This window comes from Streptomyces sp. NPDC101132, assembly GCF_044759225.1.
Taxonomy (GTDB): Bacteria; Actinomycetota; Actinomycetes; order Streptomycetales; family Streptomycetaceae; genus Streptomyces.
In genome coordinates this window covers 54,821-110,231 of record NZ_JBIVYX010000002.1, presented here as the reverse complement: position 1 = coordinate 110,231, position 55,411 = coordinate 54,821, and the positions used below count along the sequence as shown (strand labels likewise).

General features: G+C 73.6%; 52 protein-coding genes, 1 tRNA gene and 1 pseudogene (1 of these 54 only partly in view). 27 read left to right on the top strand and 27 right to left on the bottom strand.

All coding sequences use genetic code 11. The features are described 5' to 3' along the window. Nucleotides 1–43 precede the first annotated feature (43 nt). From ACIQUR_RS04810 to ACIQUR_RS04800, 3 genes are all read left to right on the top strand, one after another. Nucleotides 44–976, top strand: a complete 933-nt coding sequence (locus tag ACIQUR_RS04810) for an ROK family protein (protein ID WP_403658326.1) — start codon at nt 44–46, stop codon at nt 974–976. Continuing rightward, on the top strand, nt 976–2,127 hold the full coding sequence (nagA, locus tag ACIQUR_RS04805) for an N-acetylglucosamine-6-phosphate deacetylase (protein WP_403658323.1): 1,152 nt from the start codon (nt 976–978) through the stop codon (nt 2,125–2,127). Before ACIQUR_RS04810 ends, nagA begins: the two co-directional genes overlap by 1 nt. A 152-nt stretch (nt 2,128–2,279) precedes the next feature. Beyond that, a complete protein-coding gene (locus ACIQUR_RS04800) occupies nt 2,280–3,194 on the top strand; it encodes a 1-phosphofructokinase family hexose kinase (protein ID WP_403658320.1) in 915 nt (304 codons plus the stop codon). Between the two features lie 75 nt (nt 3,195–3,269). Here the strand turns inward: ACIQUR_RS04800 and ACIQUR_RS04795 are convergent, their stop codons facing one another. Then, nucleotides 3,270–4,250 carry a CBM35 domain-containing protein gene (locus ACIQUR_RS04795; RefSeq protein WP_403658317.1) on the bottom strand — a complete coding sequence of 327 codons (981 nt, stop codon included), beginning with the start codon at nt 4,248–4,250 and terminating at the stop codon, nt 3,270–3,272. Nucleotides 4,251–4,318: 68 nt separating this feature from the next. Then, a complete protein-coding gene (cdgB, locus tag ACIQUR_RS04790) occupies nt 4,319–5,989 on the bottom strand; it encodes a diguanylate cyclase CdgB (RefSeq protein ID WP_403658314.1) in 1,671 nt (556 codons plus the stop codon). A 377-nt stretch (nt 5,990–6,366) separates the two neighbouring features. On the opposite strand from cdgB, the gene ACIQUR_RS04785 reads away from it, so the two are divergent. Beyond that, entirely contained in the window at nt 6,367–6,852 is a 486-nt protein-coding gene (locus ACIQUR_RS04785) for a flavin reductase family protein (protein WP_403659798.1), read from the top strand. 15 nt (nt 6,853–6,867) lie between these two features. Here ACIQUR_RS04785 and arfB read toward each other — a convergent pair whose 3' ends face one another. Further along, a complete protein-coding gene (gene arfB, locus ACIQUR_RS04780; RefSeq protein ID WP_403658311.1) occupies nt 6,868–7,302 on the bottom strand; it encodes an alternative ribosome rescue aminoacyl-tRNA hydrolase ArfB in 435 nt (144 codons plus the stop codon). Nucleotides 7,303–7,445: 143 nt separating this feature from the next. Between arfB and ACIQUR_RS04775 the strand changes: the two genes are divergently transcribed. Together ACIQUR_RS04775 and ACIQUR_RS04770 are read left to right on the top strand one after the other, a co-directional pair. Next, nucleotides 7,446–8,021, top strand: coding sequence for a TerD family protein (locus tag ACIQUR_RS04775; RefSeq protein WP_403658308.1), 576 nt, complete (start codon nt 7,446–7,448; stop codon nt 8,019–8,021). Nucleotides 8,022–8,085: 64 nt separating this feature from the next. Continuing rightward, nucleotides 8,086–8,598, top strand: coding sequence for a GNAT family N-acetyltransferase (locus tag ACIQUR_RS04770; protein WP_403658305.1), 513 nt, complete (start codon nt 8,086–8,088; stop codon nt 8,596–8,598). 55 nt (nt 8,599–8,653) lie between these two features. Here the strand turns inward: ACIQUR_RS04770 and ACIQUR_RS04765 are convergent, their stop codons facing one another. Together ACIQUR_RS04765 and ACIQUR_RS04760 are read right to left on the bottom strand one after the other, a co-directional pair. Then, on the bottom strand, nt 8,654–10,051 hold the full coding sequence (locus ACIQUR_RS04765) for a M1 family metallopeptidase (protein WP_403658302.1): 1,398 nt from the start codon (nt 10,049–10,051) through the stop codon (nt 8,654–8,656). A 44-nt stretch (nt 10,052–10,095) separates the two neighbouring features. Further along, nucleotides 10,096–10,626 (bottom strand): heme-binding protein, encoded by a 531-nt coding sequence (locus ACIQUR_RS04760; RefSeq protein WP_403658299.1) that lies wholly within the window; start codon nt 10,624–10,626, stop codon nt 10,096–10,098. Between the two features lie 1,215 nt (nt 10,627–11,841). On the opposite strand from ACIQUR_RS04760, the gene ACIQUR_RS04755 reads away from it, so the two are divergent. From ACIQUR_RS04755 to ACIQUR_RS04745, 3 genes and pseudogenes are all read left to right on the top strand, one after another. Beyond that, nucleotides 11,842–13,032 carry a sensor histidine kinase gene (locus tag ACIQUR_RS04755; RefSeq protein WP_403658296.1) on the top strand — a complete coding sequence of 397 codons (1,191 nt, stop codon included), beginning with the start codon at nt 11,842–11,844 and terminating at the stop codon, nt 13,030–13,032. Then, the gene (locus tag ACIQUR_RS04750) at nt 13,029–13,652 is read left to right on the top strand and encodes a response regulator (RefSeq protein ID WP_403658293.1); all 624 of its coding nucleotides are present in this window, start codon (nt 13,029–13,031) and stop codon (nt 13,650–13,652) included. The genes ACIQUR_RS04755 and ACIQUR_RS04750 overlap by 4 nt, the downstream gene beginning before the upstream one ends. A 295-nt stretch (nt 13,653–13,947) precedes the next feature. Continuing rightward, a pseudogene (locus tag ACIQUR_RS04745) lies at nt 13,948–14,907 on the top strand (M4 family metallopeptidase); the annotation flags it as partial. A 343-nt stretch (nt 14,908–15,250) separates the two neighbouring features. Here the strand turns inward: ACIQUR_RS04745 and ACIQUR_RS04740 are convergent. Then, the gene (locus ACIQUR_RS04740; protein WP_403658290.1) at nt 15,251–15,751 is read right to left on the bottom strand and encodes a hypothetical protein; all 501 of its coding nucleotides are present in this window, start codon (nt 15,749–15,751) and stop codon (nt 15,251–15,253) included. A gap of 150 nt (nt 15,752–15,901) precedes the next feature. Further along, nucleotides 15,902–16,603 carry a pentapeptide repeat-containing protein gene (locus ACIQUR_RS04735; RefSeq protein WP_403658287.1) on the bottom strand — a complete coding sequence of 234 codons (702 nt, stop codon included), beginning with the start codon at nt 16,601–16,603 and terminating at the stop codon, nt 15,902–15,904. 255 nt (nt 16,604–16,858) lie between these two features. On the opposite strand from ACIQUR_RS04735, the gene ACIQUR_RS04730 reads away from it, so the two are divergent. The 3 genes from ACIQUR_RS04730 (at nt 16,859) to ACIQUR_RS04720 (ending at nt 19,793) form a co-directional block, all read left to right on the top strand. Beyond that, the gene (locus ACIQUR_RS04730) at nt 16,859–18,046 is read left to right on the top strand and encodes an FAD-dependent oxidoreductase (RefSeq protein WP_403658283.1); all 1,188 of its coding nucleotides are present in this window, start codon (nt 16,859–16,861) and stop codon (nt 18,044–18,046) included. A gap of 212 nt (nt 18,047–18,258) precedes the next feature. Further along, nucleotides 18,259–19,263, top strand: coding sequence for a zinc-binding dehydrogenase (locus ACIQUR_RS04725; RefSeq protein WP_403658280.1), 1,005 nt, complete (start codon nt 18,259–18,261; stop codon nt 19,261–19,263). Nucleotides 19,264–19,322: 59 nt separating this feature from the next. Then, a complete protein-coding gene (locus ACIQUR_RS04720) occupies nt 19,323–19,793 on the top strand; it encodes a GNAT family N-acetyltransferase (RefSeq protein WP_403658277.1) in 471 nt (156 codons plus the stop codon). A 160-nt stretch (nt 19,794–19,953) separates the two neighbouring features. Here ACIQUR_RS04720 and ACIQUR_RS04715 read toward each other — a convergent pair whose 3' ends face one another. The 3 genes from ACIQUR_RS04715 to ACIQUR_RS04705 form a co-directional block, all read right to left on the bottom strand. After that, nucleotides 19,954–20,859 carry an aminoglycoside phosphotransferase family protein gene (locus tag ACIQUR_RS04715; protein ID WP_403658274.1) on the bottom strand — a complete coding sequence of 302 codons (906 nt, stop codon included), beginning with the start codon at nt 20,857–20,859 and terminating at the stop codon, nt 19,954–19,956. Then, nucleotides 20,856–21,515 carry a LysE family translocator gene (locus tag ACIQUR_RS04710; RefSeq protein WP_403658271.1) on the bottom strand — a complete coding sequence of 220 codons (660 nt, stop codon included), beginning with the start codon at nt 21,513–21,515 and terminating at the stop codon, nt 20,856–20,858. The genes ACIQUR_RS04715 and ACIQUR_RS04710 overlap by 4 nt, the downstream gene beginning before the upstream one ends. 203 nt (nt 21,516–21,718) lie before the next feature. Next, nucleotides 21,719–22,471: a DsbA family protein gene (locus tag ACIQUR_RS04705; protein WP_403658268.1), complete on the bottom strand. Its 753-nt coding sequence runs from the start codon at nt 22,469–22,471 to the stop codon at nt 21,719–21,721. Nucleotides 22,472–22,650: 179 nt separating this feature from the next. Between ACIQUR_RS04705 and ACIQUR_RS04700 the strand changes: the two genes are divergently transcribed. After that, nucleotides 22,651–24,066, top strand: a complete 1,416-nt coding sequence (locus ACIQUR_RS04700; RefSeq protein WP_403658265.1) for an NAD(P)/FAD-dependent oxidoreductase — start codon at nt 22,651–22,653, stop codon at nt 24,064–24,066. Between the two features lie 116 nt (nt 24,067–24,182). Here the strand turns inward: ACIQUR_RS04700 and ACIQUR_RS04695 are convergent, their stop codons facing one another. Next, nucleotides 24,183–25,916, bottom strand: coding sequence for an FG-GAP repeat domain-containing protein (locus ACIQUR_RS04695; protein ID WP_403658262.1), 1,734 nt, complete (start codon nt 25,914–25,916; stop codon nt 24,183–24,185). A gap of 198 nt (nt 25,917–26,114) precedes the next feature. Then, nucleotides 26,115–26,188 (bottom strand) — tRNA-Thr (locus tag ACIQUR_RS04690). Nucleotides 26,189–26,371: 183 nt separating this feature from the next. Between ACIQUR_RS04690 and ACIQUR_RS04685 the strand changes: the two genes are divergently transcribed. The 4 genes from ACIQUR_RS04685 (at nt 26,372) to ACIQUR_RS04670 (ending at nt 30,893) form a co-directional block, all read left to right on the top strand. Continuing rightward, entirely contained in the window at nt 26,372–27,460 is a 1,089-nt protein-coding gene (locus tag ACIQUR_RS04685; RefSeq protein ID WP_403658259.1) for an ABC transporter ATP-binding protein, read from the top strand. Between the two features lie 266 nt (nt 27,461–27,726). Beyond that, complete coding sequence (locus ACIQUR_RS04680; protein ID WP_403658256.1) at nt 27,727–29,511, top strand: hypothetical protein; 1,785 nt, start codon at nt 27,727–27,729, stop codon at nt 29,509–29,511. Between the two features lie 42 nt (nt 29,512–29,553). Further along, on the top strand, nt 29,554–29,967 hold the full coding sequence (locus ACIQUR_RS04675) for a hypothetical protein (RefSeq protein WP_399939106.1): 414 nt from the start codon (nt 29,554–29,556) through the stop codon (nt 29,965–29,967). A 161-nt stretch (nt 29,968–30,128) separates the two neighbouring features. Then, nucleotides 30,129–30,893 carry an NDP-sugar synthase gene (locus ACIQUR_RS04670; protein ID WP_403658253.1) on the top strand — a complete coding sequence of 255 codons (765 nt, stop codon included), beginning with the start codon at nt 30,129–30,131 and terminating at the stop codon, nt 30,891–30,893. A gap of 200 nt (nt 30,894–31,093) precedes the next feature. Here ACIQUR_RS04670 and ACIQUR_RS04665 read toward each other — a convergent pair whose 3' ends face one another. After that, entirely contained in the window at nt 31,094–32,689 is a 1,596-nt protein-coding gene (locus tag ACIQUR_RS04665; protein ID WP_403658250.1) for a DoxX family membrane protein, read from the bottom strand. Nucleotides 32,690–32,894: 205 nt separating this feature from the next. Here ACIQUR_RS04665 and rfbB point away from each other — a divergent pair, with 205 nt between their 5' ends. Together rfbB and rfbD are read left to right on the top strand one after the other, a co-directional pair. Beyond that, entirely contained in the window at nt 32,895–33,881 is a 987-nt protein-coding gene (rfbB, locus tag ACIQUR_RS04660) for a dTDP-glucose 4,6-dehydratase (RefSeq protein ID WP_403658247.1), read from the top strand. Further along, nucleotides 33,878–34,846 carry a dTDP-4-dehydrorhamnose reductase gene (gene rfbD / locus ACIQUR_RS04655; protein WP_403658244.1) on the top strand — a complete coding sequence of 323 codons (969 nt, stop codon included), beginning with the start codon at nt 33,878–33,880 and terminating at the stop codon, nt 34,844–34,846. The genes rfbB and rfbD overlap by 4 nt, the downstream gene beginning before the upstream one ends. Here the strand turns inward: rfbD and ACIQUR_RS04650 are convergent. The 6 genes from ACIQUR_RS04650 to ACIQUR_RS04625 all read right to left on the bottom strand — a co-directional run bounded on the left by ACIQUR_RS04650 (nt 34,736) and on the right by ACIQUR_RS04625 (nt 40,133). Next, nucleotides 34,736–35,362: a dTDP-4-dehydrorhamnose 3,5-epimerase family protein gene (locus ACIQUR_RS04650; protein ID WP_403658241.1), complete on the bottom strand. Its 627-nt coding sequence runs from the start codon at nt 35,360–35,362 to the stop codon at nt 34,736–34,738. The genes rfbD and ACIQUR_RS04650 overlap by 111 nt on opposite strands. Before the next feature lie 22 nt (nt 35,363–35,384). After that, complete coding sequence (gene rlmB / locus ACIQUR_RS04645; RefSeq protein WP_403658238.1) at nt 35,385–36,341, bottom strand: 23S rRNA (guanosine(2251)-2'-O)-methyltransferase RlmB; 957 nt, start codon at nt 36,339–36,341, stop codon at nt 35,385–35,387. A gap of 106 nt (nt 36,342–36,447) precedes the next feature. Beyond that, complete coding sequence (gene cysS / locus ACIQUR_RS04640; RefSeq protein WP_403658235.1) at nt 36,448–37,848, bottom strand: cysteine--tRNA ligase; 1,401 nt, start codon at nt 37,846–37,848, stop codon at nt 36,448–36,450. 107 nt (nt 37,849–37,955) lie between these two features. Next, the gene (gene ispF, locus ACIQUR_RS04635) at nt 37,956–38,465 is read right to left on the bottom strand and encodes a 2-C-methyl-D-erythritol 2,4-cyclodiphosphate synthase (protein ID WP_403658232.1); all 510 of its coding nucleotides are present in this window, start codon (nt 38,463–38,465) and stop codon (nt 37,956–37,958) included. Continuing rightward, nucleotides 38,455–39,234, bottom strand: coding sequence for a 2-C-methyl-D-erythritol 4-phosphate cytidylyltransferase (gene ispD / locus ACIQUR_RS04630; protein ID WP_403658229.1), 780 nt, complete (start codon nt 39,232–39,234; stop codon nt 38,455–38,457). The genes ispF and ispD overlap by 11 nt, the downstream gene beginning before the upstream one ends. A gap of 416 nt (nt 39,235–39,650) precedes the next feature. Continuing rightward, complete coding sequence (locus ACIQUR_RS04625; protein ID WP_003953493.1) at nt 39,651–40,133, bottom strand: CarD family transcriptional regulator; 483 nt, start codon at nt 40,131–40,133, stop codon at nt 39,651–39,653. Nucleotides 40,134–40,749: 616 nt separating this feature from the next. Between ACIQUR_RS04625 and ACIQUR_RS04620 the strand changes: the two genes are divergently transcribed. Next, nucleotides 40,750–41,418 (top strand): DUF461 domain-containing protein, encoded by a 669-nt coding sequence (locus ACIQUR_RS04620; protein ID WP_403658226.1) that lies wholly within the window; start codon nt 40,750–40,752, stop codon nt 41,416–41,418. A 110-nt stretch (nt 41,419–41,528) separates the two neighbouring features. On the opposite strand, the gene ACIQUR_RS04615 is transcribed toward ACIQUR_RS04620, so the two are convergent. After that, on the bottom strand, nt 41,529–42,209 hold the full coding sequence (locus ACIQUR_RS04615; protein WP_042813788.1) for a response regulator transcription factor: 681 nt from the start codon (nt 42,207–42,209) through the stop codon (nt 41,529–41,531). After that, the gene (locus ACIQUR_RS04610; RefSeq protein WP_403658224.1) at nt 42,206–43,456 is read right to left on the bottom strand and encodes a sensor histidine kinase; all 1,251 of its coding nucleotides are present in this window, start codon (nt 43,454–43,456) and stop codon (nt 42,206–42,208) included. Before ACIQUR_RS04610 ends, ACIQUR_RS04615 begins: the two co-directional genes overlap by 4 nt. A gap of 205 nt (nt 43,457–43,661) precedes the next feature. On the opposite strand from ACIQUR_RS04610, the gene phoU reads away from it, so the two are divergent. Continuing rightward, a complete protein-coding gene (gene phoU, locus ACIQUR_RS04605; RefSeq protein WP_399939077.1) occupies nt 43,662–44,333 on the top strand; it encodes a phosphate signaling complex protein PhoU in 672 nt (223 codons plus the stop codon). Nucleotides 44,334–44,445: 112 nt separating this feature from the next. Beyond that, a complete protein-coding gene (locus tag ACIQUR_RS04600; RefSeq protein ID WP_399939075.1) occupies nt 44,446–44,598 on the top strand; it encodes a hypothetical protein in 153 nt (50 codons plus the stop codon). 241 nt (nt 44,599–44,839) lie between these two features. Here the strand turns inward: ACIQUR_RS04600 and ACIQUR_RS04595 are convergent, their stop codons facing one another. Next, on the bottom strand, nt 44,840–45,598 hold the full coding sequence (locus ACIQUR_RS04595) for a phosphoglyceromutase (protein ID WP_403658220.1): 759 nt from the start codon (nt 45,596–45,598) through the stop codon (nt 44,840–44,842). Nucleotides 45,599–45,785: 187 nt separating this feature from the next. Between ACIQUR_RS04595 and ACIQUR_RS04590 the strand changes: the two genes are divergently transcribed. Then, nucleotides 45,786–47,078: an MDR family MFS transporter gene (locus ACIQUR_RS04590; protein WP_403658217.1), complete on the top strand. Its 1,293-nt coding sequence runs from the start codon at nt 45,786–45,788 to the stop codon at nt 47,076–47,078. A gap of 46 nt (nt 47,079–47,124) precedes the next feature. Here the strand turns inward: ACIQUR_RS04590 and ACIQUR_RS04585 are convergent, their stop codons facing one another. Both ACIQUR_RS04585 and mshA read right to left on the bottom strand, forming a co-directional pair. Next, nucleotides 47,125–47,664, bottom strand: coding sequence for a YbjN domain-containing protein (locus ACIQUR_RS04585; protein ID WP_403658214.1), 540 nt, complete (start codon nt 47,662–47,664; stop codon nt 47,125–47,127). After that, nucleotides 47,657–49,033: a D-inositol-3-phosphate glycosyltransferase gene (gene mshA / locus ACIQUR_RS04580; protein ID WP_403658211.1), complete on the bottom strand. Its 1,377-nt coding sequence runs from the start codon at nt 49,031–49,033 to the stop codon at nt 47,657–47,659. Before mshA ends, ACIQUR_RS04585 begins: the two co-directional genes overlap by 8 nt. A 245-nt stretch (nt 49,034–49,278) precedes the next feature. On the opposite strand from mshA, the gene ACIQUR_RS04575 reads away from it, so the two are divergent. The 3 genes from ACIQUR_RS04575 (at nt 49,279) to ACIQUR_RS04565 (ending at nt 52,804) form a co-directional block, all read left to right on the top strand. Continuing rightward, on the top strand, nt 49,279–50,088 hold the full coding sequence (locus ACIQUR_RS04575; protein ID WP_403658208.1) for a class I SAM-dependent methyltransferase: 810 nt from the start codon (nt 49,279–49,281) through the stop codon (nt 50,086–50,088). A 212-nt stretch (nt 50,089–50,300) separates the two neighbouring features. After that, the gene (locus tag ACIQUR_RS04570) at nt 50,301–51,302 is read left to right on the top strand and encodes an NlpC/P60 family protein (protein ID WP_403658205.1); all 1,002 of its coding nucleotides are present in this window, start codon (nt 50,301–50,303) and stop codon (nt 51,300–51,302) included. 254 nt (nt 51,303–51,556) lie between these two features. Then, the gene (locus ACIQUR_RS04565) at nt 51,557–52,804 is read left to right on the top strand and encodes a SpoIIE family protein phosphatase (protein ID WP_403658202.1); all 1,248 of its coding nucleotides are present in this window, start codon (nt 51,557–51,559) and stop codon (nt 52,802–52,804) included. An 87-nt stretch (nt 52,805–52,891) separates the two neighbouring features. Here the strand turns inward: ACIQUR_RS04565 and ACIQUR_RS04560 are convergent, their stop codons facing one another. The 3 genes from ACIQUR_RS04560 to ACIQUR_RS04550 all read right to left on the bottom strand — a co-directional run bounded on the left by ACIQUR_RS04560 (nt 52,892) and on the right by ACIQUR_RS04550 (nt 54,357). Then, nucleotides 52,892–53,230 (bottom strand): DUF2516 family protein, encoded by a 339-nt coding sequence (locus tag ACIQUR_RS04560; RefSeq protein WP_403658199.1) that lies wholly within the window; start codon nt 53,228–53,230, stop codon nt 52,892–52,894. 163 nt (nt 53,231–53,393) lie between these two features. After that, nucleotides 53,394–53,966, bottom strand: coding sequence for a hypothetical protein (locus tag ACIQUR_RS04555; protein WP_403658196.1), 573 nt, complete (start codon nt 53,964–53,966; stop codon nt 53,394–53,396). A gap of 16 nt (nt 53,967–53,982) precedes the next feature. Then, entirely contained in the window at nt 53,983–54,357 is a 375-nt protein-coding gene (locus ACIQUR_RS04550) for a helix-turn-helix domain-containing protein (RefSeq protein ID WP_399939052.1), read from the bottom strand. A 491-nt stretch (nt 54,358–54,848) separates the two neighbouring features. On the opposite strand from ACIQUR_RS04550, the gene ACIQUR_RS04545 reads away from it, so the two are divergent. Beyond that, nucleotides 54,849–55,411, top strand: partial view of a hypothetical protein gene (locus tag ACIQUR_RS04545; RefSeq protein WP_403658193.1) — the 5' portion only. 88 nt of this gene lie beyond the right edge of the window; the window shows 563 of its 651 coding nt (coding positions 1–563); the start codon lies at nt 54,849–54,851; its stop codon lies off the right edge, out of view.

Sequence of the window (55,411 nt, the reverse complement as noted above, 5' to 3'; positions counted from 1 at the left end):
GTGGACTAGACCTTTCCCTCTCCGACACGCGAGACTGTCCCCCGTGAAACACGTCATCGCCCTCGATGTGGGCGGCACCGGGATGAAGGCCGCCCTGGTCGGCGCGGACGGCACGCTGCTGCACGAGGCGCGCCGCGCCACCGGCCGCGAGCGGGGCCCCGAGGCCGTCGTCGAGTCGATCCTGGAGTTCGCCGCGGACCTGCACGCGCTCGGCCGCGAGCGGTACGGCGAGAGCGCCGCCGCCGCGGGCGTCGCCGTGCCCGGCATCGTCGACGCCGAGAACGGCATCGCCGTGTACGCGGCGAACCTCGGCTGGCGCGACGTGCCCATGCGGGAACTGCTCAGCGCCCGCCTCGGCGGCATCCCGGTCGCCCTGGGCCACGACGTGCGCACCGGCGGCCTGGCCGAGGGCCGCATCGGCGCCGGCCGCGGTGCCGACCGCTTCCTCTTCGTACCCCTCGGCACCGGCATCGCCGGCGCCATCGGCATCGACGGCCGCATCGAGGCCGGCGCGCACGGCTACGCGGGCGAGATCGGCCACATCGTGGTCCGCCCGGGCGGCCCCGAGTGCGGCTGCGGCCAGCGCGGCTGCCTGGAGACCCTCGCCTCCGCCTCCGCCGTCACGCGCGCCTGGGCGGCCGCCGCGGGCGACCCCGAGGCCGACGCGGCGGACTGCGCCAAGGCCGTGGCCTCCGGCGACGCGCGCGCCCTCGCCGTCTGGGGCGAGGCCGTCGGCGCGCTCGCCGACGGGCTGGTCACCGCGCTCACCCTGCTGGACCCGCGCACGCTGATCATCGGTGGCGGGCTCGCGGAGGCCGGGGAAACCTTGTTCACACCACTAAGGACGGCCGTGAAGGAGCGCGTGACGTTCCAGCGGCTGCCGCAGATCGTTCCGGCGGCCCTCGGGGACACCGCCGGTTGCCTGGGCGCAGGCCTGCTCGCCTGGGATCTACTCGCCACGGAGGTATCCGCCTGATGGCCGCAAGCGCAGTCAGCACCGTTCTCTCCGGCGCCAGAGTGGTGCTGCCGACCGGGATCGTCGAGAACGGCCGCGTGATCGTCGCCGGTGACCGGATCGCGGGGAGCGCCCCCGACGGCGCGCCGGTGCTCGACCTGTCCGGCCACTGGCTGGTGCCCGGCTTCGTCGACATGCACAACCACGGCGGCGGCGGCGCCTCGTTCACCTCCGGGACCGCGGAGGACGTCCTCACCGGCGTCCGGACCCACCGCGAGCACGGCACCACCACCCTGGTCGCCTCCACCGTCACCGAGGACCTCGACGAGCTGGCCCGGCGCGCCTCGCTGCTGGCCGAGCTGGCCCAGCAGGGCGACATCGCGGGCATCCACTTCGAGGGCCCGTTCATCTCGCCCTGCCGCAAGGGCGCCCACACCGAGGGCCTGCTGCGCGCCCCGGACCCGGCCGAGGTGCGCAAGCTGATCGACGCCGCGCACGGGCAGGCGCGGATGGTCACGCTCGCCACCGAGCTGCCGGGCGGCCTGGACTCCGTACGGCTGCTGGCCGAGCACGGAGTGATCGCCGCGATCGGGCACACCGACGCCTCCTACGAGCAGACCGTCGAGGCCATCGACGCGGGCGCGACCGTCGCCACCCACCTCTTCAACGCGATGCCGGCACTCGCCCACCGCGCACCGGGGCCGATCGCCGCGCTGCTGGAGGACGAGCGGGTCACCGTCGAGCTGATCAACGACGGCACGCACCTGCACCCGGCCACCGTGGAGCTGGCCTTCCACCACGCCGGCGCCCACCGGGTCGCGCTGATCACCGACGCGATGGACGCGGCCGGGTTCGGTGACGGCACGTACAAGCTGGGCCCGCTCGCGGTCGAGGTGAAGGACGGCGTCGCGCGGCTCGCGGAGGGCGGCTCGATCGCCGGCTCGACGCTCACGCTGGACACCGCGTTCAAGAGGTCGGTCACGATCGACGGACTCCCGGTGGAGTCGGTGGTGCAGGCCATCTCCGCGAACCCGGCGAAGCTGCTGGGGCTGTACGACCAGGTGGGCTCCCTGGAGCCGGGCAAGTACGCCGACCTGGTGGTTCTGGACGCGGCCTTCGAGCTGAAGGGCGTCATGCGGCGCGGCGAATGGGTGGTCAACCCGTCGGCATGACGGCCGGCTGACAGCCGTTCAGGCGCCATTCGGATGTGATTCGCCCCGGATTGGACGCCGTCGGGAAAGGCGGGTGGCCCGCGGTCTGGGCCGCCCGCCATCCTTTTGGCATGATCCCGCCTCTGGGGGCTGTCTCTTGGGGGTGCCGCGCAATGATCCTTACCGTCACGCTGAACACGGCGCTCGACGTCACGTACCGCGTGCCGCGGCTGCGCGCGCACGCCTCGCACCGGGTCACGGACGTGTCCGAGCGGCCCGGCGGCAAGGGCGTCAACGTCGCCCGGGTGCTGGCCGCGCTCGGCCACGAGGTGACCGCGACCGGGTTCCTGGGCGGGCCCGTGGGCGCGGTGGTGCGGGAGGGGCTGGCGGGGTCGGCGGTGGCGGACGCCTTCGTGCCGTGCGCGGGCAACACCCGCCGGACCGTGGCGGTGGTCGACGAGACCACCGGCGACACCACGCAGTTCAACGAGGCCGGGCCGGTGATCACGCCGGCCGAGTGGAGCGCCTTCCTGGCCCGGTACGCCGACCTGGTCGACGACGCGCGGGCGGTGGCCCTGTGCGGCAGCCTGCCGCCGGGTCTGCCGGTGGGCGCGTACGCGGTACTGGTCCGCACGGCGCGGGCGGCCGGCACGCCGGTGCTGCTGGACACCAGCGGGGAGGCGCTGCGCCGGGGCATCGCGGCGCGGCCGGAGCTGATCAAGCCGAACGCCGCCGAGCTGGCCGAGCTGACCGGCTCCCGGGACCCGCTCCCGGCCACCCTGGACGCCCGGCGCCGCGGCGCCCAGGCGGTGGTGACCTCGCTGGGCCCCGCCGGGCTCCTGGCCGCCACCCCCGAGGGCACCTGGCAGGCCGCCCCGCCGCGCGCCCTCTCCGGCAACCCGACCGGCGCCGGCGACTCGGCGGTGGCGGGCCTCCTCTCGGCCCTGGCCGAGAACCTGGACTGGCCCGCCCGCCTCACCCGGGCGGTAGCCCTCTCGGCCGCCACCGTCCACGCGGCCACGGCCGGCGAGTTCCACCGCCCCACGTACGAAGCGGTCCTGACGGACACGAAGGTGACGCCGGGTTGAGTCCGGGTACGACAGCGGCCCGGTCCCTCCGAGAGGGGCCGGGCCGCTGTCGTGCTGCGAGGTGCCGGACGGAGGTCAGTCCGTGGCGAGCCAGATCTGGTCGATGATCGCGTCGCAGGCATTGCCCTGCTCGCAGGAGACCTTGATCGTGTTGGTGCCCTTGTTCAGGTCGACGTTGGACCAGGTGTTGGTCCAGCCCTTGTCCCAGGCGCCTGCGGGGGCGTTGGCGTAGTTCTTCATGCTGATCGCACGGTCGGACGCCTGGCCGTTGACGGTCAGGGTCGCGTTGGCGTCCGTACCGGGCACCGCGTACGTCATCCGGAGCTTGTACTTCCCCGCTTCCTTGACGTCCACGGTCCACGTGAGCGACGCGCCGACGGCGTTGAAACCGCCCACGTACTGACCGCTGGAGGCCTTGGCGCCCGGGATCGTGTTCTGCGGGGTGGCGCCGCCGGCCAGGGCCAGGCCCGTGCCCGAGGCGGCGTCGGCCTTCGGGAGGGTGCCGGTGTCATCGGAGTCCGAGTCACCGTCGTCCGACTTCGAGGGGCCCGGCGTCGCGGGGGCCTGGCTGACCTTGTCGCTCGGGCCGGCCTCGTCGCCCTTGTCCTTGCCCTTGTTGTCCGTGATCAGTGCCACACCGATGCCGATGACCACCGCGCCCACGACCGCCACCGCCGCGATCAGCAGACCGCGCCGGCTGGAGCCCCGGCGGGCCGGCTCGGGCGCGTAGTGCTGGGGCGGCTGCTGTCCGTAGCCGTTCTGCTGCGGCACGCCGTACCCGGCCTGGAGCGTCTCCGGCGCGGAGTAGTGCGGCTGCGGCTGCTGCTGCGGCACCTGGCGCGGGGCGCGGCGCTCGCCGACCGTCCGCACCTGGTTGTACGAGGTCCGCGGCACACCGGGCTGCGTGCCGCCGGCCGGGCCCGGGTACCCGTAACCGCCGCCCTGCGAGGGCGGGGTGGCACCGGCGGCCTGGCCGTCCGCGTAGAGGTAACCGAACGGGTCGTCGTCTTCGGGCGTGTTCGCGCCGTTGTTCGGGCCGTTGTTCGCGGGCGTCATCGCGGGTCCATCCTTTCGACCCACGGGAGCCTACCTCGAACAGGCGCTCTCCCGGGCGGCCGATGGCCTCAGCCGGCCCTCCGGTGGGCCTTCGAACGCGACCTCTTCTCGATGTACATCCGCTGGTCGGCCGACCGCAGCACCTCGTCCGCCGACATTCCGCAGCTCGCCCACCCGATGCCGAAACTGGCGCCCACGCGCACCGCACGCCCGTCCACGCGGATCGGCGGGATGATGGCGTTCCGCAGCCGGACGGCGAGATCGGCGGCGTCCGCGGCCCCGAGGCCGTCCGCGAGGACGACGAATTCGTCACCACCCAGCCGGGCGACGGTGTCACCGTCCCTGACGCCCGTGGTCAGGCGGCGCGCCACCTCGATGAGAACCGCGTCACCCGTGTGGTGCCCGAACCGGTCGTTGATCGACTTGAAGCCGTCCAGGTCACAGAAGAGGACGGCCAGGCCCTTCGTGCCGTCGTCGATGTCCGTGGCCGGGGCCACCGTGTGCACGTGGTGGTCGTACGGGCCCGCGTCCGCGCCCCCGGGCAGGTCGAAGGGATCGGTGAAGCCGTCGGCCGGAAAACCGTGCTCACCTGCGATCCCGTCCTCCGGGCGGCCCTCGAAGGCCGCGTCCAGCGCCTCGACGGCGCTCGCCCGCACCGACTGCGGCCTGCGGCACAGCCGCGCCCCGAGCCGGGCCCGCAGCTCCGCGCTGTTCGGCAGCCCGGTGAGGGAGTCGTGGCTGGCCCGGTGCGCGAGCTGGAGCTCGTGCCGCTTGCGCTCCTCGATGTCCTCGACGTGCGTGAGCAGGAAGCGCGGCCCGTCGGCGGCGTCCGCGACCACCGAGTTCCGCAGCGAGACCCAGACGTACGTGCCGTCGCGCCGCCCCAGCCGCAGCTCGGCCCGGCCGCCCTCGGCGGAGGTCCGCAGCAGCGTGCCGATGTCCTCGGGGTGGACCAGGTCGGAGAAGGAGTACCGGCGCAGCACGGAGGCCGGGCGGCCCAGCAGCCGGCACAGCGCGTCGTTCGTGCGCAGCAGGCGTCCGTGCTGGTCACCGCCCATTTCCGCGATGGCCATGCCGCTGGGCGCGTACTCGAAGGCCTGCCGGAACGACTCTTCGCTCGCCCGCAGCGCCTGCTGCTCCCGCTCCAGCCGCACCAGGGCCCGCTGCATGTTCGCGCGGAGCCGGGCGTTGCTGATCGCAATGGCCGCCTGGAAGGCGTACATCTGGAGCGCCTCGCGCCCCCACGCGCCCGGGCGGCGCCCGTTGCGCGGTCTGTCCACCGAAATGACACCCAGGAGTTCCCCGCCGGACGCGTACATGGGGGCGTAGAGGCGGTCCTCCGGGTGCCACTCGTCCTCGAAGCGCGGGTCGGGGCCGTCGGTGTGCCACTGGGGCACGTCGTCCTCGATGAGCACCCAGCCCTCGGTGTGCGGGATGAACCGCAGGCCGTCCCAGGACTCGCCCATCGAGAGCCGGCGTTCCCAGGACGCGCGGGAGCCGACGCGACCGGTGATGAGGGCTTCGGCGGAGGGGTCACCTGCGAAGGCGGCGACGACCAGATCCCCGTCGGGGCGTACGAGGTTGACACAGGCGAGCTCGTAGCCGAGGCCCACGACGATGCCGTCCACGACGGTCTGCAGAGTGTCCGCCAGGCTCCGGGCCGTGTTCAGCTCGGCCACCACCTGGTGCAGCTGCCGCAGGGTCGCAAGACGGACGTACGGCTCCGACTCGGTCTCCATTGCTCGCTCTCCCCGAGACCTCGACAGCAACTCCAGGTTTGTCATCGGCGTTTCGTTGCGGTGTCCATTCCACTGAATCACAGTGAGCTGTTCCGCCGGTACACAGGGTCAACAAATCTTGCCCTCTGTGACTCAAGTCACATGAGATGAAGAAGGAGCCCCACCGGGGCTGGGAGCGCTCCCTGTCGTTTTCGTGAGCAAACGATACGCCGGGGGACCTAGGACGAGGCCGTGTCACGGCTCGGACCGACGCCCGATGTGCCGCGCGGGGGGCCGAGACTAGCGTCCTGAGGGTGCCCAAGACGAGCCCCCTGCCCCGCGCCACACCCGCCACCCCTCATGCTGAGGGGGTGAGCAATGACGAGTTCCGCGCCGCGATGTCCCGGCTGGCCGCGGGAGTGGTGCTGATCACCGCCCACGAGCCCCCGCTGACGGACGACGGCCCGCGCGGCGAGGACGTCGGGATGACCGCCACCGCCTTCATGTCCGTCTCCCTCGACCCTCCCCTGGTACTGGTGAGCCTGCGCGAGGGCTCCCGGATGGACGACCTGCTGGCCGAACAGCCCCTCTGGGGAGCGTCGCTGCTCTCGGAGAGCCAGCGGCACATCGCCGGCCGGTTCGCCATGAAGGGCCGGATCAGCGACCGCCTGCTGTTCGAGGACGTCGCGTACGTACGCGGCGACGCGTCCGGCGCCCCGCTGATCGGCGGAGCGCTGGCGACCCTGGAGTGCCGTACCGAGCAGCGGGTGACCGCCGGCGACCACACCCTCGTTATCGGACGGGTCCTGACGGCGGCTCTGCCCTCCGCCGAGGGCGGGCCGCTCACCTACTTCCGCGGGCGGTACCGGCAGCTCGGCGCCTGACCACCGGTCAGGCGCTCACCAGTCCTTGCCGGACCGACCCCGCTTCGTCTCCGCCCGCGCCTTCTTCTCGCGCAGGCGGCGTTCGTTGATGCCCCGCGGGATCTTCGTCGCCCGGCGCGGCTTCGGCGGCGGCGCCGTGGCCTCCGCCAGCAGCGAGGCCAGCCGGACCATCGCCATCTCGCGGTTGCGCCACTGCGAGCGGTGCTCGGAGGCCCGTACGGAGAGCACGCCGCCCACCAGCCGGCCGGCCAGCCGCTCCAGGGCCCGCTGCTTCCACACCTCCGGCAGCGCCTTCGTCGCGGCCAGGTCGAAGAGCACCTCGGCGGCGGAGTCCGAGGTGTTGACGTGCTGCCCGCCGGGCCCCGAGGAACGCGAGAAACGCCACTGGAGCTCGGCCTCGGGCAGGAGGACGGAGCCGCGGATGACGTGAGGACCAAGCATGCCCCCCATGATCCCGCCCCCGCCGCGCCCCGTCACGCGGTTTTGCCCCCCGGGAACCGGCCCGGCCCCTCCCCGCGTTATCCAGATCAGCGGTAGCTTGACCGACGCACGGTCATCGCACCGGCTCACAGGACGAGGAAAGGGACATCCCAATGGCAGTAAGCCTGTCCAAGGGCGGCAACGTCTCGCTGACGAAGGAGGCGCCCGGCCTGACCGCCGTCACCGTCGGCCTCGGGTGGGACGTCCGGACCACGACCGGTGTCGACTTCGACCTGGACGCCTCGGCGATCGCGGTGAACGCCATGGGCAAGGTCGTCTCCGACAGCCACTTCGTCTTCTTCAACAACAAGTCCACCCCGGACCAGACCATCGTCCACACCGGTGACAACCGCACCGGCGAGGGCGCCGGCGACGACGAGGCCATCACGGTCAACCTGGCCGGCCTCAGCCCCGACGTCGACAAGATCGTCTTCCCGGTCTCCATCTACGACGCCGACTCGCGCGGCCAGAACTTCGGCCAGGTCCGCAACGCGTACATCCGCGTCGTGAACCAGGCCGGCGGCGCCGAGATCGCCCGGTACGACCTCTCCGAGGACGCCGCCACCGAGACCGCCATGGTCTTCGGCGAGCTGTACCGCAACGGCGCCGAGTGGAAGTTCCGCGCCGTCGGCCAGGGCTACGCCTCCGGTCTGACCGGCATCGCCCAGGACTTCGGCGTCAACGTCTGATCCCGGACCGCACCGAAGCCCCCTCCGGCCGTTCCCGGAGGGGGCTTCGCGCTACGGTGCCCGGGTGATCCTCGAAACCTTCGCCCCCGCGGACGGCGCCCTGCCCGGCCCCGTCCTCGCCGAGGTCGCCGCCCTCTACGCGACCAACCAGGCCTTCTTCGAGCTGAGCGGCGACTTCCCCGACCCGGCCCGGATCACCGTCGAGCAGGTCGCCCGCGCCCTGGCCGACGAACTCGCCGAGGAGGGTTCGGAGGTGCTGCTGGCCCGCTCCGGCGGCCGCCTCGTCGGGCTCGCCGCCACGCTGGCCCACCACCCGTCGGACGACGACCCCGACCCGTGGATCGGCCTGCTGCTCGTCGACGCCACCGTCCACCGCCAGGGGTACGGGCGCCGGCTGGCCGAACTGGTCGAGGAACGCTTCCGCGCGGCGGGCCGGGAGGCCGTGCGGCTCGCCGTACTGGAGAACAACCCGCGGGCCCTCGCCTTCTGGACGGCGCAGGGGTACGTGGAGATCCGGCGCGCGGAGGACCGTACGCTGCACCGCCCGTGCGTGGTGCTGCGCAAGCCGCTGCGCTAGGTCCTGTCCTTCGGATCACGCCGGGCTCGCGGGGACCGCCCGCCGGCGGCGGAACTCACTCCTCCGGCTTGCCGTCGCCGTACAGCCAGGTCTCCCAGATCCCGGACAGGTCCTTGCCGGTCTGCCGCTCCGCGTACGCCGTGAACTCCTTGGTGTCGGCGTTCCCGTGACGGTGTGCCGCGGCCCAGCCGCGCACCAGCGCGAAGAAGGCCTCGTCCCCCACCTCCTGGCGGATCCGGTGCAGCACCATCGCGCCCCGGTAGTACACCGGCGAGTCCGAGATGTGCTCCGCGCCGGGCGGGTCGGCGGGCGGGAAGGCCCAGTAGGAGCCGTCCGCCTCGGGGTCGGCGTCGGTGTCCTCGTCGTAGAACGTCCGGAACCGCTTCTCGGCGCTCGGGCCGCCGTGCTCCTCCGCCCACAGCCACTCGGCGTAGGTCGCGAAGCCCTCGTTGAGCCACATGTCCCGCCACGACCTGGGCGAGACCGAGTTGCCGAACCACTGGTGGGCCATCTCGTGGACCAGCAGCTCGGTGTCCGGCGCGCCCGAGAAGATCGGGCGGGACTGGGTCTCCAGCGCGTAGCCGAGCGTGCCGTCGTCCTCGACGATCGCGCCCGTGGCGGAGAAGGGGTACGGGCCGAAGCGGCGGGTGCCCCAGTCGACCACCTCCGGGATCCGCTTCAGCGCCGCGGCGCTGTCGGCGGCCTCCTCCGGCCGCACCGCCGTCAGGACGGGCAGGCCGGAGGCGGTGCGCGAGGCGGTGACGGCGTACTTCCCGATGGCGAGGGTCGCGAGGTAGCCGGCCATCGGCTCCGGGCTGTGCCAGCGGAAGACGGTGTGGCCGTCGCGGTCGGTACGGGACTTCAGCACGCCGTTGGAGACCGCCTCGTACCCCTTGGGGACGGCGATCTCGACGTCGTACGCGGCCTTGTCGCTCGGGTGGTGGTTGCCCGGGAACCAGGCCATGGAACCCTGCGGCTCGCCCACCGCGACCGCGCCGTCGTCGGTCTCGATCCAGCCCTCCTCCGAGCCGTCCGGGTCCTCGATGGACCGGGGCGTGCCGGAGTAGCGGACGACGGTGCGGAAGGTGCGGCCCTTCGTGAGCTCGTCGGAGGGGCGGACGGTCAGCTCCTGGCCCACCCGGTTGAACCGGGCACCCTTGCCGTCGACGCGGACCGACTCGACCTCCATGCCCTCCAGGTCGAGGTTGAAGGCGCTGAGGTCCTGGCCGGCGGTGGCGGTGATCTCGGCGGTCCCGGACAGCTCGCCGGTGCCGGGGGCGTAGTCGAGCTTGAGGCCGTAGTGGGTCACGTCGTACCCGCCGTTGCCCGCCTTCGGGAAGTACGGGTCGCGCAGGCCGGACGCGCCGGGGGTGCCCTGGACCGTGCCGCCCGTACACGCCGTGGTCAGCGCGAGCAGGGCGGCGGTGGCGGGGGCGGCACGTCGTAGATCCACGTCCTCGATCCTAAGCGGCACCGGCGCCGCCCCCGGGAGTCCGGTCAGTCGTTCAGGGCCTCGACGCCGGCCTTGGCGAACTTCTCGTCCAGGTCGCCGCTCGGGGCGCCGGCGACGCCGATCGCGGCGATGGGCGCGCCCTTGACCTGGACCGGGGCGCCGCCGCCCAGGAAGAGGGTGCCGGGGATGTCCTTCAGGTTCGGGGTCTGGGCGAGGCGGCCGGCCAGCACGGAGGTGGGGGCGTTCCAGGAGACCGCGGTGAAGGCCTTGCGCTGCGCGGACTCGTAGGACTGCGGGCCCGCGCCGTCGCCGCGGAGGGTGACCACGGTGTTGCCGTTGCGGTCGACCACCGCGACGGTCACGCGCTGGCCCTCCGCCTCGGCGGCGTCCAGGGCGGCCTGCGCGGCCTGGGTGGCGGCGTCGATGGACAGGTGGGTGCTGGTGACCAGCCCCTTCGGGTCGTCCTTCTTCTGCGCCGGGGCGGGGGCGGCGGTGGCGGTCATGGTGCCGAAGCCCACGGCGCCGACGACGACGGCCAGACCGGCTCCGGTGATGACGCGGTGACGAAGGTTCACGACTGCTCCTCTGCGGTGGTTGCGCTGTCCCTTCGATCCTGGCCCCGGGGGCGGGGGCGGCTGATCGACGTACCGGCTGCCGGTGCGCTGCGCTCCGGCTGACGGCGGGGTCAGCCGATCGGCTGATGCGGGGGGCTCCCGTGGGGGCCACGCTTGCCGGTACGGCCCCGGGCCACGGCCTCCGGCCCGGGCCCGCCGAGCCGTGCCGTGCCGGTGCCGTGCCGGGCACGGGTCCCGTACCGGGCGGGGACGCCACCCTCGCCGGGGCATCCCCGTACGGGGCGCCGCCCCGTGCCGGGTGCGGCGTCCGTGCCGGGCCGGGCACGGTCCCATCCCGGGCACGGGTCCCGTACCGGGTACGGACGCCACCCCCGGCGGGGCATCCCCGCCCCGTACCGGGCGCCGCCCCGTGCCGGGTGCGGGTGCCGTGCCGGGTGCGGGTGCCGTGCCGGGTGCGGGTGCGTTGCCCTGCGGGGCCAGGTCCCCTACCCGCCCTTCCTCCGTTCCTCCCCCAGCTACCGCTGGGAGGTGCCCCCAGGGCTCCGCCCGGACCCCTTCGGGGGCTCCGCCCCCGTACCCCCGCTCCTCAAACGCCGGAGGGGCTCACTACAGCCTCGCCGGCGCTTGAGGCGCGGGGTCCGGGGCGGAGCCCCGGGAAACGGAGAAAGGGCGGGTAGGGGAACCGGCCCCGCAGGGCAACGGCCCGCACCCGGCACGGACCCGAAGCGGCACGGCATCCGCACCCGGTACGGCCTGCGCCCCGGACGGGGCCGCACCTCAGACGGGGCCGCACCCCAGACGGGGCCGAGCCCGGGACGGGGCCGCACCACGGACGGGGCCGCACCCCAGACGGGGCCGCACCCCAGACGGGGCCGCGCCCCGGACGGGGACGTGCCCGGGACGGGGGCGCGCCCGGGACGGGGGCGGGCCCGGGACGGGGCCGCACCACGGACGGGGCCGCACCCCAGACGGGGCCGCACCCCAGACGGGGCCGCGCCCCGGACGGGGACGTGCCCGGGACGGGGGCGCGCCCGGGACGGGGGCGGGCCCGGGACGGGGGCGGGCCCGGGACGGGGACGTGCGGGGGCGTAGCGGCACGGGAGCGGGGCGGCAGCGCACCCGCACGGGAGCCGCGGCCGGCACGGGGCGGCGGGGGAACGCGCCCCGCAAAAAGCAGCACGATGGGGACGTAGCCCGTAGGACGAGGAAGGCACGATGGCAGCCACACAGCCCGCACAGAACGAGGGCACCCGCGCCCTCGCGGCAGTCATGCACGGGGCGTTCTTCGCACTGCTCGCCGCCTCCCTCGCCCGCTTCCTCATCCGCCACCCCGGCGAAGCCCGCACCCCCTGGATCATCGCACTCAGCGTGACCCTGGCCCTGCTCTACGTCCTCGGCCCCGCACTCGGCGCCGCCCCCACCCTCCGCCGGCTCTGCTGGCTCGGGCTGGTGATCGCCACCTGGGTGGTGCTCGTCCTGCTGGCCCCCAGCTTCGCCTGGTGCGCCGTGCCGCTCTTCTACACCGCCCTGCGCACCCTCCCGCCCCGCGCGGCGATCGTGCTGGTGGCGCTGCTCACCACCCTCGTGGTGATCGCGCAGCTCCAGCTGGCCGGCGGCCCGTTCGACCCGAACCTGCTGCTGGCCCCGCCCGCGGTGGCCGCCCTGGCCACGGCCGTGTTCCTGCACATGGAGCGCCAGGCGGAACGCCAGCGGGCCCTGATCGACGACCTGATCCGCACCCGCCGCGAGCTGGCCGCCACCGAGCGCCGCGAGGGCACGCTGGCCGAGCGGCAGCGGCTGTCGATGGAGATCCACGACACCCTGGCCCAGAACCTCTCCAGCCAGCAGATGCTCCTCCAGGCCGCCGACCGCACCTGGGACACGGACCCGGCCACGGCCCGCCGCCACGTCCGCACCGCCAACGAGATCGCCGCCCGCGGCCTGGCCGAGGCCCGGCGCCTGGTCCACGACCTCGCTCCGCCCGGCCTCGACGGCGGCGGCTCCCTCCCCGACGCCCTGCGGGCCCTGGACGCGGGCCCCGAGGTGACCGTCCGCTTCCACCTGGAGGGCACCCCCGTCCCGCTCCCGGAGCGGGCCCGGGCGGCGCTGCTGCGCATCGCGCAGGGCGCGCTGGCGAACGTACGGGAGCACTCCGGCGCCCGTACCGCGGCCCTCACCCTGTCCTTCCTCGGCGACCAGGTGGTGCTGGACGTGGCCGACGACGGCCGCGGCCTGGCCGCACCCGACCCGGCCCGGCCGGCGGACCCGGCCGACCCCACCCGCGGCCACGGCCTGCCGGCCATGCGCGCCCGGGTGAGCCAGCTCGGTGGCACCCTGACCGTGGAGTCCACCGCCGGCGAAGGCACCGTGCTGTCCGCCTCGATCCCCCTGGAGCCCCGCCCATGACCACGATCCTGCTCTGCGACGACCACGTGGTGGTGCGCGCCGGCCTGCTCGCGCTCCTCGGCAGCGAGCCGGACATCGAGGTGCTGGGCGAGGCCGGCAGCGGCGAGGAGGCGGTGGCCCTCGCGGAGAAGCTCCGGCCGGACGTGGTGCTGATGGACCTCCAGCTCGGGGAGGGCATCGACGGCGTGGAGGCCACCCGGCGGATCACCGCGCTGCCGGGCCGGGCCCCGCACGTCCTGGTCCTCACGACGTACGACACGGACGCGGACGTCACCCGGGCCATCGGCGCGGGCGCCACCGGCTACCTGCTGAAGGCGGAGCGACCGGAGGAACTGTTCGCGGCGATCCACGCGGCCGCCCAGGGCCGCACCACCCTCTCGCCGCCGGTGGCGAGCCGGGTGATGGCCGCGATGCGCGGCGCCCGGCCGACGCTGACCGACCGCGAGCTGGACATCCTCGGGCAGCTCGCGCACGGGCTGGGCAACCGGGAGATCGCCCGGGCCCTGTTCATCAGCGAGGCGACGGTCAAGACGCACCTCGGCCGGATCTACGACAAGCTCGGCGTCGACACCCGCGCGGGCGCGGTCGCCGTGGCGAAGGAGCAGCGCCTGCTCCCCTGACGGACCGCCGGAATCCGGACAGGAAGGCATGCTCTCCGGACAGTTCCGCACCCCGTACGGCCATGTTCACGTCAAACCCCTCCCCGGTACGCCGGCTTCCGGGGCACGCTCCCTGCGCAGGCCACCCCACGGCTTCGGCGAAGGAGTCCGCGTGCCCCACACGTCCGCGCACCGCACCAGAGCCCTCGCGGTCACCGCGACCGCCGCCCTGGCCGCACTCGCGGCCCAGACCGCACCCGGCCTCGCGGCCCCCGCACCCGCCCGGCAGACCGCCGCCGCGGCACAGGCCCTCGCGGGCACCGGCCACAGCCAGTACAGCGGCACCGTCGCCCTGGGCACGTACTTCAACGGGCGCCTGTACGAGCTCCACGACCCGAACCGCGGCGGCCAGAAGACGTACGACGCCCGCGGCGGCACCGCCCTCGGCACCCTGTTCACCGACACCGACGACATCTGGGGCACCGGCTCCGTCACCCACCGGCAGACCTCGGCGGTGGACGCCCACTACGGCGCCGCCACGACCTGGGACTTCTTCAAGACCACCTTCAACCGCCGCGGCGTCCGCAACGACGGCCGCGGCATCGTCTCCCGCGTCCACGCGGGCAGCGGGAGCGGCAACGCCTGGTGGTCGGACTCCTGCGGCTGCATCAGCTACAGCGACAGCCCCGACGGCCGCCCGTACACCTCGCTCGACGTCGCCGGCCACGAGATCGCCCACGGCGTCACCTCGGCCACGGCGGGCCTGCTCTACTCGGGCGAATCAGGCGGCCTCAACGAGGCCACCTCCGACATCTTCGCCAGCGCCGTCGAATTCTTCGCCGCCAACCCCACCGACGTGGGCGACTACCTCATCGGCGAACGCGTCACCGGCAGCGCCCTCCGCTCCCTGGACCGCCCCAGCCGCGACGGCCGCTCCCCGGACTACTGGTACTCCGGCATCGGCTCACTGGACCCGCACTACTCCTCGGGACCCGCCGTGCACTTCTTCTACCTGCTGGCGGAGGGCAGCGGCGTCAAGGTGATCAACGGCGTCACCTACGACTCCCCCACCCACGACGGCTCGAAGCTCCTCGGCATAGGCCGCGACGCCGCCGTCCGCATCTGGTACCACGCCCTGACCACCGGCATGACGTCCTCGACCAACTACGCCAGGGCCCGCACCACGACCCTGGCGGCCGCAGCAGCCCTGTACGGCACGTCCTCCCCCCAGTACGCAGCAGTGGGCGCAGCCTGGACCGCGGTCAACGTCCGCTAGCAGACTCACGGGCCGCGCGAGGAAGACACCGCGCGGCCCGTGACTCCACCCCGCGATGCCGCCGGTCGTGTGGTGTGTGGGGAAGGTGCTTGAGGCGTCGTGGCAGGCTGGTCCGGAGGCAGGCCCGGGCCTGGGGTGGCCGAAGGCCAGGGCGAAGCCCCAAAGCCCCAGGGGTGGGCCTGCCGCAGGGCCTGCAGGCCACGACGGGTCAAGCACCGAGGGGACCCACGCACCACACGACCGGCCCCCTGGCACCACGGGCTCCCGGCACGACTGGCCACCACCCGCCACCGGCACCGCACCGCACCCGCACCCGCACCCGCACCCGCACCGGCACCCAGCGCTAAGCCACTCGGGGAAAGCGCGCCTGCAACCCCCACACGTGGGGGTTGTCGGCGAGACCGTCGTGCATGTCCGTCAGGTCCGCGATCACGTCGTGCAGGAAGTCGCGGGCCTCACGGCGCAGCAGCCGGTGGGAGAAGGTCAGCGGAGGCTCCTCGGGCGCCATCCAGTCGGCCTCGACGTCGACCCAGCCGAAACGCCGCTCGAAGAGCATCCGGTCCGTGGACTCGGTGAAGTCGAGCTCGGCGTACTGGCGCGCGGAGGAGCGGCTGCCGCGCGGGTCCTGGTCGAGCTGCTCGACGATGTCGCACAGCGCCCACGCGAAATCGAGCACCGGCACCCATCCCCAGGCCGTGGACACCTCGCGGTCCTCCTTGGTGTCGGCGAGGTAGACGTCGCCGCAGAAGAGGTCGTGGCGCAGGGTGTGGACGTCCGCGGTCCGGTAATCGGTCTGCGGGGGGTCGGGAAAGCGCGAGGAAAGGGAGTAGCCGATGTCAAGCACGCCTTCGATGGTGTCACGCCGCCACCCCCACCAGAACCACCCAGCCCTACACAGCCACCCCCACCAGAACCACCCGCTCTACGCCCTCACCCCCCAGCCCCAGCCCCCCGCCCCCCCAGCCCCCAGAACCACCCCCCACCAGCCCCCCGCCTAAGCCTCCACCCGCACCCCCAGCTGCGCCGCGAACAGCGGAGCCAACTGCACCAGCTGCACCGGACTGATCACCGCGCCGGCCAGCCGGTCCACACCCCGGGCGATGTCCAGCTCAGCGACCTCCCGCAGGTCCACGTCCGCCATCCGGGCCGCGGTGAAGTCGGCCCCCCGCAGGGTGCAGTCCCGGAACTCGACCCGCCGCAGCTCCGCGCCCCCGAAGTCGGCCTCCGCGAGCACGCATCCCTCGAACACCACGTCGGTGAGCCGGGACTTCCGCAGGTTGAGGTAATCGATCTTGCCGCCGCGCACCAGGACCCGCTCCAGCACCGCCCCGTGCAGCTGCGTGCCGCCCAGCCGCGCGTCCCGCACCTCCACGTCCCGCAGCAGCGCCCCGGCCAGGTCCGTACCGACCCCGCGCACCCCCTCCAGCACCGAGTCCACGAAGCGGGACCTGACGAGCGCGGTCCCGTCCAGCACGGTCCGGCGCAGCGCGCAGTCCATGAACGTGGCGCCGTGCCCCTCCTCCCCCGAGAGGTCGGCGTCCGCGAACTCCAGCCCGTCGTAGTCCCCGTCCGGCGCCAGCCCGTCACCGTCGTACGGCCTCAGCGCGGGCAGCACCACCTCCGGCCGCCGCGCCGCCACGACCACCGGACCATGCGCCCTCTGAACCTTCGGGGATCCCTGAGCCTTCCGCACCATCCACCCATCGTTCCGCACCCCACTGACAGCACCACCCGCCGAAGGCCACACCGACGCGCGCGGAAGGTCCCCGGCGGACCTCCCGCCCAGAAAACTCCCGAAGAAATCCCCGCAGCCGTGTCACACCCAGCCCGCCCCCGCTGTCCCGTCTCCGAAGGCCCCACCAAGAGCCCCGCCCGGCCTCGGGCCCGGCCCCGCACCCACGCCAGCACGCCACCACGCCACCACGCACCACGCCACCCAGGGAGACACCACATGGACCAGCTCACCGTCATCGGCGGCGGATTCGCCGGACTCGTCGCCGCCATCAGCGCCGCCGAGGCCGGCGCCCGGGTACGGCTGTACGAGTCCCACCGCACCCTCGGCGGCCGGGGCCGCACCGCGGACGGCCCGTACCGCACCAACGAGGGGCCGCACGCCTTCTACAAGAACGGCCCCCACTGGGCCTGGCTGAACCAGCGCGACCTCGTCGGCCCGCTCGCCCGCGTCCCCGCCCTGGACATGACCCGGCTCCGCCTGCACAGCGGCGGCCGGCTGCGCTCCGTACCGCCGCTGGCCTCGCTCAGGCTGGCCCGGCGCCCGCTCGCCGACGCCCCCGTCGACCGGACCTTCCTCGACTGGGCGAGCTCGCTGATCGGCGAGCGCGACGCCCGCGCCACCGCCAACTCCCTCGCGGTCGCCCTCTTCCACCACGACATCGGGTCCCTGTCGGCGGCCTTCGTGCACGAGCGGCTCCAGCGGGTGCTGTCCTTCCCGCCCGAGGCCCAGTTCCCGCGGGGCGGCTGGCAGTCCGTCATCGACCGGATGGCCGCGCGGGCCCAGCGACTCGGCGTGCGGATCGAGACCGGCGCGCGGCTCACCGAGCTGCCGGCCGACGGCGGGCCGGTCGTCGTCGCGACCTCCCTCGCCGCCGCCCGCACCCTGCTGGGCGACTCCTCCCTCACCTGGGAGAGCGGCCGTACGGTCCTGCTCGACCTGGGGCTGCGCACCCGCCGCGGCGACGCCTGGGCCGTCTCCGACCTCGACGAGCCGGCCTGGATCGAGCGGTTCACCGCCCAGGACCGCACCCTGGCCCCGGCCGGCGAGACCCTGCTCCAGGCGCAGCTGCCGATCGGACCCGACCAGGCCAAGGCGGTCGGCATCGAGCGGGCCGAGCGGCTGCTCGACCTGGGCTTCCGGGGCTGGCGGGAGCGGGTCACCTGGCGGCGCGAGGCCGTGGCCACCGGCCGTACCGGCGCGGTGGACCTGCCGGGCACCACCTGGCGGGACCGGCCCGCCATCGCCCGCGGCAACGGCGTCTACCTGGCCGGCGACCAGGTCGCGGCGCCCGGTGTGCTGGCGGAGGTGTCGTTCAACAGCGCCATCGAGGCCGTCTCGCTGGCGATCCGCGACACCGGCCGCGCGGCCGCCGCCAAGAGCGCCCTTGACCTCGACCGCGCTTGAGGTTGTTGGCTCGTACCGAACCGAACACCGGCAGCATCCGGAACGCACGACGCGCACCAGGCAGCACCACCGCGTGACCCGCACCACCCGAACCACCCGCACGAGGCAACACCACCCGAACCACCCGCACGACCCGCACCACCACCCGAACCACCCGCACCACCACCCGGGAATGCGCACCGGAACCGGACCGTACGAGCCAGGGAGTCCCCATGCACGCCATCCGCCTGCACGCCTTCGGCCCCGCCGAGAACCTCGTCTACGAGAAGACCGACGACCCCCTGCCCGGCCCCGGCCAGGTCCGCATCGCCGTCGAGGCCGCGGGCGTGCACCTGCTCGACACCGCCCTGCGCGAGGGCGACCGGGGCCCCCTGCCCGCCCTCCCCGAGCTGCCGACGGTGCCCGGCCGCGAGGTCGCGGGCACGGTCGAGTCGCTCGGCGAGGGCACCGACCCCGCCTGGCTCGGCAAGCGGGTGGTGGCCCACCTGGGCATGGTCCCCGGCGGGTACGCCGAACTGGCCGTCACCGACGCCGGCCGGCTGCACGAGATCCCCGCGCACCTGGACGCGGCCCGCGCCGTCGCGATGATCGGCACCGGCCGCACGGCCATGGGCATCCTCCAGTTCACCGAACTCGGCCCCGACTCCGTCGCCGTCGTCCCGGCCGCGGCCGGCGGCATCGGCACCCTGCTCGTCCAGTACGCCAAGAACGCCGGCGCCACGGTGGTCGGCCTGGCCGGCGGACCGGCCAAGACCGCGGCGGTCGAGGCGAACGGCGCCGACCTGGCCGTGGACTACAACCTCCCCGACTGGCCCCTCCGCGTCCGGGAGTTCCTCGGCGAGCGGCGGGCCACGGTCGTCTTCGACTCGGTCGGCGGCGAGCCCGGCCGCGCCGCCGTGGACCTGCTGGGCCCCGGCGGCCTGCACCTGGTCTTCGGCTGGTCGAGCGGCGGCATCCACGAGGGCGGCCCGCTCACGTTCACGGAGGAGGAGCAGGCCGCGCGCGGGATCGTCTCGGAGCAGGTGCTGGGGCCGGTGATGCTGGGCAAGGCGGGCGGCGACAACCCCGTACGCGTCCTGGAGACCCGCGCGCTGGCGGAGGCGGCGGCGGGCCGGCTGACCCCGGCCGTCCAGCGCTTCCCCCTGGCCGGGGCGGCCGCCGCCCACCGGGCGCTGGAGGGACGCGCCACGATGGGCAAGGTGGTGCTGGTGCCCTGACGCGGCCCCCGGGAGCGACCCTCCTGAACGTCCACACCCCGGACACCTAGGCTCGGGCCATGATTCGTACCGCAACCCCCGCCGACGTCCCCGCGATCCACACGATGGTCCGTGAACTCGCCGCGTACGAGCGGGCCCTGGACGAGGCCCGCGCCAGCGAGGAGCAGCTGCACGAGGCGCTCTTCGGCGAGCGGCCGGCCGCCTTCGCGCACATCGCCGAGACCGACGAGGGCGAGGTCGCCGGCTTCGCGCTGTGGTACCTCAACTTCTCGACCTGGCGCGGGGTCCACGGCATCTACCTGGAAGACCTGTACGTACGGCCCGAGATGCGCGGCGGCGGCCACGGCAAGGCGCTGCTGACCGAACTGGCCCGGATCTGCGTGGAGCGCGGCTACGAGCGGCTGGAGTGGTCGGTGCTGGACTGGAACACCCCGTCGATCGACTTCTACCGCTCGCTGGGCGCCCTCCCGCAGGACGAGTGGACCGTCTACCGCCTCACGGACGAGGCCCTGACGAAGCTGGGCTCCTGAGGCACGGCCTCCATGGGCCGTACCCGCCCCCGCGACCGGGTACGGCCCGCACCCGCCCCGGCCCGCCCGGCCGATCCCCCCCAGCCCATCCCCGCCCGTCCGATCCCCGCCCGTCCGACGCCACCCGGCCGATCGGCCCAGCCCAGCCCAGCCCACGCCCCTACCCCCGCCCCAACAGCACCTCCGCCACCCGCACCTGACGGTCCGGAAGACAGGATTCGCCGTCCTCCACCTCCCACAGCAGGTTCTGCAGCACCCGCCCGAGGGTCCAGGCGCGGGCGCGCTCGCGGTCCAGGCCCAGCACCTCGGTCATCAGGTCGAAGCGGCGCCGGACCGCGGCCGGGTCCCAGCGGTTCACCAGGGCGGGCAGCAGCTCGAAGCCGGGGTCGCCGGACAGCGGCTTCGGGTCGATGGCGAGCCAGGGCTCGCGCCCGCCGGCCAGCACGTTGTCGTAGTGCAGGTCCCAGTGCAGCAGCCGGTCCCCCGGCTCGCCGGCCACCTCCGCCACGGCGGCCGCGCAGTCCCGCAGCAGCGCCCGCTCACCGGCGTCAGCCAGCTCCGCCTCCGCCTCCGGTACGCCGTCCAGCATCCCGGCGGTGACGTCGCCGAGCCGTCGCAGCCCGGCCGGCGCCGGCCGGGCGGTGAGCCGGGCCAGCAGCTCCGCCAGGATCCGGGCCGCCTCGTCGGGGTCGGCCAGGGCGGAGAGGTGCCGGCCCTCGTCGAGCCGCTCCAGCAGCATCGTGCCGGTGACCGGATCCTCCGCGAGGAGCCGTACGGCCCCCTGCCCGTCCCACGCGCGCAGCGCCGCCGCCTCGCCCGCCGTCTCCTCGTCCCGCAGCTGGAGCTTGAGCACCGCCCGCGCACCGTCGGCGGCGCGCGTCACGGGCAGCACCAGCGCGCACATCCCGTGCATCGGCGGGCCGTCGGGCCGCAGCCCCCAGCGGTCCAGGAACGCGGCGGCGCGGCCGGGCAGGGCGGTCACGAAGGCGCGTCCGGCCTCGCCGTTGAACTCCACCTGCGCCTCGTACAGTTCGCGCGGCACCTCGACCGCCGGCCGGGCGGTCACTCGGCCCGGCCCGTGACGGCGACGGTCGCGCCCAGCCCGATCATGGCGAGGCCGCCGGTGCCGCCGACCGCCCGCATACGGCGCGGCGAGCGGCCGAACCAGTCGCGCGCGGCCGATGCGGCCAGCCCCCAGGTGACGTCGGTCAGCAGGGCGAGGAGGGTGCCGGCGAGGCCGAGGAGCAGCATCTGCGCGACCACGCCGCCGGCCTGCCGGTCCACGAACTGCGGCAGCATCGCGGAGAAGAAGACGATGCTCTTGGGGTTGGTCGCGCCCACCAGGAAGCCCTCCCGCACCTGTCGGGCGAAGCCCGCCTCCCGGGCGGGCGGCGCGTGCTCGGCGAGGGCGTGGGCGCGCGCGGCGCTGCGGCCCCAGTTGGCCCGTACGGCCTTCACCCCCAGCCACACCAGGTAGCCGGCGCCGGCGAGTCTGACGGCGGTGAACAGCAGCACCGAGCGCTCGACCAGCGTGCCCACGCCCAGCGCGACGGCGACGACGAGCAGGTAGCTCCCCAGCCAGTTGCCCAGCACCGAGGCGAGGGCGGCGCGGCGGCCGTGGGCCAGGGCCCGGCCCACGATGAACAGGACGCTGGGGCCGGGGACCACGACCAGGACGAAGGTGACCGCGCAGAACGCGAGGAGTCGATGGGGATCGGCCATGCCCCGATCATGACGCGGCGGCCGGAGAACACGCCAGAAGCCCCCGCCGCCCGCTCCGCCCCGCACGCGGCGACCCGACCGCCCCGCCCGGCACGCGGCGGCCCGACCGCTCCGTCCCGCACGCGGCGGCCCGCCCGCCCCGCCCCGCACGCGACCCGACGGCCCGGGCCGTGCCACGCCCCGCCCGCCCGTCGGCGGCCGCCTCAGGCGATCCCGACGCCCTTCAGCGTCTCGGCGAAGGCCTCGGCGTCGAACATCGACCGGTCCTGGACGCCCACGGGCTCGCCGTCGACGAGCACCAGCGGCGTGCCCTGCGCCCCGGTGGCCTCGAAGGCCGCCTCGGACCGCACGGCCCAGTCCCGGTACGTCATGTCGCGCACCGCACGGTCGAACTCGGCGCCCCGCAGCCCCGGCACCTCGGAGGCGATCTCCAGCAGGCGGGCGTCCGTGAAGGCGCCCCGGGGCTGGCTGGCGAAGACCGCCGCGTGGTACTCCGCGAACCTGCCCCGGTCCACCGAGGCCCGCAGCGCGTTCACCGCCTTGAGCGAGCCGCTCCCGCCCTGGTCGAGGAAGGAGGCCAGCAGGTACTCGACCTTCACCTTCCCGTCGGCCGCGGCCTTGAGGAGCTCCTCGCCGCCGGCGCCCTCGAAGACCCGGCAGTACCCGCAGTGCGGGTCGACCATCACCCGGGCGGTACGCGGCGCCGCCGGGTCGCCCACCACGATCGTGGTGCCCTCGGCCTTCGCCGGGAGCTCGGCCAGGCGGTCCGCGATGGGGCTGGTCCGCACCTCGCCGTCCGGCCGGTCCGCCGCGAGGGCTCCGCTGCCCGGTCCGCCGCCGGAGGAGCAGGCCACCGCGGTGCCGGCCAGCACCGCCACCGCGGCCGCCGCCGCCACGCCCCGTGCGAGGCGCGGGAGGCGGCCGGCCCGTCGTACGCCCTTCCCCATGACGACCATCGGGCAATTCCTCTCGAAAGCGGCAGAAAGCTACAGATCACCCCGACGCTAGCCGCGCGAAGCCCACCCCTCGCACCGCCGAAGGGCCCGAGTCACGGGACAGAAGGCCCACACATCCCTACCCGGGCCCTACACCCTGTCCCTGGACCGCCCGCCGGAGACGGGTGTACCAACACCCCATGAGCAGCGCGACGACCAAGACGCCGGAGCCGGTCAACGGCGGCATCTCCTTCTGGTACGCCCAGGACGGCACGCCCCCGCCCCGGGAACCGCTCCCCGGCGACACCACGGCGGACGTCTGCGTCGTCGGCGGCGGCTACACCGGCCTGTGGACGGCGTACTACCTCAAGCAGGCCGCGCCCTTCCTGCGCGTCACCGTCCTGGAGCAGAAGTTCTGCGGCTACGGCGCCTCCGGCCGCAACGGCGGCTGGCTCTACAACGGCGTCGCCGGCCGCGACCGCTACGCGAAGGTGCACGGCCACGAGGCCGCGGTCCGCCTCCAGAAGGCCATGAACGACACCGTCACCGAGGTCGTCGACACCGCGGCCAAGGAGGGCATCGAGGCGGACGTGCACCGCGGCGGCGTCCTGGAGGTGGCCTACACCCCGGCCCAGCTCGGCCGGCTCAAGGCCTTCCACGCCGCCGAGCTCTCCTACGGCGAGGACGACCGCGAGCTGTACGGCGCCCGCGAGACCGCCGCGCGCATCCGGATCGCCGGCGCCGTCGGCTCCTCCTGGACCCCGCACGGCGCGCGCCTGCAGCCCGCCAAGCTCGCCAAGGGGCTGGCCGCGGCGTGCGAACGGCTCGGCGTCGTCATCCACGAGTCGACCCCGGTCACCGAGATCGCCAAGGGCCGGGCCGTCACCCCCTACGGAACCGTCCGCGCGCCCTACGTGCTGCGCTGTACCGAGGGGTTCACCGCGAGCCTGAAGGGCCACCGGCGCTCCTGGCTGCCCATGAACTCCTCGATGATCGTCACCGATCCGCTGCCCGACGCCGTGTGGGAGACCATCGGCTGGGAGGGCCGGGAGACCCTCGGCGACATGGCGCACGCCTACATGTACGCCCAGCGCACCGCGGACGGCCGGATCGCGGTCGGCGGGCGCGGGATCCCGTACCGCTTCGGCTCCCGCACCGACAACGACGGCCGCACCCAGCCGGCCACGATCGACGCCCTGCGCGAGATCCTGGTCCGCTTCTTCCCGCAGCTCGCGGGCACCGGTATCGCGCACGCCTGGTCGGGTGTGCTGGGCGTGCCGCGGGACTGGTGCGCCACGGTCACCCTGGACCGGGCCACCGGCCTGGGCTGGGCGGGCGGGTACGTCGGCTCGGGCGTCGCCACCGCGAACCTGGCCGCCCGTACCCTGCGCGACCTGGTCCAGCAGGACTCGGGCCAGTCCGGGCCCACCGACCTGACCACGCTCCCCTGGGTGAACCACCGGGTGCGGCGCTGGGAGCCGGAGCCCTTCCGCTGGGCCGGGGTGCACGCCCTGTACGCCGCCTACCGCGCCGCGGACCGGCGGGAGGCCGCCACCCACAGTGCGGTGACGGCCCCCCTGGCCCGGCTGGCGGACCGGATCTCCGGCCGCCACTGACCCCGCACGGTGGCCGCCCGGGCCGCGTACGGTCCGCCGCCCGGGCTCCGTACGGTCCGCCGCCCGGGCCGCGAAGAGGGACCGGAAGAGGGGCCGGAAGGAGCACGGCAGCAGGACTAGAAGAGCAGGTCCTTCGTGTTCCAGCCCGAGGCGACCTTCACCCGCGCGGCGAACGGCGCCTCCGCCTTGCCGGTGCCCTTCAGCAGCCACAGCGCCCCGGCCCCGTCGCGCGCCAGCAGGTCCGCGCGGCCGTCGGAGTCGAGGTCGCCCGGCACGACCAGGGCCTGGTACCCGGCCCACGTGCCGGGCACCGCGGCCCGGCGCCCGAACGGCGCGGCCGCCCTGCCCGTGCCCGGGTACAGCCAGACCTTGCCCGAGGCGTCCTGCGCGAGCAGGTCGGCCCTGCCGTCACCGGTCAGGTCGGCGCCGCCGGCCAGCCGGGCGAGGCCCTTCCAGCCGGTGCCGACGCGGACCCGGTCGGCGAAGGGCGCGGACGCCTTCCCCGTACCGGCGTACAGCCAGAGGCCGCCGGAGGCGTCCCGGGCCAGCAGGTCCGCCTTGCGGTCGCCGGTCAGGTCGCCGGCGCCGGCGATCAGGTCGTAGACGTTCCAGCCGCCGCCGACCTTCTTGCGCTCGTACAGGCCGCCGCCCTGCTCGCCCTCGATGTCGTAGAACCACAGCACGCCCGCGGCGTCCCGGCCGACGACCGGTCCGCCGGTGCTCTGGACGGTCATCGGCGCCAGCCGGGCGAGCGCCGTGTAGCGGCCCCAGTTGGAGTCGATGGTGTCCGCGCGCTCGAAGACGCGCGGGGCGCGGCCCGTGCCGACGTGGACGTTCAGGCTGCCGTCGGCCGCGCGGCGCAGCAGCTGGTAGCGCTCGCGGACGGGCGTGCCACCGGTGACGCCGAAGGTGCCCTGGGCGCCGGAGTCGCTCCAGCCGGAGGTGTACACGTTGTAGTTGGCGGAGGCGTCGATCTTCCACATGGGGCTCTTCGCCGCGGCCTTCAGCCGGTAGGTGATCTTCACGTCGCCGGGCTTCACGTCACAGCTGAAGCCCTCCCAGTACAGCTCCCCGGTCCTGGTCTCGCAGTTGCCCGCCCCGGCGCCCGCCTTGACGGAGACCAGTTCGACCTTCAGCTCGCCCGGGTCCCATGCGCGGAAGCCGCGGCTGGGCGAGAAACCGACGCTCAGCCTGCCCTTGTCGATGGCGTGGACGCTCACCGTGTGGGTGACCGAGCCGCCCGCGGGTACGGCCGGCAGGGTCAGCCGCACCTTGTTCTTCTTGACGTGCTCGGCGGTGAGCACCCGGACGCTGTGCGCCTCGACCGTGCCCTTGACCGGCGAACTGCCGGACAGCTGAGCGGCCTTGACGGCCTTGTCGATGCTGGTGCCGCGCGGCGCGTAAGCCACGCCGAAGTGCAGCCGGGTGTCGTCCTTCACCGACTCGCCGGCCGTCACCGAGGGGCCGACGTAACCGTTGTCCTCGCTGGTCGGGCAGAGGAAGACGCCCTTGGCGGTCGCCGAGGGCGTGCAGTCCAGGCCCGGCAGGGCGGTCATCCCGGCGGGCAGGCCGCCCTGGGCCCAGGACGCGTCGGTCAGCGGCGCCTTCGACAGGGCGTACACGAGGGTGCCGTTCGGGGTGCCGGTCAGCAGGTCGGGCCGCAGGGCGGCCGCCGAGCCTTCGCCGGGCGGGATCACGTGGTCGAGGTAGGTGAAGGAGTAGTCGTCGTTCCCGGCGGCCAGGGCGGGGCCCGCGGTCACGACACCCGTCGCGACCAGGGCCGCCGAGCCCGTCAGGACACCCCCGAGAACACCGAGGCGCCGCGCGCCCCGGCTCATGAATCCGCGCATGTTCGCGCTCCACACATGAAGGCGGCAGTGTGCCTGCCGCGGCAACGCCATGTTCCCCGCATGACGCGCCGATCAAGACGGTGCCGAGGGGCCCTGGGTTGCTCGCCCCGCCGGACTGGCGCCGGGAAGCAGCGCATGCGCCCGAGCTCCGGGATGCGCGGAGGCCCCCGGCCAGGTCGGGCTGGGGGCCTCCGGAAGAGCCGCCTGTCGGAATCGAACCGACGACCTCAAGATTACAAGTCAAGCGCTCTAGCCAACTGAGCTAAGGCGGCACGCCCGTGCAGTGTACCCAGGCCGCGGGACGGGTGGCGTTCGATATCTCACGTGCCCGGGGGTGCTGACAGGAGGCGGTCCCGGCAGGTAGCGTCGCCGGAGGTCCACCCAGGTGGACTAGACCCATCCTTCCTTTACTCGGATCGTCCGGCACGTTCCTGCCGGTGAAGGGACGCATCACCATGGCTTCCGTTACTTTCGACGGCGCGACCCGCCTGTACCCCGGCGCCGACAAGCCCGCCGTCGACGCGCTGGACCTCGAGATCGAGCACGGCGAGTTCCTCGTCCTGGTCGGCCCCTCCGGCTGTGGCAAGTCCACCTCCCTCCGCATGCTCGCGGGCCTGGAGGACGTCAACGGCGGAGCGATCCGCATCGGCGACAAGGACGTCACGCACCTGCCGCCGAAGGACCGCGACATCGCGATGGTCTTCCAGAACTACGCGCTGTACCCGCACATGACCGTCGCCGACAACATGGGCTTCGCGCTCAAGATCGCCGGCGAGGACAAGGCCACCATCCGCCGGAAGGTGGAGGACGCGGCGAAGATGCTGGACCTCACCCAGTACCTCGACCGCAAGCCGAAGGCGCTCTCCGGCGGCCAGCGCCAGCGCGTGGCCATGGGCCGCGCGATCGTCCGCAAGCCGCAGGTCTTCCTCATGGACGAGCCGCTGTCGAACCTCGACGCCAAGCTCCGCGTGTCGACCCGCACCCAGATCGCCGCGCTCCAGCGCAACCTGGGCATCACCACCGTCTACGTCACCCACGACCAGGTCGAGGCCATGACCATGGGCGACCGGGTGGCCGTGCTGAAGGACGGTCTGCTCCAGCAGGTCGACACCCCGCGCAACATGTACGACCGCCCCGCGAACCTCTTCGTGGCCGGCTTCATCGGCTCCCCGGCCATGAACCTGGTCGAGGTCGCGATCACCGACGGCGGCGTGAAGTTCGGCGACAGCGTCGTCCCGGTCTCCCGCGCGGCCCTGGCCGGCGCCACCGACAAGGGTGACAAGACCGTCACGGTCGGCATCCGCCCGGAGCACTTCGACCTGGTGGAGGAGGGCGGCCTGGCCGTCCAGGTCAACGTCGTCGAGGAGCTCGGCGCCGACGGCTACGTCTACGGCACCGCCGAGGTCGGCGGCCGCAGCACGGACCTGGTCGTCCGCGTGAACGGCCGCCAGGTCCCGGAGAAGGGCTCCACGGTCCACGTGGTGCCCCGCGGCGGCGAGACGCACGTCTTCTCGACGTCGACGGGCGAGCGCCTCTCCGACTGACGCAGGTCACCACGGCTGCACCGAAGCGGCGGGCTCCCCGGGGACCCCGCCGCTTCCCCGTCCCCCCACCGGACCGCCGGACCCACCCGCGGAGAGGCAGGCCCGGCGGAGCCGGGCACCCGCGAAGCCCGGCGGAGCCGGCCCCCGCCGCCGGTACCGGCCGGCACCCGGCACGGCACCCGGCACGGGACCCGCACCGCCACCGCATTGCGCCACCCGGCCCCCTCCGGTCGCCGGAGCACCGGCACCCCGGCAGCGTGGGCCACATGGCTCCGGTCCCCCTCCCGATCTGCGCCCCGCCCCCGCGCCCGCGCCTCGCCGCACCGCCGCCGAGCCGCGTGCCGCTGCTCGCCGTGTGCCTCGCGTACACCGCGCTCCAGCTCCTGGCCGTCGTACCCGGCAGCCCCCTCGGCTGGGACGAGACCGTGTACGTCAGCCAGGTCAGCCCCCAGGCCCCGGCCGCCTTCTTCAGCGCCCCGCGCGCCCGCGGCATCACCCTCCTCGCCGCGCCGGTCACGCTGGTGACCACCGGCACCACGGCCCTGCACGTCTGGTTCGCGCTGCTCTCCGGCGCGGCCCTGTACCTCGCCTTCGCCGTCTGGCGCCCGCTGCTGCCCTCCCCCGTCGTCACCACCGCAGCCGGCCTCTTCGCCGGCCTGTGGGTGACGCTGCTGTACGGCCCCCAGGTCATGCCCAACCTGTGGGTGGCCTTCGGCGTCCTCGCCGCCGTCGGCTGCTTCCTCCGCTGCCTGCCCCGCCGGCCCGCCGACCCCCTGGCCGCCGTCGCCGGCCGCGCGTACGGGGCCGGCTCCGCGTACGCCCCGGGCTCCGCCTACCGCACCGACCAGCCGCACGCCACCGGCCTCCCGTACGGCACCGCCCGCGCCTACACCACCGACCTCCCCTACGGCACCGCCCGCGCCTACGGCCCCCCGGCCGCCCGCACGCCCGGCGGCCGGGCCCGCCCGCTGGCCGGGCTCGCCGCCGCCGCGGCCCTGGTCGCGCTGATGCGCCCGGCCGACGCCCTCTGGCTCCTCCTCCCCCTCGCGGCCGTGGCCCTCTGGCGCCGCGCCCCCCTCGTCCTCGCCGTGCTCTGCGCGGGCCTGGCCGTCGGCGGCGCCGAGTGGGTGGTCGAGGCGTACGTCCGCTACGGCGGCCCCGCCGCCCGCCTGCACCGGGCCGGCGAGATCCAGGGCGGCTTCGGCTGGCACCCGGCGTTCGCCGACCAGGTGCGGGCCCTCACCGACGGCCGCACCCTCTGCCGCCCCTGCGAGGGCGCCGTGCGCCGTCCGCTGCTCGCCCTGTGGTGGCTGCTGCTGCCCGTCGCCACCGCGGCCGGGCTGTTCCTGGCCCGCCCGCTGCGGCCGGCCCTCGCGGTGGCCACCGCGGCCGCCGCGTCACTGGCCGTCCCGTACCTGCTGCTGCTCGGCTACGCCGCCCCGCGCTTCCTGCTGCCCGCCTACGCCCTGCTCTCGCTCCCCGTCGCGGCCGGGCTGGTGGCGGTCGCCCGCCCGTCCGCCGTGCGGCCCGACGCGGCACGGCCCGCCGGAGGCCGCCCGGGGCGGCCGGCCGCACTCGTCCTCGCGCTGGCCCTCGCCGCCCACCTGGCCGTCCAGTTCGCCGTACTCGACCGCGTCGCCGACCGGGCGCGGGAGAGCGGCGCGGCCTTCGAGCGCGTCCGGGCCGAGCTGCGCCGCCACGGCGTCGTACCGCCCTGCGTCGTGACCGGGTACGAGGCGGTGCGGCTCGGCTACGCGCTGGGCTGCGCCTCCCGCCAAGTCGGCGGCCACGACGGCAGCATCGAACCCGCCGGCCTCCAAGCGGCCGCCCTCACCCGCCCGGTGGCGCTGCTCACCGCCGACGCCGGTCCGCCGCCCCGGTACGCACGGGACTGGGACGAGGTGCCGCTGCCGCCCCTCCCCGGGACTCCGGAACTCCGGGCCCTCCTGTCGCCCAGTACGACGAATACCCCGGCAGAACGGGCGCTTTCGAGCCCCGTGCGTCAACAGCCCATTCGAAAAGCCACGTCGAACCATCCCTCAACAGGGTGACTAAATGTCGCCAAATCTTCACCGAGCGCTACTCTCGCCCTCGTGACCCACACTGCCCGCCGTATCGGCCGATCCCTCGCCCTGGTCCTGCCCGTCGTCCTGGTCCTGTCCGGGACCCTCGCGGTCACCATGGTCCCCTGGGCCGACAACGCCCCGTCCCAGATCCTCACGGCCTCCGCCGAGAACGTCTCCGTGCCGGCCAAGTCCCGTGCGCCGCAGGACGTTCTGCGCGAGAAGCTCCTCGGCGAGCTCCAGGCCAAGAAGGACCCCGGGCTCGTCCTGACCCACCTCCAGCAGGAGGTCGACCGCAGGCCCTCGCTCGCCGAGTACTGCGGCGGGATCGCCCGCGCGCTGGGCCGCGCCGCCGTGAACATCTACGGGCCCACCAAGGCGCAGACGTACGCGCGCCCCGTGTGCGACACCTCCTTCGCCTCCGGCGTGGCCTCCTTCGGCTGAACCGGCCCCGTACGGAACTCCGTCCGGGACTCCGTACGGGCGCTCCGTACGGACCCCACGGCGGCAGCCGAGTCCGCCGCGCCCCCCGCACGGTGGCGGCCCGGGCCCCGAGCACCCGGGCCGCCACGCCGCGGGCACCCGCCCCGCATAGGCTGCGGGGCATGACGGCAGACCCCTCAGCCACCACCGCAGACACCGCGGCCGCGTTCCCCGCCGCCCCGACCCAGGCAGTCGTCCTGGCCGGCGGCCAGGGATCGCGGCTGCGTCCGTACACCGACGACCGCCCCAAGCCGATGGTCGAGATCCCCGGCACGGGCGTGCCGATCATCGGCCACCAGCTGGCCTGGCTGGCGTCCGAGGGCGTCACCGACGCCGTCGTGTCCTGCGGGCACCTCGCCGAGGTGCTCCAGGAGTGGCTCGCCGGGGCCGACCTCCCGCTCCGGGTGACCACCGTGGTCGAGACCGAGCCGCTGGGCCGCGGCGGCGGCCTCAAGTACGCGGCCGCGCACCTCCCGCACGCCGACCGGCCCTGGTACGCGACCAACGGCGACATCTGGACCCGCTTCTCGCTGCGCGAGATGGCCGCCTTCCACGAGGAGCGCGCCGCGACCGCGACCCTCGCGCTGGCCCGGCCGCGCATCCCCTGGGGCGCCGTGGAGACCAACGAGTTCGGGCACGTGCTGGACTTCATCGAGTCGCCGCCGTCGCCGTACCTGATCAACGCGGGCGTGTACGTGTTCTCGCCCGAGTTCGCCTCCCTGCTGCCCGACCGGGGCGACCACGAGCGCACCACCTTCCCGCGGCTGGCCCGCGAACGCCGCCTGGCCGGCTTCCCGTTGCCGCAGGGCGCCTACTGGCGGGCGATCGACACCGCGAAGGACCTCACCGAGGCGGCCAAGGAACTCGCCTCCCAGCGGGGCGCGTAGCCGCCCCGCGGCGGCCCGCCGGGGGCGACGCGAGCACACCGCACCGCAACGCGAAGCCCCGCCACTGCCCGCCACCGCCCGCGGCGGCTTGCGGCGGCCCACTGCGGCCCGCGGGCGGAACGCGAAGGGGCCGGGCGGCGGTACGCGGAAGGGCCCGGCGCACACCCCGTGCGCCGGGCCCTTCCGCGTACCGTGCCGGATCAGCCCAGGAGGCCGCCGACCAGCCCGCCCCGCTGCTCCTGCGGCGGCTCGCTGCCGCTGCCGCCACCGCTGCCGCCCGTGCTCGACCCGCCGGACGAGGTCGGACCGGCCGAGCTCGACGACGGCGTCCGCGGCGAGCTCTGGCGCGGGGACGACTCGGTGCGGCCGGCGCCCTGGGTGGCCGTCGGCGACTGCGCGCCGGACGAGGCGGATTCCCGTACCCGCTCCGGCTTCGTGCGCTCCGCCTTCGGCGCCTTGGTGGCCTCCGCGGACGGCTCGCCGGTCTTCGCCGGCTTCCGGACCGCCTTGCGGGCCTTGCCCGGCTCCGTCGGGAGCGGGGACCCCGGCAGGTAGTTGCTCGGCGCGTCCTCCGGTCCCGGCACGGTGACCACCGTGGTCGAGCGGACCGCGCCGCCCAGCAGGGAGCCGATCAGCAGCGTGAGGCCGACGACCAGGGTGGCCATGACCGCGCCGCGCCGCAGCACCCGGCGGCGCAGCTCGCCCAGCCCGGCACGCGGGCCGAGCGTGCGCCAGGCCTCGCCGGCCAGCCGGCCGTCGAGCGAGTAGACCGGGGCGCCGGCGATGATCAGCGGGCTCCAGGCGGCGAGGTAGATGATGTCCGGCGCGTCGTACGCCGGTACGGTCCGCCAGCTCACGGTCATCAGCAGGGCCGCCGACAGCAGCGTCCCGATGCAGGCCGCGAACCGCTGCCAGAGGCCGAAGACCGTCAGCACGCCCACGATGACCTGGAGGAACGCCACGCTCAGCCCGGCGCCGACCGGGTGGGCCAGCGCGAAGTCCCGCAGCGGCTCGGCCAGCGCCCAGGGGTGGAGGGTGTGCAGCCAGGTGACCATGGAGCCGCGCTCGCCGCCGTCGAAGTACACGGGGTCGCACAGCTTGCCCATGCCGGCGTAGATCGAGATGAAGCCGAGGAACACCCGCAGCGGCAGCAGCACCACGCCGAGGTTCATCCGGCGGCCCGGGAAGTAGGCCTCCACGGCCGGGTCCACGGGGGCCCGGCGGGCGGCGCTGATCTCCGCCACGTCCTGGCCGTACGCGTCGGTGCGCCCGTAGTCGGCGGTGTACCCCGAGTCGTACGGGGCCCCGATGGGACGCCCGAAGTCCCGTACGGGCGTGAGGATCTGGGTGTCGTCGTCCACGGCGGAGCGCTGGCCGACGACCGTCGGCGTCGGCATGGTGTCGTCGCCGAGCTCCACGCGCGGGATGACCTGGGTCGCCGCCCCGCCCCCGGCGTCCGCCCCGGCGCCCCACGAGGTGCGGGCCCCGGCCTCGCGCACGGCCTGGAGCAGCCCGCCGGTGGCCGCCGCGTCACCGCCGGGCCCCGCCTTTCCGCTCCACACGACGGGGGCCCGCCGTCGCGCGCCGGCGGCGGCACCGGCCACGGCGCCGGCACCTGCGGCGCCGAGGACGGGCATCCTGGCGGGGGCCGCGCCGGCCTTGGGCCGCCCCTTGGGGGCGAGCTGCACGCGGAAGCTGGCGTGGTTGACGATGACCTGCGCGGGGTCGCACGGCACCTTGACCATGCTCAGCGAGGGCTGGTCGTCGAACCTCGGCGTTCTGGTGTCCACACTCATCTAACCGAGTGATGAGTGTTTAGGACACTGCCTTGACAGCAGGGATATGTCCGAGACCCGTCAAGATCCGGCCACCTTGACCCGCCGGGGAACGCGTGAACGAACCCCGGTCGCCCCGCCTGCCTCCGCGACCTGCGCGCCCCCGCCAGAGCGCGGGCGCCGACATTCTTGTCCGCACGAGCGACGGCACCCTAGGGTCAAATTCATGAATCTCCTGATAACCGGTGGAGCCGGATTTATCGGCTCGCATTTCACCGCCTTCGCACTCGGCGGCGGACCGCACTTCACCCAGGACGTCCGTGTCACCGTGCTGGACAGCCTGACCCGGTCGGGCAATGCGGCGAATCTCGATTCCGTGGCCACCGACCAGAGATTCCGCTTCGTCCACGGCGATATCCGCGACGCACGGCTCGTCGACCGGGTCGTGCAAGGGCACGACGCGGTGGTGCACTTCGCTGCAGAAACCCACGTGGATCGCTCCATCACCTCGGCCGGCCCGTTCGTGGCGACCAATGTGGTGGGTACGCAGGTACTGCTGGATGCCGCCCTGAGGCATTCCGTCGGACGCTTCGTCCACGTGTCCACCGACGAGGTCTACGGATCCATCAGCGACGGATCGTGGTCGGAGTCCAGCCCACTGAAGCCCAACTCGCCCTACGCTGCGTCCAAAGCGTCCGCCGACCTCCTCGCGCTCTCCTACCAGCGCACGCACGGCTTGGACGTCGTCGTCTCCCGCTCCTCGAACACGTACGGGTCGCGCCAGTTCCCCGAGAAGCTGATACCGCTTTTCCTCACCAATCTGATGGAGGGATTGTCCGTCCCCCTCTACGGCAGCGGGCAGAACGTCCGCGACTGGCTGCACGTGTCCGACCATTGCCGAGCCATCGCCCTGATACTCCACTGCGGACGGTCCGGAGAGGTGTACAACGTCGGAGGCGGTACGGAGCTGACCAACGAGGATGTCACCGCGCGATTGCTGAGCGCCTGCGACGCCGGATGGGACATGGTCGACCGGGTTCCGGACCGGAAAGGGCACGACCTGCGGTACTCACTCGACACCCGGAAGATAGCCGCCGAGCTCGGATACGCCCCACAGAGGAAATTCGACGAGGCGATCGAAGAAACGATCAGGTGGTACCGGGACAACCGTTCCTGGTGGTACCCGCTCAAAGCAGCGGCGGCTCTGACGTGACCGCCCGATGGCTCGTCACCGGCGCGGGCGGCATGCTGGGCCGCGACCTCGTCGGCGTCCTGCGCGCCAGGGGCCACGACGTCACCGCGGCCACCCGCGCCGACCTCGACATCCGCGACGCCTCGGCCGCCCTCCGCTGCGTCGCCGGGCACGACGTGGTCGTCAACGCCGCGGCGTGGACGGATGTCGACGGCTCCGAGCGGAACGAGGCGGCGGCTACCACGGTCAACGGAGCCGGTGTCGGCAACCTGGCCCGCGCCTGTGACGCTCACGGCGCCAAGCTGATCCAGGTGTCCACGGACTACGTCTTCTCTGGCGAGCACGCCTCGGGAAGGAACACCACCTACACCGAGGACTCCCCGACCGGGCCGGTCAACGCGTACGGGAGGAGCAAGCTCGTCGGAGAACGCGCCGTCGCGGAGCTGCTCCCGCACAGCGGATACGTCGTGCGCACGTCGTGGCTGTACGCGGGTCACGGCAGGAACTTCGCGACCACGATGCTGGACCTGGCCGCTCGCCAGGAAACCGTGCAGGTCGTCACCAACCAGCGCGGACACCCGACCTGGTCCGCAGCCCTGGCCGGCCGCCTGGCCGAGGCGGGCACCAGGGCGATCGCCGGCGCCCTGCCTCCAGGCACCTACCACGGCACCGGGACGGGGCACACGACCTGGTTCGAACTCGCGAGAGCGATCTTCGAGCTCTCCGGACTCGACCCGGAACGGGTTCGGCCCACGACCTCCGGCTCACTCGGGCGTCCGGCCAGGAGGCCGGAGCGCTGCGTCATGAGCCAGGACCGCTGGCGGACGGCGGGCCTGCCGCCGCTGCCGCCTTGGCGGGACCAGCTGGCCGCCGCGCTACGGACCCCCGACTTCGCCCGCCGGTCGGCGCTGGCCCGCCTCTCCCTCCCGCACGACACAGGCCGCATAGTCCGGAAGGATCCCCGACGCTCGCGCGGCAGCCAGTGACGGGGCCGCCGAATCGCGCTCCGAGAGCACGGGCCGGTCCGTCGGCCAGTCGATGGCCAAGGCTGTGTCCAGGGGGTCTATCGCGTGCTCCAAGTGCGGCGCGTAGGTCTGGGAGCTCAGGTAACACAGCGTCGCGTCGTCGGTGAGGGCACAGAATCCGTGCCCCAGCCCCGCCGGTATGTACAGCGCCGTGCGGTCGACGTCGTCCAGCCGCACGGCCTCCCACCGCCCGAAACCGGGGGAGCCCACGCGCAGGTCCACGACCACGTCCAGCACGGCGCCGCGGACACACGTCACGTACTTGGCCTGGCCGGGCGGCACGTCGGAGAAGTGGATCCCCCGGACGACGCCCTTGGCGGATACGGAGACGTTCGCCTGGGCGACCGCCATGGGGTGCCCCGTCACATCGGCGAGGAGGTCGGGCCGGAACCACTCCAGGAAGGCTCCCCGGGCATCGGTGTGCTGCTCCGGGCCGATCTCCCAGCATCCACTGACCGACAGCTCGGAGAACCTCACGGCACCCACCGCCCCCGGAGGGTCAGCCCCGCTTGCGGGCGGCCTCGTACAGGACCACGCCGGCGGCGACACCGGCGTTCAGGGACTCCGCCCCGCCCGGCATCGGGATGCGGACCAGGAAGTCACAGGTCTCGCCGACCAGCCGGCCCAGGCCCTTGCCCTCGCTGCCGACGACGATGACGACCGGCCCGGACAGCGCCTCCAGCTCCTGCACCTCGTGCTCGCCCTCGGCCGCCAGGCCGACGACCGTGATGCCGGCCTTCTTGTAGTCCTGGAGCGCACGGGTCAGGTTCGTGACGCGCGCGACCGGCGTACGGGCGGCGGTACCGGCCGACGTCTTCCACGCACCGGCGGTCATGCCGGCCGCCCGCCGCTCGGGGATGACCACGCCGTGGCCGCCGAAGGCGGAGACGGAGCGGACGATCGCACCCAGGTTGCGCGGGTCGGTGACGCCGTCCAGGGCCACGATCAGCGGGTCCTCGCCGGCGTCGTACGCCTCGGCGGTCAGGTCCTCCGGGTGCGCGTACTCGTACGGCGGCACCTGGAGCACGAGGCCCTGGTGGTTCAGCCCGCCGGTCATCCGGTCGAGCTCGGGGCGCGGGGCCTCCATCAGGTTGATGTTGCCGCGCTGCTGGGCGAGCGCGAGGGCCTCGCGGACGCGCTCGTCGTTGTCGATGAACTGCTGGACGTACAGGGTGGTGGCCGGCACGCCGTCGCGCAGCGCCTCGAAGACCGGGTTGCGGCCCACGACCATCTCGCTGGTGCCCTTGGGGCCGCCGCGGCGCGGCGCGGGACGGCGCTTGGCCGCCTGGCGGGCCTTGGCGTTGGAGATGCGGAAGGCCTTGTGGCCCTTGCGGTCCTCGGCCTTGGGCGTGGGGCCCTTGCCCTCGAGGCCCTTGCGCCGCTGGCCACCGCTGCCGACCGTGGCGCCCTTCTTGTTGGACGTGCGGCGGTTCCTGCGCTGGCTGTTCCCGGCCATGACCTACCTGTTTCGTTTCTGCAGACGTGTGTACGTAATGAAGTGTGCCGCCCGGAGGCCCGGGCGGCACCTGTGGACGGCCCCGTGACCGGGCCCGCGGCCGCGGCTAGCGCTGACCGAGGCTCCAGCGGGGGCCGGCCGGGCTGTCCTCGATGACCAGACCGGACTGGTTGAGCTGGTCGCGGATGGCGTCGGCGGTCGCCCAGTCCTTGCGGGCCCGGGCGGACTCACGCTGCTCCAGGACCATGCGCACGAGGGTGTCGACGGCGCCGTGCAGGTCCTCGCCGCGCTCCGCCTCGCCCGCCCAGTGCGGGTCCAGCGGGTCGAGGCCGAGGACGCCGAGCATCGCGCGCACCTCGGCGAGGCGGGCGACGGCGCCCTCCTTGTCGTCGGCGGCCAGCGCGCTGTTGCCCTGCCGGACGGTGGTGTGGACGATCGCGAGCGCCTGCGGGACGCCCAGGTCGTCGTCCATCGCCTCGGCGAAGGCCGGGGGCACCTCGTCGGCGGGCTCGACGGCCTGACCGGCCATCTCGGTCACCCGCTGGCAGAAGCCCTCGATCCGCGCGAACGCCGCGTCGGCCTCGCGCAGCGCCTCCTCGCTGTACTCGATCATCGAGCGGTAGTGCGGGGTGCCCAGGTAGTAGCGCAGGACGATGGGCCGCCAGTTCTTCAGCATCTCGGAGACCAGCACCGAGTTGCCGAGGGACTTGGACATCTTCTCGCCGCTGAGCGTCACCCAGGCGTTGTGCACCCAGTACTTCGCGAACTCGTCGCCGTAGGCCTTGGCCTGGGCGATCTCGTTCTCGTGGTGCGGGAAGATCAGGTCGATGCCGCCGCCGTGGATGTCGAAGGCGGAGCCGAGGTACTTGTGGGCCATGGCCGAGCACTCCAGGTGCCAGCCGGGACGGCCGCGGCCCCAGGGGGTCTCCCAGGAGGGCTCGCCGGGCTTGACGGCCTTCCACATGGCGAAGTCGCGCGGGTCGCGCTTGCCCGTCTCGCCCTCGCCCGAGGGCTGGAGCAGGTTGTCCAGCTCCTGGTTGGACAGCTCCAGGTAGCCGGGGAAGGAGCGCACGTCGAAGTAGACGTTGCCGTCGGCCTCGTAGGCGTGGCCGCGCTCGATCAGGCCGCGCATCATCTCGACCATCTCGGTGACGTGGCCGGTGGCGCGGGGCTCGTAGGTCGGCGGGAGGCAGCCGAGGCCGTCGTAGCCGTCGTTGAAGGCGCGCTCGTTCTCGTACCCGATGGACCACCAGGGGCGGCCCTGGTCAGCCGACTTGGCGATGATCTTGTCGTCGATGTCCGTGACGTTCCGGATGAAGGTCACGTCGTAGCCGCGGTAGGTGAACCAGCGGCGCATGATGTCGAAGTTCAGGCCGGAGCGGATGTGCCCGATGTGCGGGGCGGCCTGCACGGTCGCGCCACAGAGGTAGATCGAGACACAGCCCGGCGTGAGCGGGGTGAAATCGCGGATCTGCCGGGCGCTGGTGTCGTACAGGCGAATAGTCACGGCATCCAGGGTAGTGCTCCTGCGGCAGTGCCCCGCGACCCTTTCGGGGCGCGGGGCGGGTTTGTTGCCGAAGTGCGGCCGGGATTCGTGGCGGACGCGGTGGGGAGTCAGCTCCCGCTCGTGCGGTACACCAGCGCGGTCGCGATGGCGGCGAGGCCCTCGGCCCGGCCGGTCAGGCCCAGGCCGTCGGTGGTGGTGCCGGAGACGGAGACCGGCGCGCCGACCGCGGCGCCGAGCGCCTTCTGCGCCTCCTCGCGCCGCTTGCCGACCTTCGGCCGTACGCCGATGACCTGCACGGACACGTTCCCGATCTCGAAACCGGCGGCGCGCACGATACGGGCGGCCTCACCCAGAAGCGTGACACCGGAGGCGCCCGACCACTCGGGGCGGGAGGTGCCGAAGTGGGCGCCGAGGTCCCCGACGCCGGCCGCGGAGAACAGGGCGTCGCAGGCGGCGTGGGCGGCCACGTCGCCGTCGGAGTGCCCGGCGAGCCCGTAGCCCTCGTTCTCGGGGCCGTCCCAGAGCAGGCCGGCGCACCACAGCTCGCGGCCCTGCTCGAAGGCGTGGACGTCGGTGCCGATGCCGACGAGGGGGATCAGGGGCTGCTCAGTAGGCATCGGTGGCCCTCCTGCGGGCGAGTACGGCCTCGGCGAGCACGAGGTCCAGCGGGCGGGTCACCTTGAAGGCCTCCTCGTGCCCGGGCACGAGGACGACGGGCACGCCGAGCAGCTCGACGAGCCCGGCGTCGTCCGTGGCGCCCTCGCCGCTGACGGCGGTCTTCTCGTGGGCGCGCAGCAGGGTCTCGCGGTCGAAGCCCTGCGGTGTCTGCACGGCGCGCAGGCGGGCGCGCTCGGGCGTGGCGACGACCGGCTCGGGCTCGCCGCCGGTGCGCGGCTCGACCTCCTTGACGGTGTCGGCCAGCGGCAGCGCGGGCACGACGGCGGGGGCGCCGTCGCGGACGGCCTCGACGACGGCGTCGACGGTGTCGACGGGCACCAGCGGGCGGGCTGCGTCGTGGACCAGTACGGAGGTGACGTCCGCCGGGAGGGCCTCCAGGCCCAGGCGCACGGACTCCTGGCGGGTCTCCCCGCCGGGCACGACCAGGAAGTCGGTGCGCTCGGGCAGGGCGTGTTCGTCGAGGAGGTTCCGCACCTCGGCCGCCCCGTCGGGCGGGGCGACCACGACGACGACGCCGACGGCGCGGGAGCGCGCCATGGCCCGTACGGCGTGGATGAGCATCGGGATGCCGCCGAGGGTGCGCAGCGCCTTGGGGGCGCCGGGCCCCAGGCGTACGCCGCGGCCGGCCGCGGGGATCACCGCGGCGGTCCTCCCGCGGCTGCCGCCGGGGGTGTCCCCGGTGGTGGCGGGACGCGTTACGTCAGACATGCATGGCTCCGGACAGTGACGTCGTCGTGACATCGGTGGGGCGGCCAGGTTTGTCGCCTCGGCCGACGTGGGTATGGCCTGAAGGTGCCGGGCACGATGCCCTGACCGGGGCCCCTTCCGTGACGACCGGTCAAGCTGGCTGCCCGGGCCCGGCACGCCAGGGAGAGACGCTTCAGGGAACACGCGGGGCGGCGGCGGGCGCTCGCCCTGCGGGGAGTACAGCTGCGGGGAGTACGGCGAGTACGGGGTCGGAACCGGCGACGCGGCCGGACCCGGTGAGGTCGGACCCAGGGCCGGCCTCGGTGCGGGACCGGGGGCGGCTCCGGGTCGGACGCAGACATGCCGCAGCGCCCGGCGACAGAAGGACTGTCATCGGGCACCGCGGCACAACTGTCGCGCCTGGACGCAGGAACGCGTCAGGACGCGAGGACCTCGTCGAGGAGAGCCTCGGCCTTGTCCTCGTTGGTGTTCTCAGCGAGCGCCAGCTCGCTGACCAGGATCTGACGGGCCTTGGCGAGCATGCGCTTCTCGCCCGCCGACAGTCCGCGCTCGCGCTCGCGGCGCCACAGGTCGCGCACCACTTCGGCGACCTTGATGACATCGCCGGACGCGAGCTTCTCCAGGTTTGCCTTGTAGCGACGGGACCAGTTCGTCGGCTCTTCGGCGTACGGCGCACGCAGCACCTCGAAGACCCGGTCCAGCCCGTCCTGGCCGACCACATCGCGAACGCCGACGAACTCCGCATTGTCCGCGGGCACACGCACCGTCAGGTCGCCCTGGGCGACCTTGAGCACCAAGTAGGTCTTGTCCACGCCTTTGATCTGGCGAGTTTCGATGGCCTCGATCAGCGCGGCCCCGTGATGGGGATAGACCACGGTGTCGCCAACCTTGAACGTCATGTGACAGGTACCCCTTCCGTGGCTATCAAGAGTAACACGAGAACGGACTGTTCTGAATGGCGTTTCCGCAGGTCAGGGCATATCTCGGGGCTTGACAACACAGACGCGTACGTGCTGCGGAGGGCTTCCGGAGGGGGGTATTCGCAGGTCGGAGCGGCTGTGCGCACGAGGCGAAACGACCACGTTACACCTCCCGGGGGACCCGCACGAGGTGACGTACGTCCCGTTTTGCGTGGTTCGAAGCCGCGAAACGGAAGTACTCCGTTCGACTGGCGCACACCTGTCCCGGGTGCAATCCCGAATTGATCACGGAGGCCGCCGTGAAGCCGATCACGCTCCCGCTCCGGTGAAATGCCGGCCGGCGGAGGAAGAGATCCGGAAGACACCGCGGTAATTGATCACACGCGTTTTGTGAGCGCTATGTGAAGGCACGCGGGAAAGGAAGATCGGGGAGCCGGCCGGGAGGCGCTCCGCGCGGCGCGGAGGGTCGGGTGCGGACGCGGGGTGGCGGCTCGGTAACCTAAGCCCGCTGACACACCCTTAGGGCGGCTTTACCTGTCCAGGCAGAGCCCCCGTTCCGCCTAGACCGTCCTTCGTCCAAGGAGTTGCCGCCGCCGTGAGCCGCAGCCTTCGACGCGGCGCCCTTGCCGCCGCCGCCCTCGTCCTCTCGATCGGATCGCTCGCCGCCTGCGGCGCGGGCAACGACGCGCAGACCCTGCAGATCAAGCCGGACAACGCCGCGGCCGAGAAGGGCGACATCCAGGTCCAGAACGCCCTGGTGATCACCCAGCCCGTGCGCGAGGCCAAGGGCCCGGCCGTCGTCTCCGCGACGCTCTTCAACAACGGCACGGCCCCCCAGACCCTGGACGCCATCACCCTTCCGGGTGCCTCCGGGACCGTGAAGCTGAAGGCCGCCGAGGGCTCCGGCAAGATCGTCGTGCCCGGTGGCGGCTCCATCATCCTGGGCGGCAAGGGCAACGCCTCCGCCGTGATCGAGAACGGCCGCGAGGGCCTGGAGAACGGCGCCGCGCAGGAGGTCGTCTTCCAGTTCAGCCGGACCGGCGACGTCGGCCTGGAGGCCTTCGTCGTCCCGGCCACCGGCTACTTCGGCGAGTACGGCCCGTCCGAGCGCCCGGCCCTGCCGTCCCCGAGCACGTCGCCCAGCCCGTCCGCCTCCGCCTCGGGCGAGGCCGGCGGCCAGGCCACCCCCTCGCGCTCGGCCGGCACGCCGTCCGGCACCAGCGCCACCCCCTCGGGCTCGGCCTCGCACGCCGCCGGTCACTGACGCACCGCCCGTACGGGCACGCGGAAGGGCCCCCACCCGGCAGCGGGTGGGGGCCCTTGCCCGTACGTACGCACCTGGCCGGCCGGCACGGGTCACGCGCCGGGGGCGGCCTACGGCTCGAACTTGTAGCCCAGGCCGCGGACCGTGACCAGGTAGCGCGGGGCGCCCGGGTCCGGCTCGATCTTGGCTCGCAGGCGCTTCACGTGGACGTCGAGGGTCTTGGTGTCGCCGACGTAGTCCGCGCCCCACACCCGGTCGATCAGCTGCATGCGGGTCAGCACGCGGCCCGCGTTGCGCAGCAGCATCTCCAGGAGGTCGAACTCCTTCAGCGGCAGGTCGACCTTGGCCCCGCCGACCGTGACCACGTGGCGGTCGACGTCCATCCGCACCGGCCCGGCCTCCAGCGCGGCGGGGGTGACCTCCTCCGGCTCGCCGCGGCGGCGCAGGACCGCGCGGATGCGGGCGACCAGCTCCCGCGAGGAGAAGGGCTTGGTGACGTAGTCGTCGGCTCCTATCTCCAGCCCGACGACCTTGTCGATCTCGCTGTCCTTGGCGGTGACCATGATGACCGGCACGTTCGAACGGCCCCGCAGCTGACGGCAGACCTCCGTGCCCGGCAGTCCGGGCAGCATCAGGTCGAGGAGGACCAGGTCGGCGCCGTTGCGCTCGAACTCGTCCAGGCCGTCGGGCCCGGTCGCGGCGATGGCGACCTCGAAGCCCTCCTTGCGGAGCATGTAGGAAAGGGCGTCGCTGAAGGATTCCTCATCCTCGACGACGAGCACTCGGGTCACGGAAGGACCTCCGGGGCAGGGATGGCTGTTACTTGGTGGGACTCGGTGCGGTGGTCGGCGGATGCCGGTCCGGCGGTCGGCCGCTTCGGTTCGGCCGCGGCCTCGGGCAGCCGCAGCGTGAAGGTGGAGCCCTGGCCTTCGCTGCTCCACACCGTGACCTCGCCGCCGTGCGAGGCGGCCACGTGCTTCACGATGGCGAGGCCCAGGCCCGTACCGCCCGTGGCGCGGGAACGGGCGGGGTCGACGCGGTAGAAGCGCTCGAAGATGCGCTCCCGGTCCTTCTCGGGGATGCCGATGCCCTGGTCGGTGACGGCGATCTCGATCAGGTCCCCGCCGGGCGCCGCGACGCGGCGGCCGGCTATGCCCACGCGGGTGCGGGCCGGGGAGTAGTTGACGGCGTTCTCGACGAGGTTGCCGAGGGCGGCGGCGAGCTGGCCGCGGTTGCCCCAGACCCGCAGGTCGGCGGTGCCGCCGGCGGCCATGGTGATCTGCTTGGTGGAGGCGGTGTGCCGGCAGCGGTCGATCGCCTCGGCGACCAGGGTGTCCACCCGGACCGGCTCGGCGTCCTCCAGGGGGTCGTCGTTCTGGACCCGGGAGAGGTCGATGAGCTCCTGGACGAGGTTGGTGAGGCGGGTGGCCTCGATCTGCATGCGTCCGGCGAAGCGGATGACGGCCTCCGGGTCGTCCGAGGCGTCCATGACGGCCTCGGACAGCAGGGAGAGCGCTCCCACGGGCGTCTTCAGCTCGTGCGACACGTTCGCGACGAAGTCGCGGCGCACGGCCTCGATGCGGCGGGCCTCCGTGAGGTCCTCCACCAGCAGCAGCACCAGGCGCGAGCCGAGCGGCGCCACCCGGGCGGAGACCGCCAGGGCCTCGCCGCGGCCGGTGCCGCGCCGGGGCAGGTCCAGCTCGACCTGCCGTATCTCTCCGTCCCTGCGGGTGTCGCGCGCCATGTGGAGCATCGGCTCGACGGCGAGCTTGCCGCCGCGCACCAGGCCCAGCGCGTACGCGGCCGAGCTGGCCTTCACCACGCTGTCGCCCTCGTCGAGCACCACCGCCGAGGAGCGGAGCACCGAGAGCACGGTGTCGACGCCGGGCGGGAGCACCGCGTTGAGATCGGGGCGCATGGAGCTCCGCGTGGGGCGGGCCTGGTCGCGCTCGCTCCAGCGGAACGCCAGCATGGCGATCACGCCGGTGCACAACCCGGCGATCGCTGCCGCTGCGGCGACCGCCGCGTTCACGTCCATGCATCCAGGTTAAGCAGGCACGACGACAGTTCCACAGCCGTTCGGGTGGCACCTCGAACAGTCGTCGCCCAGAGTTCACCGTGACGACCGTACTGATTCACTTGTGGTGCCGGAGTCCGACGCGTGGGCCGCGCACCGTGGGAGCGTGGGGGTCGAAGCGACACGAAACCCCCGGCCCCCGGCAGTAACGAAGAGAGGGACACCCATGCGGGACGCGTACCACGAGGAACTGGACTCGATCGGCGACGGCCTGGTCGAGATGGCCCGGCTCGTCGGTTCCGCGATCGGGCGGGCCACCACGGCCATGCTCGACGCCGACCTGAAGCTCGCCGAGAGCGTGATCGCCGCTGACCAGAAGATCGACGACCTCCAGCACGACCTGGAGGCCCGCGCCATCGCCCTGCTGGCCCGCCAGCAGCCCGTCGCCACCGACCTGCGCATCGTCGTGACGTCCCTGCGCATGAGCGCCGACCTGGAGCGCTCCGGCGACCTGGCGCAGCACGTGGCGAAGCTCGCCCGGCTGCGGTTCCCCGACACGGCGGTGCCGCGGGACCTGCACGCCACGATCCTGGAGATGGGCCAGCTGGCCCAGCGGCTGATGGCCAAGGCCGCCGAGGTGATCATCACCAAGGACGTCGACCTGGCGATGCAGCTGGAGACGGACGACGACGAGATGGACCAGCTGCACCGCACGCTGTTCCAGCACCTCATGGACGACCGCTGGAAGCACGGCATCGAGACGGCCGTGGACGTGACGCTGCTGGGCCGCTACTACGAGCGGTTCGCGGACCACGCCGTGTCCGTGGCCAAGCGCGTGGTGTACCTGGTGACGGGCGAGCACGCGGACGAGCTGCAGACGCCGGTGGAGGCGTCCTGACCGTCTCCCGGCCGTGCACGTCGCCACTGCGCCAGTGCGCCGTTGACGCGCCCTCGGGGCTGGGCATGAATGGGGCAGGGCAGTACGCGCGTACGCCCTCCTAGGAGGAACCATGGCCGATTCCCCCGTACCGATCACCCCGGAGCAGGAGCAGCAGCCGCCCGCCGCGCAGCCGCTCCGGCTCCCGCTGCTCGCGGCCTGCGGCTGCGGCTCGGGCTGCGGCTGCGGCTGCCAGTCCGGCGCGCCGTGCCAGTGCGGCGGCTGACCGGCGCACGTGCGCGACGGAGGGCCCTGTCCGGCTGACCCCGGCCAGGGCCCTTTCCGCCAGGAAGCCCCGGCCGGCTTGCGGCCGGCACGCGGGCCCCGCCCCGGGTCATCGGCGCCCGCCGGCACTCCCCCGTTCGGCTCCGCCGATCCCCGCGTCGGCCCGCGCACGCACCGGCACGAAGAAGCCCCCCACCCGACGGACGAAACCGCCGGCTGAGGGGCCCCGAAACGCTTCCGGACTACTTCTTACCCTGGTTCTTGACCGCTTCGATGGCGGCTGCGGCGGCCTCGGGGTCGAGGTAGGTGCCGCCCGGGTTGAGGGGCTTGAAGTCGGCGTCCAGCTCGTAGGAGAGCGGGATGCCGGTGGGGATGTTCAGGCCCGCGATGTCGGCGTCGGAGATGCCGTCCAGGTGCTTGACCAGGGCGCGGAGCGAGTTGCCGTGGGCGGCGACCAGGACCGTGCGGCCGGCCAGCAGGTCCGGGACGATGCCGTCGTACCAGTACGGGAGCATGCGGACGACGACGTCCTTCAGGCACTCGGTCCTCGGGCGCAGCTCCGGCGGGATGGTGGCGTAGCGCGGGTCGTCGGACTGCGAGAACTCGGTGCCGTCCGCGAGCGGCGGCGGCGGGGTGTCGTACGAGCGACGCCACAGCATGAACTGCTCCTCGCCGAACTCGGCGAGGGTCTGGGCCTTGTCCTTGCCCTGGAGCGCACCGTAGTGGCGCTCGTTCAGGCGCCAGGAGCGGTGGACCGGGATCCAGTGGCGGTCGGCGGACTCGAGGGCGAGCTGCGCGGTGCGGATCGCGCGCTTCTGGAGAGACGTGTGGACCACGTCGGGGAGCAGACCGGCGTCCTTGAGCAGCTCACCGCCGCGGACCGCCTCCTTCTCGCCCTTCTCGTTGAGGTTGACGTCCACCCAGCCGGTGAACAGGTTCTTCGCGTTCCACTCGCTCTCGCCGTGGCGGAGGAGGATCAGCTTGTACGGTGCGTCGGCCATGCGTACGAGCCTAATGGACGGCAGGTGGCCCTGCGCGCGCCGTCCGGGGGGCGGTCGGGACGGGTCCCGGGACCCGTCCCGGGACCTTCGCCCCGCGGTATCCGGGCCCAATTGAGTGGCGCTTGAATCCGGCTGTACGTAACGTGTCAGCGGTTGGATTGATGCTTACATCGCCGGGGGGATCCAGATGTCCGCTGCCTCGCTCAGGAGAGCCGTCCGCGAGAGCGTCGGCGGACTGCCGCGGGAGTTCTGGTGGCTCTGGACGAGCACGCTCGTCAACCGGCTCGGGGCCTTCGTCGCCACCTTCATGGCCTTGTACCTGACCCTGGAGCGGGGCTACTCGGCCTCCTTCGCGGGACTTGTGGCCGCTCTGCACGGCCTCGGCGGTGTGATCTCCTCCCTGGTGGCCGGCGTGATGACGGACCGCCTCGGGCGCCGGCCCACGATGCTCGCCGCCCAGGCCTCGACCGCCGTCTCCGTGGCCCTGCTCGGCTTCATGCAGCACCCGGCCGCCATCGCCGCCGTGGCCCTCCTGGTCGGCATGGCCTCCAACGCCTCCCGCCCCGCGGTGCAGGCGATGATGGCCGACATCGTCCGCCCCGAGGACCGGGTCCGCGCCTTCGCGCTGAACTACTGGGCCATCAACCTCGGCTTCGCGGTGTCCGCCGCCGTCGCCGGCTTCGTCGCCGAGTACAGCTACCTGGCGGGCTTCCTCGGCGAGGCGGTGCTGACCCTCGTCTGCGCGGTGCTGGTGTTCGTGAAGCTGCCCGAGTCCCGCCCCGAGCGGACCGGCCGCGCGGCGGCCGCGGAGCCCGAGACCCGGCTCGGGACCGTGCTCCGGGACGGCCGCTTCATGGGTGTGGTCGGCCTGTCCTTCCTCATCTCCCTGGTGTTCACGCAGGGCTCGGTCGGACTGCCCGTGGCCATGGGTTCGGCCGGCTTCACCCCCGGCGACTACGGCCTGGTCATCGCGGTCAACGGCTTCCTGATCGTCGCGCTGCAGATCCCGGTCACCCGCTTCATCGAGCACCGCGACCCGCAGCGGCTGCTGGTCCTCTCGGCGCTCCTCGCGGGGTATGGCTTCGGGCTCACCGCCTTCGCCGGGTCCATCGGCGTGTACGCGCTGACGGTGTGCGTGTGGACGCTGGCCGAGATCATCAACTCCCCCACCCAGATGAGCCTGGTCGTCCGCCTCTCGCCGGTGCACGGCCGGGGCCGCTACCAGGGCGTGTACACGCTGAGCTGGGCGGTCGCGTCGCTGGTCGCGCCGCTGATGGCGGGGTACGTGATCGACCGCTTCGGCGCCGGGTGGCTGTGGGGCGCGACCGCGGTGCTGGGCACGGTGGCCGCGGCCGGGTACTGGGCGCTGATGCGCGGGCTGCCGGCGGGCGACGCGCACGCGGTCGCGAAGGGCACGAGCACCGCGGCGGCGGACCGTGAGGACCTCGCGGCCGGTACGGAGAGCCGTACCGGCGTCTAGGCCGTGTCTTTCGGATCAGGCCGGGCCCGGTCCGCAGGACGGGCCCCTAGTCGGCCCGCGTGGGCTCCGCCGGGGACGCGTCCCCGGCGGGGGGCTTCTCCGTGAGGTGCCGGAAGGCGTCCAGGTTGCGCGTCGACTCGCCGCGCGAGGTGCGCCACTCGTACTCGCGCCTGATGGCCGAGGCGAAGCCCAGCTCCAGCAGGGTGTTGAAGGAGCCGTCCGCCCCCTCCAGGACCGAGCCGAGGACACGGTCCAGCTCCTCCGGGGTGACCACGGCCAGCGGCAGCCGTCCGGCCAGGTAGACGTCGCCCAGGTGGTCGACCGCGTAGCTCACGCCGTACAGCCGGAGGTTGCGCTCCAGCAGCCAGCGGTGGACCCCGGCCTCGTTCTCGTCGGGGTGCCGGATGACGAAGGCGTTGACCGACAGCGAGTGCCGGCCGATCCGCAGCGAGCAGGTCGTGGACAGCTTCCGGGTGCCGGGGAGCTTGACGACGTACGAGCCGGGCTCGGGGTTCTCCCACTCCAGGCCGGCGTCGGCGAGGGTGCTCTCGATGGTCTGCGCGGCGGTCAGCGCGGGGTCAGCCATGGTGGGAGCGTACGCGACGGCGGTGATCATGCATCGCCGCGGTGTACACGTCCGCCGTGCCGGCCGCCGCCGTGTCCCAGCCGAAGAACCGCGCGTGCCGCGCCGCCTCGCGGCCCATCCGCTCGGACAGCCCGGGGTCGTCGGCGAAGCGCTTGAGCCGGTCGGCGTAGTCCACCGGGTCGTGCCCGGCCACGAGGAAGCCCGTCACCCCGTCGTTCACCGCCACCGGCAGTCCGCCGACGGCCGCGGCCAGCACCGGGGTGCCCGCGGCCTGCGCCTCGATGGCGACCAGCCCGAAGGACTCGCTGTACGAGGGCATCACCAGCACGGACGCGGCACGGAACCAGTCGGCGAGCTGGTCCTGGCCGACCGGCGGGTGGAAACGGACGAGGTCGGCGATGCCGAGCCTGGCGGCCAGCTTCTGGAGGCCCTCCGGCTTCGCCAGGCCGCTGCCGCTGGGCCCGCCGACCACCGGCACCAGCAGCCGGCGGCGCATGGCCGGCTCGCGGTCGACCAGCTCGGCCACCGCGCGCAGCAGCACGTCCGGGGCCTTGAGCGGCTGTATGCGGCCGGCGAAGAGGGGTATGAGCGCGTCCTGCGGCAGGCCGAGGCGGGCGCGGGCGGCGGCGCGGCCGTCGCCGGGGGTGAAGCGGTCGAGGTTGACGCCCGGGTGCACCACGGCCACCTTCGCCGGGTCCGCCTCGTAGTGGCGCACCAGCTCGTCGGCCTCCTCTGCGGTGTTCGCGATGAGGCGGTCGGCGGCGGCCACGATCTGGGTCTCGCCGATGACGCGGGCGGCGGGCTCGGGGGTGTCGCCCTCGGCCAGGGCGGCGTTCTTGACCTTGGCCATGGTGTGCATGGCGTGCACCAGCGGCACGCCCCAGCGCTCGGCGGCCAGCCAGCCGACGTGGCCGGACAGCCAGTAGTGGGAGTGGACCAGGTCGTAGTAGCCGGGGCGGTGGCCGGCCCAGGCCTGCATCACGCCGTGGGTGAAGGCGCAGAGCTGCGCCGGCAGCTCCTCCTTCTTCAGGCCCTCGTACGGTCCGGCGTCCACGTGGCGCACGAGCACGCCCGGCGCCAGCTCGACGACGGGCCGCAGCCCGCCGGAGGTGGCCCGGGTGAAGATCTCGACCTCGATGTTGATGGCGGCCAGCCGCCGGGCCAGCTCGACGATGTAGACGTTCATGCCGCCCGCGTCGCCGGTGCCCGGCTGGTGGAGCGGCGAGGTGTGCACGCTGAGCATGGCCACGCGGCGGGGCTTGCGGTGGTGGTTGCCGACCGGGAGGCGGAGCCGGGACGGGGGTGCGACCCCGAGGGCGGAGCGGTCGGGGGCGAGCCTGCCGCGGAACCGGGACACGTACTGGGTCACGTGGCGGTCCTCTCGCTCGGGGCATGACGGAAGGAGGGCCGGCCCTGCGCCCTCGGTGGGTGCAACCCGCTCGGGGGCTCCCGCATTTCCACTTTGCAGACTTTTTATGGGCGGGGCGCGGCGGGGCGGGCCGCCGGGGCCCGGACCCGACGGGGCGGGCGGGCCGCGGGAGTCCGGCACGAGCGCGGCGGGCGGGCCGCCGGGGCCCGGCACGGGCCGGTCCCACCTGCGCTTACCCTCGATCCATGGCCCCCCGCACCCCTCCCCCGAACCGACCCGTGGGCACGGTCACGCGCGGGACCACCAACCCGAACCGGCTGCGCCGCATGGACCGCTGGATCGCGGCCTCGCACGGGGCCGCCCTGCGCCGCGCGGACGCACCCGTCGCCGTGGACCTCGGGTACGGGGCCGCGCCCTGGACCGCGGTGGAGCTGCTGGCGCGACTGCGCGAGGCGGCGCCCGCGGTACGGGTGGTGGGCATCGAGATCGAACCGGCGCGGGTGACGGGCGCGAAGCCGTACGAGCGGGACGGACTCGTCTTCCGGCACGGCGGGTTCGAGGTGCCGCTGGACGACGGCGAGCGCCCGGCGCTGATCCGGGCGGCGAACGTCCTGCGCCAGTACGACGAGGAGCGGGTGGCGGAGGTCTGGGCGCGGCTGTGCGCTCGGCTGGCCCCGGGCGGGCTGCTGGTGGAGGGGACCTGCGACGAGATCGGCCGGCGGCACGTGTGGGTCGCGTTGGGGCCCGAGGGGGCTCGTACGGTGACCTTCGCGACCCGGCTGGGCTCCCTGGAGCGTCCTTCCGACCTGGCCGAGCGCTTGCCCAAGGCACTGATCCACCGCAACGTTCCGGGGGAACCGGTGCACGCGTTCCTGCGTGACTTCGACCGGGCGTGGGCCGCGGCCGCTCCGTACGCCTCGCTGGGCGCGCGGCAGCGGTGGATCCGTACGGCGCGCGCGCTGGCGGCGGACTGGCCGCTGGCGGACGGGCCGCGGCGGTGGCGGCAGGGGGAGTTGACGGTGCGTTGGGAAGCCCTGCGGCCGGTGGGTTCCTAGACCGCCGGCGGGGGAAGCGTTGCGTCCGGTGGGGGAAGCGTCGCGTCCGGTGGGTTCTCGGCGACACCTTCGGCTGGGGGTGTCGGAATTCATCCGGGCATGGCAACATCCCCACTGGCGATGAGAAGTTACTGACGGTAAATCAGTTGTAGTTCCGAGGGGGGACTGTGAACCGACGGCGCGGAGCCAGCGCGCTCACACTCATCTGCGCCATGGCCATCCTGTCGGCTCCCGGGCTCACGGGGCTCGCGTACGCCGCCCCGGCGCCCGAGCCGGGCAAGAAGTCCCTCGAAGAGGTCCGCAAGGAGATCGAGGACCTCTACCACAAGGCCGCCGCGGCCACCGACGCGTACAACCTGGCCGAGGGCGAGGCGAAGCGGCAGTCCGACCAGATCGTCGCGCTCGCCAACCAGATCGTGGCCGGGCAGCAGCGGATCGCCGACCTCAAGAACCGGGCCGGCGCCGCCGCCCGCGCCCAGTACCGCACCGGCGGCCTGCCGCCCGGCGCGCAGCTGGCGCTGAGCAACAGCCCCCGGCAGTTCCTCGACGGGGCGGACCGGCTGCGGCAGGGCGAGAAGGCCACGATGGGCGTGATCGCGGAACTCAACCGCACCCAGGACGACTTGACGCGGTACGCGGCCGAGGCGAGCGCGCACTGGCGGACCCTGGAGGCCAACCGCCTGAAGAAGGAGGCCGCGAAGAAGGAGATCGACTCCAAGATCGCGGCGGCCAAGGCGCTCGAGGACAAGCTGGAGGCGGAGGAGAAGGCGCGCCTGCTGAAGCTGGAGCAGGAGCACGCGTACAAGGAACAGTCCAAGTGGCTGGAGTCCGGCGTCCTCAAGGAGATCAACGGCAAGGCCACGGAAGCGGGCAAGGCCGCGATCAGGTACGCGACCGCGCAGATAGGGAAGCCGTACATCTGGGGCGCCGAGGGACCGAAGGGCTACGACTGCTCCGGTCTGACCTCCGAGGCGTGGAAGGCCGCCGGCACCCCGATCCCGCGCACCTCGCAGGAGCAGCTGCGGCTGCTGAAGAAGGTGCCGATCAGGGACATGCGGCCGGGAGACCTGATCATCTACTTCGACGACGCGAGCCACGTCGCCATGTACATCGGCGACGGCGCGATGGTGCACGCACCCCGCCCGGGGCGGCACGTGACGATCGCGGGCGCGGGCTCGATGCCGATCAAGGCGATCGTCCGGCCGGACGCGTAGCCGTGGTGCGGCACCCCGGTCGCGGACCGGGGTGCCCCGCCCGTGGGGGCCGTGTGGGGACCCGGTGCGGAATCCGTATCGCCTGCCGGACCGGATCTCCGCGGGGGCGTGATGTTCGTCATCCCGGATCGGGACCTTTCCCCCGGGATACGGCATATGACGGTGGCCGTTCTCACTTCTCCATTGACGGTTCCGCCGCAGGTACCGCTATGGTCCCCGTCGGAACCCTCGGGGGGAGGGAAGGAACCAAGTCGATGCCCGTACCCGTACCGCGGCAGAGGGATGTCCCGGCCGCGGAGAGCGGTCAGGCCGGTCTGCCCACGCAAGCCCTCACCCTGCTCGTCATCGAGGACGACCCGTCGGGCGGCGTGACCGTACCCGAGATCCTCGACAGCGAGGGCCAGCGCGTCCGTATCCGTACGGCACGCAACCTCACCGAGGCCGAACGGCTGCTCACGCCGGACGTGCACTGCATCCTGCTCGACCTGTGCCTGGCGGACCGCACCACCGCGCCCGCCGACGGGGCCCTCGACACGCTGCGCGAGGTGCTGCGCCTCGCGCCGCGCCACGCGGTGCTCGTCCTCACCTCGGAGTCCGACGCGGAGCGGGCCGCCGAGGCCGTACGGGTGGGCGCCCAGGACTACCTCTTCCGGAACGAGCTGGACGGCCGGCTGCTGAGCCGGGCGATCCGGTACGCGGTCGAGCGCAAGCGGGCCGACATCGCCCAGTACAAGCTTGCAGAATCGAAACTGCGGGCCCAGGAGAACGCCCGGCTGGAGCGCGGCCTGCTGCCCACCCCCCTGCTCCAGGGCTCGGACCTGCGGTTCGCCGCGCGCTACCGCCCCGGCCGCAGCCGCGCGCTGCTCGGCGGCGACTTCTACGACACCGTCCGCACCCCGGACGGCACGGTCCACGCCATGATCGGCGACGTCTGCGGGCACGGCCCCGACGAGGCGGCCCTCGGCGTCGAGCTGCGGATCGCGTGGCGCGCGCTGACGCTGGCCGGGCTGTGCGGCGACGACCTGCTGGCCACCCTCCAGGAGGTGCTGGAGGTGGAGCGGGACAACGAGGAGATCTTCGCGACGCTCTGCACGGTCGACATCTCCCCGGACGGCCGCCGCGCCGGCCTGTGCCTGGCCGGCCACCCGGCCCCGCTGATCGCCCGGCCGGGGCGCCCCGCGCGGCTGCTGCCGTACGAGGACAGCGGCCCGGCACTGGGTCTGCTGCCGCGCGCCCGCTGGCCGCGCAAGCAGGTCGAGCTGGGCGGCACCTGGAACCTGATGATGTACACCGACGGCCTGATCGAGGGCCGGATCGGCGAGGGCCGCGAGCGGCTGGGGCAGGACGGCATGGTCGAGATGATCAACCGGCACCTGCTGGACGGGCTGCGCGGCGAGGACCTGCTGGAGGCCGCCGTCACCGAGGCGCGGCGGCTCAACGGGGGCGAGCTGACGGACGACGTGGCGGTGGTCCTGCTGGACCGCTCGCCGGGCCGCCGCTGACGGACGCGGGGGGCGGCGTACGGGGCGTACGGCCGTACGCAGGACCGCGGTACCGCGGTACCGCGGTGCGCAGTACCGCCGGGGTCCCTAGCGGTTGCCGTTGTAGGGGCCGTACGGGCCGTCGCTGCTGCTGCCCCGGCGGCGCGGGCCGCCACCGCCGCCGACGCGCTGGAGCGCGGGGCGCACGTCGACCATGAACACGATCGTCGCGACCAGGCCGGCGATCATGAGGAAGAGCATCCCCAGGAAGAAGTCGACGAGCACCGTGACGCCGAGGATGATCAGCCAGAACTTCTTGGTCTGCTTGTCGGCCGCGCGGTAGGCGTCCTCCCGGGCCAGCGCCGCCAGGACGAAGGCCACGACGGCGAACACGAGCATGCCGACGTAGACCCACGAGAGGAGCGAGTCGAACCCTGCCATCAACATGCCGTCCACCGCCTACTGGGAAGCCCCACGGAAACCGTCTGACGCGGCCAAGGTACCCCGCGCACCCGAACAACGAACCGGACACCGCGTCCGGTGCCCGGTTCGTGGTGCGGATCCCGCCCGCTCGGACCCGGCCCTCCAGGGGCCAGGCCCTCCCGGGGGCTCAGCCCTCCCGGGACTCCGCCGCGCTCTTCTTGGCAGCCGTCTTGCGCGCCGGGGCCTTGCGGGCCGCCGGCTTGGCCGGCGCCTCGGGAGCCGCCTCCCGCGCCTCGGGCTCGGCGGCCGGGGCGGGCGCCGGGGCCTCGACGACCTCGGCGATCTCGACGATCTCGTCGGCCACCTCGCCGCGCCAGGTGCGGACCGTCTGCTCGCCGTGCTCGGCGACCTTCTCGTACGTCTCACGCGCCCGGACGGCGTACTCGGCGGCCACGCCGACGCCGCGCAGGGCGAGGTCCTGCGCCTGCTCGCCCAGCTTCTTCAGGTCGGCGTCGAAGGAGCCGACCACCTCGGCGAACTTCGCCGTGACGGCGGCCTGGGCCTCCTTGGCGCGCTCCTGCACGGCCTTGGGGTCGGTGTTGCGCACGGCCTCGATACGGGCGGGGGCCTCGGCCCGCAGCTGCTCGATCAGGCCGGGCACCTTGCGGGCCTGCTGGACGGCGAGGTCGGCCGTACCGGCGGCGAAGTAGAGGGGGGTGGGGTCGGTGAGGGTCTTACGCAGGTCATCGGCGATGGCCATGGGTGGTCCTCCCGGATCACATGTGCTGGTTCGTGGTGTCGTCCGCGGCCGCGTTCTCCTTGCGGAACGACTCGTAGATCTGCAGAAGCACCTGCTTCTGGCGCTCGTTGATCGCCGGGTCCGCGAGGATCGCGGCGCGCGTCTCGACCTCGTCCGGATCGCGCTCGTCGAGGATCCCGGCCCGTACGTAGAGCGTCTCGGCGGAGATCCGCAGCGCCTTGGCGACCTGCTGCAGGACCTCGGCGCTGGGCTTGCGCAGCCCGCGCTCGATCTGGCTCAGGTACGGATTGGACACGCCCGCGGCATCGGCCAGCTGACGCAACGACAGCTGCGCCTGGCGCCGCTGCTCGCGCAAGTACTCGCCGAGGTTTCCGACGTTGAGCGTTCCCATGGACCGGATCCTCCCGCACCCCGCTAACTTTTGCAAGCGCTCGCTTGCAAAAGTAGACCTTCCGGGGAGCGCGCGACCGCCGCCGCCCCGCGGTACGACCGCCGGTGAGGCCCCCGATTCGTGCAGTCACCGATTGATCGCCAAGGTGCCGGGTCACGACCGCACCCCGTTCGACCAACGGGCCGGTCAGGGCTCTGCCGCAGTGCGTGGCACCTCCACAACTGCCGTGCGTTCCCTGCCGGTCCGGGCCGTGGGACCGAGGGGGCGGTCCTCAGCCACCCCGACCGGCTCGTGGACGCCGCCGGCCGCCTGCGGGTCGGCGCGGGCATCAACACCCACGACTACCGGGAGCGCGTCCGGCCCTGCTGGAGGCGGGCGCCGACGCGCTGTGCTTCGACTCGTCCGACGGCAGTCAGCCGCGACATCGTCGACGTCCTGGCCGCGTGCGCGCAACGGGGTTGTTGTCAGTGGCGGTTGGCATCATGGTCGTCATGAGCCACAACATCTCGTACTCCACCGCCGACAAGGCCGACGTCCTCGCGTTCCTGGGCAGCAAGGGCGACCTGACGCCGGACCGGCTGCGCAGGCTGGAGGGGATGCGCAGGGACGCGCGGGCGCACCAGGCGGACCTGGACCGCCAGGACGTCGACTGGGGGCTGTCCGTCCCGGACGCCCTGGAGCACCTGATAGCCGGGCACACCGATTCCGACGCCGAGTGCGCGGGGAACGCGTACCACTCGGCCCTGCAGCACATCATCGACCACAACGCCTCGGACCCGTACCACCTGGGCACGTACTCCAAGCCGTCCACGTTCTTCGGCCTGGTGGACGACGAGATGCGGCGCCTCGGGGTGCCGGCCGACCTGCTGCCGCACGGGTTCCTGTACGACGGGCCGCCGGCGGACTTCCCGTTCATCCCGTGCTCGACGGACGGGTACCCGGCCATCGGGCACCTGCCGCTGGCGCGGGCCAAGGCCGCCGCGGACGCGTACCGCGCCGTGCTGGACCGGATGGACCCGGACTTCCGGTACGACGTGCAGGAGCTCGCCGAGAA

Bases quoted from the DNA above. Each gene is read 5' to 3' on its own strand.
- nagA (WP_403658323.1), top strand. From the start codon at position 976: ATGGCCGCAAGCGCAGTCAGCACCGTTCTCTCCGGCGCCAGAGTGGTG.
- ACIQUR_RS04800 (WP_403658320.1), top strand. From the start codon at position 2,280: ATGATCCTTACCGTCACGCTGAACACGGCGCTCGACGTCACGTACCGC.
- ACIQUR_RS04795 (WP_403658317.1), bottom strand. From the start codon at position 4,250: ATGACGCCCGCGAACAACGGCCCGAACAACGGCGCGAACACGCCCGAA.
- cdgB (WP_403658314.1), bottom strand. From the start codon at position 5,989: ATGGAGACCGAGTCGGAGCCGTACGTCCGTCTTGCGACCCTGCGGCAG.
- ACIQUR_RS04785 (WP_403659798.1), top strand. From the start codon at position 6,367: ATGTCCCGGCTGGCCGCGGGAGTGGTGCTGATCACCGCCCACGAGCCC.
- arfB (WP_403658311.1), bottom strand. From the start codon at position 7,302: ATGGGGGGCATGCTTGGTCCTCACGTCATCCGCGGCTCCGTCCTCCTG.
- ACIQUR_RS04775 (WP_403658308.1), top strand. From the start codon at position 7,446: ATGGCAGTAAGCCTGTCCAAGGGCGGCAACGTCTCGCTGACGAAGGAG.
- ACIQUR_RS04755 (WP_403658296.1), top strand. From the start codon at position 11,842: ATGGCAGCCACACAGCCCGCACAGAACGAGGGCACCCGCGCCCTCGCG.
- ACIQUR_RS04750 (WP_403658293.1), top strand. From the start codon at position 13,029: ATGACCACGATCCTGCTCTGCGACGACCACGTGGTGGTGCGCGCCGGC.
- ACIQUR_RS04735 (WP_403658287.1), bottom strand. From the start codon at position 16,603: ATGGTGCGGAAGGCTCAGGGATCCCCGAAGGTTCAGAGGGCGCATGGT.
- ACIQUR_RS04730 (WP_403658283.1), top strand. From the start codon at position 16,859: ATGGACCAGCTCACCGTCATCGGCGGCGGATTCGCCGGACTCGTCGCC.
- ACIQUR_RS04725 (WP_403658280.1), top strand. From the start codon at position 18,259: ATGCACGCCATCCGCCTGCACGCCTTCGGCCCCGCCGAGAACCTCGTC.
- ACIQUR_RS04720 (WP_403658277.1), top strand. From the start codon at position 19,323: ATGATTCGTACCGCAACCCCCGCCGACGTCCCCGCGATCCACACGATG.
- ACIQUR_RS04710 (WP_403658271.1), bottom strand. From the start codon at position 21,515: ATGGCCGATCCCCATCGACTCCTCGCGTTCTGCGCGGTCACCTTCGTC.
- ACIQUR_RS04705 (WP_403658268.1), bottom strand. From the start codon at position 22,471: ATGGTCGTCATGGGGAAGGGCGTACGACGGGCCGGCCGCCTCCCGCGC.
- ACIQUR_RS04700 (WP_403658265.1), top strand. From the start codon at position 22,651: ATGAGCAGCGCGACGACCAAGACGCCGGAGCCGGTCAACGGCGGCATC.
- ACIQUR_RS04695 (WP_403658262.1), bottom strand. From the start codon at position 25,916: ATGCGCGGATTCATGAGCCGGGGCGCGCGGCGCCTCGGTGTTCTCGGG.
- ACIQUR_RS04685 (WP_403658259.1), top strand. From the start codon at position 26,372: ATGGCTTCCGTTACTTTCGACGGCGCGACCCGCCTGTACCCCGGCGCC.
- ACIQUR_RS04680 (WP_403658256.1), top strand. From the start codon at position 27,727: ATGGCTCCGGTCCCCCTCCCGATCTGCGCCCCGCCCCCGCGCCCGCGC.
- ACIQUR_RS04670 (WP_403658253.1), top strand. From the start codon at position 30,129: ATGACGGCAGACCCCTCAGCCACCACCGCAGACACCGCGGCCGCGTTC.
- ACIQUR_RS04665 (WP_403658250.1), bottom strand. From the start codon at position 32,689: ATGAGTGTGGACACCAGAACGCCGAGGTTCGACGACCAGCCCTCGCTG.
- rfbB (WP_403658247.1), top strand. From the start codon at position 32,895: ATGAATCTCCTGATAACCGGTGGAGCCGGATTTATCGGCTCGCATTTC.
- rlmB (WP_403658238.1), bottom strand. From the start codon at position 36,341: ATGGCCGGGAACAGCCAGCGCAGGAACCGCCGCACGTCCAACAAGAAG.
- ispF (WP_403658232.1), bottom strand. From the start codon at position 38,465: ATGCCTACTGAGCAGCCCCTGATCCCCCTCGTCGGCATCGGCACCGAC.
- ispD (WP_403658229.1), bottom strand. From the start codon at position 39,234: ATGTCTGACGTAACGCGTCCCGCCACCACCGGGGACACCCCCGGCGGC.
- ACIQUR_RS04625 (WP_003953493.1), bottom strand. From the start codon at position 40,133: ATGACGTTCAAGGTTGGCGACACCGTGGTCTATCCCCATCACGGGGCC.
- ACIQUR_RS04610 (WP_403658224.1), bottom strand. From the start codon at position 43,456: ATGGACGTGAACGCGGCGGTCGCCGCAGCGGCAGCGATCGCCGGGTTG.
- phoU (WP_399939077.1), top strand. From the start codon at position 43,662: ATGCGGGACGCGTACCACGAGGAACTGGACTCGATCGGCGACGGCCTG.
- ACIQUR_RS04600 (WP_399939075.1), top strand. From the start codon at position 44,446: ATGGCCGATTCCCCCGTACCGATCACCCCGGAGCAGGAGCAGCAGCCG.
- ACIQUR_RS04595 (WP_403658220.1), bottom strand. From the start codon at position 45,598: ATGGCCGACGCACCGTACAAGCTGATCCTCCTCCGCCACGGCGAGAGC.
- ACIQUR_RS04590 (WP_403658217.1), top strand. From the start codon at position 45,786: ATGTCCGCTGCCTCGCTCAGGAGAGCCGTCCGCGAGAGCGTCGGCGGA.
- ACIQUR_RS04585 (WP_403658214.1), bottom strand. From the start codon at position 47,664: ATGGCTGACCCCGCGCTGACCGCCGCGCAGACCATCGAGAGCACCCTC.
- ACIQUR_RS04575 (WP_403658208.1), top strand. From the start codon at position 49,279: ATGGCCCCCCGCACCCCTCCCCCGAACCGACCCGTGGGCACGGTCACG.
- ACIQUR_RS04570 (WP_403658205.1), top strand. From the start codon at position 50,301: ATGGCCATCCTGTCGGCTCCCGGGCTCACGGGGCTCGCGTACGCCGCC.
- ACIQUR_RS04565 (WP_403658202.1), top strand. From the start codon at position 51,557: ATGCCCGTACCCGTACCGCGGCAGAGGGATGTCCCGGCCGCGGAGAGC.
- ACIQUR_RS04560 (WP_403658199.1), bottom strand. From the start codon at position 53,230: ATGTTGATGGCAGGGTTCGACTCGCTCCTCTCGTGGGTCTACGTCGGC.
- ACIQUR_RS04555 (WP_403658196.1), bottom strand. From the start codon at position 53,966: ATGGCCATCGCCGATGACCTGCGTAAGACCCTCACCGACCCCACCCCC.
- ACIQUR_RS04550 (WP_399939052.1), bottom strand. From the start codon at position 54,357: ATGGGAACGCTCAACGTCGGAAACCTCGGCGAGTACTTGCGCGAGCAG.